This is a genomic window from Pseudomonas sp. NBRC 111119, from assembly GCF_001320125.1.
GTDB classification, from domain to species: Bacteria; Pseudomonadota; Gammaproteobacteria; order Pseudomonadales; family Pseudomonadaceae; genus Aquipseudomonas; species Aquipseudomonas parafulva.
Genome location: NZ_BCAV01000013.1, coordinates 1 through 52,995, shown reverse-complemented (window position 1 = coordinate 52,995; position 52,995 = coordinate 1). Strand labels below are relative to the sequence as shown.

Annotated in this window: 49 protein-coding genes and 5 tRNA genes; 18 read left to right on the top strand and 36 right to left on the bottom strand. The window is 62.6% G+C overall.

Features of this window, described 5'->3' with window-relative positions; all coding sequences use genetic code 11:
• Positions 1-172: 172 nt before the first annotated feature.
• The 3 genes from APH25_RS06035 to phnN all read right to left on the bottom strand — a co-directional run bounded on the left by APH25_RS06035 (position 173) and on the right by phnN (position 3,374).
• The gene (locus APH25_RS06035) at positions 173-2,389 is read right to left on the bottom strand and encodes a TonB-dependent siderophore receptor (protein WP_060481409.1); all 2,217 of its coding nucleotides are present in this window, start codon (positions 2,387-2,389) and stop codon (positions 173-175) included.
• A gap of 204 nt (positions 2,390-2,593) precedes the next feature.
• Positions 2,594-2,670, bottom strand: a tRNA-Arg gene (locus tag APH25_RS06030).
• 110 nt (positions 2,671-2,780) lie between these two features.
• The gene (gene phnN, locus APH25_RS06025) at positions 2,781-3,374 is read right to left on the bottom strand and encodes a phosphonate metabolism protein/1,5-bisphosphokinase (PRPP-forming) PhnN (protein ID WP_060481408.1); all 594 of its coding nucleotides are present in this window, start codon (positions 3,372-3,374) and stop codon (positions 2,781-2,783) included.
• Between the two features lie 115 nt (positions 3,375-3,489).
• Between phnN and APH25_RS25620 the strand changes: the two genes are divergently transcribed.
• Positions 3,490-3,732: a hypothetical protein gene (locus tag APH25_RS25620; protein WP_177331156.1), complete on the top strand. Its 243-nt coding sequence runs from the start codon at positions 3,490-3,492 to the stop codon at positions 3,730-3,732.
• Positions 3,720-4,046, top strand: coding sequence for an Arc family DNA-binding protein (locus APH25_RS06020; protein ID WP_003254499.1), 327 nt, complete (start codon positions 3,720-3,722; stop codon positions 4,044-4,046). The genes APH25_RS25620 and APH25_RS06020 overlap by 13 nt, the downstream gene beginning before the upstream one ends.
• A 63-nt stretch (positions 4,047-4,109) precedes the next feature.
• Here the strand turns inward: APH25_RS06020 and mgtE are convergent, their stop codons facing one another.
• From mgtE to alaS, 8 genes are all read right to left on the bottom strand, one after another.
• On the bottom strand, positions 4,110-5,552 hold the full coding sequence (gene mgtE, locus APH25_RS06015; protein ID WP_028635514.1) for a magnesium transporter: 1,443 nt from the start codon (positions 5,550-5,552) through the stop codon (positions 4,110-4,112).
• Positions 5,553-5,899: 347 nt separating this feature from the next.
• A tRNA-Arg gene (locus APH25_RS06010) sits at positions 5,900-5,976 on the bottom strand.
• A 70-nt stretch (positions 5,977-6,046) separates the two neighbouring features.
• Positions 6,047-6,123, bottom strand: a tRNA-Arg gene (locus APH25_RS06005).
• A gap of 73 nt (positions 6,124-6,196) precedes the next feature.
• Positions 6,197-6,273, bottom strand: a tRNA-Arg gene (locus APH25_RS06000).
• Positions 6,274-6,378: 105 nt separating this feature from the next.
• Positions 6,379-6,469, bottom strand: a tRNA-Ser gene (locus APH25_RS05995).
• 72 nt (positions 6,470-6,541) lie between these two features.
• Positions 6,542-6,730, bottom strand: coding sequence for a carbon storage regulator CsrA (gene csrA, locus APH25_RS05990; protein WP_023533771.1), 189 nt, complete (start codon positions 6,728-6,730; stop codon positions 6,542-6,544).
• Positions 6,731-6,897: 167 nt separating this feature from the next.
• Positions 6,898-8,133, bottom strand: a complete 1,236-nt coding sequence (locus APH25_RS05985; protein WP_028635513.1) for an aspartate kinase — start codon at positions 8,131-8,133, stop codon at positions 6,898-6,900.
• 85 nt (positions 8,134-8,218) lie between these two features.
• On the bottom strand, positions 8,219-10,843 hold the full coding sequence (gene alaS, locus APH25_RS05980; protein ID WP_060481407.1) for an alanine--tRNA ligase: 2,625 nt from the start codon (positions 10,841-10,843) through the stop codon (positions 8,219-8,221).
• A gap of 372 nt (positions 10,844-11,215) precedes the next feature.
• Between alaS and APH25_RS05975 the strand changes: the two genes are divergently transcribed.
• The gene (locus APH25_RS05975) at positions 11,216-12,052 is read left to right on the top strand and encodes a hypothetical protein (protein WP_060481406.1); all 837 of its coding nucleotides are present in this window, start codon (positions 11,216-11,218) and stop codon (positions 12,050-12,052) included.
• Positions 12,053-12,057: 5 nt separating this feature from the next.
• Here APH25_RS05975 and astE read toward each other — a convergent pair whose 3' ends face one another.
• The 13 genes from astE to acs all read right to left on the bottom strand — a co-directional run bounded on the left by astE (position 12,058) and on the right by acs (position 26,535).
• Positions 12,058-13,068 (bottom strand): succinylglutamate desuccinylase, encoded by a 1,011-nt coding sequence (gene astE, locus APH25_RS05970; protein WP_060481405.1) that lies wholly within the window; start codon positions 13,066-13,068, stop codon positions 12,058-12,060.
• 11 nt (positions 13,069-13,079) lie between these two features.
• On the bottom strand, positions 13,080-13,370 hold the full coding sequence (locus tag APH25_RS05965; protein ID WP_016488488.1) for a hypothetical protein: 291 nt from the start codon (positions 13,368-13,370) through the stop codon (positions 13,080-13,082).
• 14 nt (positions 13,371-13,384) lie between these two features.
• Positions 13,385-14,734, bottom strand: coding sequence for an N-succinylarginine dihydrolase (gene astB, locus APH25_RS05960; RefSeq protein WP_060481404.1), 1,350 nt, complete (start codon positions 14,732-14,734; stop codon positions 13,385-13,387).
• 20 nt (positions 14,735-14,754) lie between these two features.
• Positions 14,755-16,218, bottom strand: a complete 1,464-nt coding sequence (astD, locus tag APH25_RS05955; protein WP_060481403.1) for a succinylglutamate-semialdehyde dehydrogenase — start codon at positions 16,216-16,218, stop codon at positions 14,755-14,757.
• Positions 16,215-17,246, bottom strand: coding sequence for an arginine N-succinyltransferase (astA, locus tag APH25_RS05950; RefSeq protein WP_028635507.1), 1,032 nt, complete (start codon positions 17,244-17,246; stop codon positions 16,215-16,217). The genes astD and astA overlap by 4 nt, the downstream gene beginning before the upstream one ends.
• Positions 17,247-17,315: 69 nt before the next feature.
• Entirely contained in the window at positions 17,316-18,335 is a 1,020-nt protein-coding gene (gene aruF / locus APH25_RS05945) for an arginine/ornithine succinyltransferase subunit alpha (RefSeq protein ID WP_060481402.1), read from the bottom strand.
• Positions 18,336-18,470: 135 nt separating this feature from the next.
• Entirely contained in the window at positions 18,471-19,691 is a 1,221-nt protein-coding gene (locus APH25_RS05940) for an aspartate aminotransferase family protein (RefSeq protein WP_028635505.1), read from the bottom strand.
• A 251-nt stretch (positions 19,692-19,942) separates the two neighbouring features.
• Positions 19,943-20,923 (bottom strand): transcriptional regulator ArgR, encoded by a 981-nt coding sequence (gene argR, locus APH25_RS05935; protein ID WP_060481401.1) that lies wholly within the window; start codon positions 20,921-20,923, stop codon positions 19,943-19,945.
• A gap of 98 nt (positions 20,924-21,021) precedes the next feature.
• Positions 21,022-21,786 carry an ABC transporter ATP-binding protein gene (locus APH25_RS05930; RefSeq protein WP_028635503.1) on the bottom strand — a complete coding sequence of 255 codons (765 nt, stop codon included), beginning with the start codon at positions 21,784-21,786 and terminating at the stop codon, positions 21,022-21,024.
• A gap of 22 nt (positions 21,787-21,808) precedes the next feature.
• Complete coding sequence (locus APH25_RS05925) at positions 21,809-22,507, bottom strand: ABC transporter permease (RefSeq protein ID WP_060481400.1); 699 nt, start codon at positions 22,505-22,507, stop codon at positions 21,809-21,811.
• On the bottom strand, positions 22,504-23,193 hold the full coding sequence (locus APH25_RS05920) for an ABC transporter permease (RefSeq protein ID WP_028635501.1): 690 nt from the start codon (positions 23,191-23,193) through the stop codon (positions 22,504-22,506). Before APH25_RS05920 ends, APH25_RS05925 begins: the two co-directional genes overlap by 4 nt.
• A gap of 88 nt (positions 23,194-23,281) precedes the next feature.
• On the bottom strand, positions 23,282-24,067 hold the full coding sequence (locus APH25_RS05915; protein ID WP_060481399.1) for an ABC transporter substrate-binding protein: 786 nt from the start codon (positions 24,065-24,067) through the stop codon (positions 23,282-23,284).
• A gap of 506 nt (positions 24,068-24,573) precedes the next feature.
• A complete protein-coding gene (acs, locus tag APH25_RS05910) occupies positions 24,574-26,535 on the bottom strand; it encodes an acetate--CoA ligase (RefSeq protein ID WP_028635499.1) in 1,962 nt (653 codons plus the stop codon).
• A gap of 395 nt (positions 26,536-26,930) precedes the next feature.
• Between acs and APH25_RS05905 the strand changes: the two genes are divergently transcribed.
• Positions 26,931-27,185, top strand: coding sequence for a DUF2790 domain-containing protein (locus APH25_RS05905; protein WP_028635498.1), 255 nt, complete (start codon positions 26,931-26,933; stop codon positions 27,183-27,185).
• 86 nt (positions 27,186-27,271) lie between these two features.
• Here APH25_RS05905 and APH25_RS05900 read toward each other — a convergent pair whose 3' ends face one another.
• The gene (locus APH25_RS05900; RefSeq protein WP_060481398.1) at positions 27,272-28,840 is read right to left on the bottom strand and encodes a sigma-54-dependent transcriptional regulator; all 1,569 of its coding nucleotides are present in this window, start codon (positions 28,838-28,840) and stop codon (positions 27,272-27,274) included.
• Positions 28,841-29,093: 253 nt separating this feature from the next.
• Between APH25_RS05900 and phhA the strand changes: the two genes are divergently transcribed.
• The 3 genes from phhA (at position 29,094) to APH25_RS25850 (ending at position 30,566) form a co-directional block, all read left to right on the top strand.
• A complete protein-coding gene (gene phhA / locus APH25_RS05895) occupies positions 29,094-29,882 on the top strand; it encodes a phenylalanine 4-monooxygenase (RefSeq protein WP_060481397.1) in 789 nt (262 codons plus the stop codon).
• Between the two features lie 39 nt (positions 29,883-29,921).
• Entirely contained in the window at positions 29,922-30,278 is a 357-nt protein-coding gene (locus APH25_RS05890; RefSeq protein WP_028635495.1) for a 4a-hydroxytetrahydrobiopterin dehydratase, read from the top strand.
• Between the two features lie 159 nt (positions 30,279-30,437).
• Entirely contained in the window at positions 30,438-30,566 is a 129-nt protein-coding gene (locus tag APH25_RS25850; protein WP_256217485.1) for a hypothetical protein, read from the top strand.
• A gap of 82 nt (positions 30,567-30,648) precedes the next feature.
• Here the strand turns inward: APH25_RS25850 and APH25_RS05885 are convergent, their stop codons facing one another.
• Positions 30,649-33,669, bottom strand: coding sequence for an FAD-binding and (Fe-S)-binding domain-containing protein (locus tag APH25_RS05885; protein ID WP_060481396.1), 3,021 nt, complete (start codon positions 33,667-33,669; stop codon positions 30,649-30,651).
• A gap of 150 nt (positions 33,670-33,819) precedes the next feature.
• On the opposite strand from APH25_RS05885, the gene APH25_RS05880 reads away from it, so the two are divergent.
• The gene (locus APH25_RS05880; RefSeq protein ID WP_060481395.1) at positions 33,820-34,704 is read left to right on the top strand and encodes a LysR substrate-binding domain-containing protein; all 885 of its coding nucleotides are present in this window, start codon (positions 33,820-33,822) and stop codon (positions 34,702-34,704) included.
• Between the two features lie 75 nt (positions 34,705-34,779).
• Here the strand turns inward: APH25_RS05880 and APH25_RS05875 are convergent, their stop codons facing one another.
• Complete coding sequence (locus tag APH25_RS05875; RefSeq protein WP_161629601.1) at positions 34,780-36,198, bottom strand: amino acid permease; 1,419 nt, start codon at positions 36,196-36,198, stop codon at positions 34,780-34,782.
• Between the two features lie 68 nt (positions 36,199-36,266).
• Here APH25_RS05875 and APH25_RS25435 point away from each other — a divergent pair, with 68 nt between their 5' ends.
• On the top strand, positions 36,267-36,479 hold the full coding sequence (locus tag APH25_RS25435; protein WP_156333141.1) for a hypothetical protein: 213 nt from the start codon (positions 36,267-36,269) through the stop codon (positions 36,477-36,479).
• A 380-nt stretch (positions 36,480-36,859) separates the two neighbouring features.
• Here APH25_RS25435 and rluB read toward each other — a convergent pair whose 3' ends face one another.
• From rluB to APH25_RS05850, 5 genes are all read right to left on the bottom strand, one after another.
• Positions 36,860-37,912 carry a 23S rRNA pseudouridine(2605) synthase RluB gene (gene rluB, locus APH25_RS05870; protein WP_028635491.1) on the bottom strand — a complete coding sequence of 351 codons (1,053 nt, stop codon included), beginning with the start codon at positions 37,910-37,912 and terminating at the stop codon, positions 36,860-36,862.
• 149 nt (positions 37,913-38,061) lie between these two features.
• Positions 38,062-38,826, bottom strand: coding sequence for an SMC-Scp complex subunit ScpB (gene scpB / locus APH25_RS05865; RefSeq protein ID WP_060481394.1), 765 nt, complete (start codon positions 38,824-38,826; stop codon positions 38,062-38,064).
• Positions 38,813-39,538 (bottom strand): ScpA family protein, encoded by a 726-nt coding sequence (locus APH25_RS05860; RefSeq protein WP_177331157.1) that lies wholly within the window; start codon positions 39,536-39,538, stop codon positions 38,813-38,815. The genes scpB and APH25_RS05860 overlap by 14 nt, the downstream gene beginning before the upstream one ends.
• 125 nt (positions 39,539-39,663) lie before the next feature.
• Positions 39,664-40,293, bottom strand: a complete 630-nt coding sequence (locus APH25_RS05855) for an L-threonylcarbamoyladenylate synthase (protein ID WP_156333140.1) — start codon at positions 40,291-40,293, stop codon at positions 39,664-39,666.
• A 13-nt stretch (positions 40,294-40,306) separates the two neighbouring features.
• Positions 40,307-41,167 (bottom strand): PHP domain-containing protein, encoded by an 861-nt coding sequence (locus APH25_RS05850; protein ID WP_060481391.1) that lies wholly within the window; start codon positions 41,165-41,167, stop codon positions 40,307-40,309.
• 67 nt (positions 41,168-41,234) lie between these two features.
• Here APH25_RS05850 and APH25_RS05845 point away from each other — a divergent pair, with 67 nt between their 5' ends.
• The 5 genes from APH25_RS05845 (at position 41,235) to APH25_RS05825 (ending at position 44,923) form a co-directional block, all read left to right on the top strand.
• Complete coding sequence (locus tag APH25_RS05845) at positions 41,235-41,828, top strand: septation protein A (protein ID WP_060481390.1); 594 nt, start codon at positions 41,235-41,237, stop codon at positions 41,826-41,828.
• 1 nt (position 41,829) lies between these two features.
• Entirely contained in the window at positions 41,830-42,129 is a 300-nt protein-coding gene (locus APH25_RS05840; RefSeq protein ID WP_060481389.1) for a YciI family protein, read from the top strand.
• Positions 42,130-42,239: 110 nt separating this feature from the next.
• Complete coding sequence (locus APH25_RS05835; protein WP_060481388.1) at positions 42,240-42,917, top strand: response regulator transcription factor; 678 nt, start codon at positions 42,240-42,242, stop codon at positions 42,915-42,917.
• Between the two features lie 179 nt (positions 42,918-43,096).
• A complete protein-coding gene (locus tag APH25_RS05830) occupies positions 43,097-43,513 on the top strand; it encodes a Spy/CpxP family protein refolding chaperone (RefSeq protein WP_028635483.1) in 417 nt (138 codons plus the stop codon).
• A gap of 69 nt (positions 43,514-43,582) precedes the next feature.
• The gene (locus tag APH25_RS05825; RefSeq protein ID WP_060481410.1) at positions 43,583-44,923 is read left to right on the top strand and encodes a cell wall metabolism sensor histidine kinase WalK; all 1,341 of its coding nucleotides are present in this window, start codon (positions 43,583-43,585) and stop codon (positions 44,921-44,923) included.
• Positions 44,924-44,938: 15 nt separating this feature from the next.
• Here the strand turns inward: APH25_RS05825 and APH25_RS05820 are convergent, their stop codons facing one another.
• Positions 44,939-45,493, bottom strand: coding sequence for a nitroreductase family protein (locus APH25_RS05820; RefSeq protein WP_060481387.1), 555 nt, complete (start codon positions 45,491-45,493; stop codon positions 44,939-44,941).
• A gap of 151 nt (positions 45,494-45,644) precedes the next feature.
• On the opposite strand from APH25_RS05820, the gene APH25_RS05815 reads away from it, so the two are divergent.
• Positions 45,645-47,099, top strand: coding sequence for a TrkH family potassium uptake protein (locus tag APH25_RS05815; RefSeq protein WP_028635480.1), 1,455 nt, complete (start codon positions 45,645-45,647; stop codon positions 47,097-47,099).
• Here the strand turns inward: APH25_RS05815 and APH25_RS05810 are convergent.
• Positions 47,056-48,117, bottom strand: coding sequence for an AraC family transcriptional regulator (locus APH25_RS05810; protein ID WP_060481386.1), 1,062 nt, complete (start codon positions 48,115-48,117; stop codon positions 47,056-47,058). The two genes, APH25_RS05815 and APH25_RS05810, sit on opposite strands and share 44 nt — an antisense overlap.
• Before the next feature lie 152 nt (positions 48,118-48,269).
• Here APH25_RS05810 and APH25_RS05805 point away from each other — a divergent pair, with 152 nt between their 5' ends.
• The gene (locus tag APH25_RS05805; protein WP_028635478.1) at positions 48,270-48,581 is read left to right on the top strand and encodes a DUF962 domain-containing protein; all 312 of its coding nucleotides are present in this window, start codon (positions 48,270-48,272) and stop codon (positions 48,579-48,581) included.
• Between the two features lie 3 nt (positions 48,582-48,584).
• Here APH25_RS05805 and APH25_RS05800 read toward each other — a convergent pair whose 3' ends face one another.
• Positions 48,585-49,391 carry a UDP-2,3-diacylglucosamine diphosphatase gene (locus APH25_RS05800; protein WP_060481385.1) on the bottom strand — a complete coding sequence of 269 codons (807 nt, stop codon included), beginning with the start codon at positions 49,389-49,391 and terminating at the stop codon, positions 48,585-48,587.
• Positions 49,392-49,518: 127 nt separating this feature from the next.
• Here APH25_RS05800 and APH25_RS05795 point away from each other — a divergent pair, with 127 nt between their 5' ends.
• Positions 49,519-50,409: a DMT family transporter gene (locus tag APH25_RS05795; protein ID WP_060481384.1), complete on the top strand. Its 891-nt coding sequence runs from the start codon at positions 49,519-49,521 to the stop codon at positions 50,407-50,409.
• Here the strand turns inward: APH25_RS05795 and APH25_RS05790 are convergent, their stop codons facing one another.
• The gene (locus APH25_RS05790) at positions 50,410-50,691 is read right to left on the bottom strand and encodes a SelT/SelW/SelH family protein (RefSeq protein WP_028635475.1); all 282 of its coding nucleotides are present in this window, start codon (positions 50,689-50,691) and stop codon (positions 50,410-50,412) included. It lies immediately after the preceding gene.
• 67 nt (positions 50,692-50,758) lie between these two features.
• On the opposite strand from APH25_RS05790, the gene APH25_RS05785 reads away from it, so the two are divergent.
• Positions 50,759-52,945 (top strand): patatin-like phospholipase family protein, encoded by a 2,187-nt coding sequence (locus tag APH25_RS05785; protein WP_060481383.1) that lies wholly within the window; start codon positions 50,759-50,761, stop codon positions 52,943-52,945.
• Positions 52,946-52,995: the final 50 nt, after the last annotated feature.

Sequence of the window (52,995 nt, the reverse complement as noted above, 5' to 3'; positions counted from 1 at the left end):
TGATTGCGCCAACTTTGAGATCTTGTGGAAGACAGTTGCTCCCACAAGGTGAATTGCACCAGCATTCAGATTTTGTGGAAGACAGTTGATCCCGCAGTATGGACTGCCCCACAAAAGGTTTACGGGAGCGAGCAATACCTGCGATGGGCCGCCAGGCGGCCCCAGTAACCGCTTACAACCGCCAGTCCAGACTCACCATCATCGTCCGCGGCTCCCCCTGATAAACCCCGTTATAGAACCCCACGTTGTTGTAGTAATGCTCATCGAAGAGGTTCTTCACATTGAAAGAAGCCGCCAGGTGCTCATCGATCTGGTAGCGAGCCATCAACCCCACCACTGAAAAGGCCTTCTGCCCAATCTTGTCCCGGGTGGTAACAACCCTGCCCCCCTCACGACCGACCGGGCGGTTACCCATGCGGAAGTTATCGCTCTGCCAGTCCAGGCTCGCCCCCACCGTCAAGGCAGGCGTCACTTTATAAGTGCTGGAGAAGCGCACCAGGTTCAAAGGCTGCTCGGTATTCTTGCGCTTTTTCTCCGCCGTGGCGGCATGGGTATAGCTGTAGCCCAGGCTCATCTGCCAATCGGTCATCACCTTGCCTGCCACTTCGGCCTCGAACCCTTCCACAACGATGCCTTTACCGCCGCTTTTGTAGAAGATTTCGTCGCCATCAGGCGGCACGGAGTCATCTTGCTCGGCCACGTTGTCCTGCTTGCTGCGGAACACCGCCGTGCTCAGGTTAAGCCGCTCTTCGAACAGGCTTCCCTTCAGCCCGACCTCGTACACCTTGCCCACCACCGGTTCGATGTACTGCTTGTTGACGTCCCTTACCGTCTGCGGGTTGAAAATATCGGTGTAGCTTGCGTACAGGGTGAACTGTTCGGTCAGGTCGAAGAGCACACCGGCGTAGGGGGTCCATTGGTCGTTCTGCGTCTGCTTGCTGGTGGATTGCTCGCTGACATTCAGGGCGTCGTCGTAGGCCCAGTCCCGGCGCTGGGTTTCCCAACTGCCGTAGCGGCTACCCAATACGAAATGCAGGCGGTCTGTGGGGTTCAGCCGCGTGGCGATATAGCCAGCCTTCTGTCGGGTATAGGAACGCCCACCGTCCAGGCCGCTATCGATGTCCTGAAACTTGGGGATCGACCCCATGTACTTCCAGTCACGGATCCGGTCATAGCCCTCGGATACAGGCAGGTCGACAAAGTAAGGCTCGCTGTTGCGCCGCTTCGACTCGCCATAACCAATCATGAAATCATGGCTGCGACCGAACAGCTGGAAAGGGCCGGCGAGGTTGAAATCGACCGCGTCCATTTTCTCCTGCCCGCCGAAATGCGCGTACCAGGCGCGCATGCCGCTGCGGTCTGCCTCGGGGAAACCGTTGCCGCCGTAGTAAACCTTGCCGTCACTGTCGGTCTGCCGATGGGTGTAGGCCAGCTTCATGGACCAGTCGTTGGCCAGGCGTTGATCCAGGGTGGCGAACACCGTCTGGTCTTTCAACGGCCAGGATGACCATGGCGCGGTGAGGTTGGTCGACCTGGGAAGCTTGGCCTTGCTGCCATCGGCATTCCAGAACGGCACGGTGCCCCACGAGGAACCTTGCACATGCTTGTTCTGGTAGTCATAGCCCAGCGCCAGCACGGTGCTGTCGGTCAGGTCGGCCTCAAGCACGCCATAGGCAACCTCCCGCTGGGTGGCGTACTTGTCCATGAACGATTTGTTGTCGCGATAGGCCAACACCGTGCGCCCGCGCAAACGGCCGTCCCAGCCCAATGGGCCGCCGGCATCCAGGTAGCTGTAGTAGTTGTCATGGCTGCCGGCACTGACGCCACTGCTGACGGCCAACTGATGGGTCGGGCGCTTGCGCACCATGGCAATCGTGCCCGAGGGGTCCCCCGCGCCTGTGGTCAGGCCGGTGGCACCCCGCACCACCTCGATTCGGTCGTAGATGATGGTGTCCGAGTCGGACTTGAGCCCATAGAAGGTGTTGAGCATGCCATCGATCTGGAAATTGTTGATCGCGTAGCCACGCGAGTAATAGCTCGGGCGCTCCGAGTCGTTGCGCTGAACCGTCACACCCGTGACGTGGGCCAGCGCCTCCGAAAGCGTATTGAGCTGAAAGTCATCCAGCTGCTGGCGGGATATCACCGATACAGACTGTGGGGTTTCCTTGACCGAGAGGTTCAGGCGGGTCGCTGCACTCATGCTGCCAGTGGTGTAGGAACCACTGTTCTCGGTGGTACTGCCCAGGCTGGTGGCGACCACGTCAGTGGAGCCAAGCTCCATTACAGCACCTTTGGCCTTGCCCTCCTCCTCCGCCAGGGGCAAGGGGCTGAAAACGCAGGCGCAGAGGCCAAGGGTGAACGTCATGGCGGGGTTGGTAGACGGGGGCATTGCGAGCTGACTCCTTGTGCAGGTAAAAATCCTGTGCAGGAATCTACATGACAATCAACTACTAATGCTAATCAATCTCATTATTGATATGGCCTTTTGCGGGGATTGGCCTCGACAGGATCGAGAACGCGCCCGGAGAGCGAGTTTTGGGGGATGGGTAGGAGAAGTGCAGGAACGTGCGAGGCGTGCAGTGCACGTGAAAAATGGCGTCCCAGGCAGGAATTGAACCTGCAACCTTCCCCTTAGGAGGGGGATGCTCTATCCAATTGAGCTACTGAGACGCAGCGGCCGGCAGCAGGCGCTGCACAGCGGAACGGCGAGCATGTTAACCAGCATGCCCGGGTTTGTCATGTGCTGAGCAGGGTTTTTCGCGTAATCCTTTTCTGCCCCGTCATTCACCCGGCACAACCCCTTCCTGGTGAAGCAGTTCGAACAGGGCGCCGACGGCGGCCTGCAGGGTGGTCGAATTGTCCAGTATGCGCACGCTCGGGTCGTAAGTGGACTGCAGGCCGGCATTGCGAGCCAGGCGCTGCTCCACCTCTTCCAACGTTTCGCGACCGCGAGCCAACAAGCGCTGGCGCAGCACGTCAGGCCGCACATCCACCCGTATCGCAAGCAGGTCGGGGTAACGCTGACGCGCCTGTGGCAGGTAGGCCCGCGAGCCATTCACCAGCACGGAGATACCGTTTGCCAACCAGTCATCCACCTGGCGGGGTATGCCGTAGCCCAGCCCATTGGCTTGCCAGTGCATGGCAAACGCGCCCTCCTCGCGCAGCGTGGCGAACTGCGCAGGTGTTACACCGATGGCAGCCTCACCCTTCGACTCGGCAGAGCGGGTGATGATTCGGCGGGCAACCTGAACCCGCGCCGCCGCAAGACGGTCCCGGGCCGCGTCGATCAGGGAATCTTTCCCGGCACCTGAGGGTCCCATAAGTAGTATCAATTTGCCGGTGCATGGAGGGTTACCGCTTGCGTCATGGTGCATAGTCACTATGCTCTTGAGTAGGAAGCCGGCGCATTTGAGGGTTTTTCCAAGCTGTTTTGCTGGGTTTTGCTACGAATCAATGGCACAAGCCTGACGTTCGTGACCAGGCGTAAATGTGAAACTTTTCGAACCAGTGCTCATTTCTGATAATTGGTACTGGCAAAAAGCCTTTATTCGGCTCACTATTTGTCACAGAATTGACGCCAAGGAAACGGCGGTATTGAGGCAATATGTGCGTCCATTTTCACTGCCGGTTGAACATTTTGTCGTTGCTACGGTCTTATTTCCACCCCGCGCGGCCAATTTGAGAACCGCTTCCCCTGAACCAAAATCTGGTCAACTTATATGCGCCCAATGAAACAGGCTATCTATTCGAGCCGCACTGCTGACAAGTTCGTCGTCCGCCTGCCAGACGGGATGCGTGAGCGCATTGCCGAGGTAGCACGCAACCACCACCGCAGCATGAACTCGGAAATCATCGCACGCCTGGAGCAGAGCCTCATCCAGGAGGGTGCGCTCGGTGATGAGTTGAGCATGCGCCTGGACAGCCCCGAGCTGTCGTTGCACGAGCGCGAGCTGCTGCAACGCTTCCGCCAGCTGTCGCACCGCCAGCAGAATGCACTGGTGGCCCTCATCGCTCACGATGTGGAAATGGCCGCAGACGCCTCCTGAGTTTTTCAGGTCCATGAAAAAGCCAGCGAAAGCTGGCTTTTTTATGGGCGCGGTGTGTACTGCTTAAAGCAGGAACACCGTGGCAAGGCCCAGGAAGATGAAGAAACCGCCACTGTCGGTCACGGCGGTGATCATTACACTGGAGCCCATGGCAGGGTCCCGTCCCAGGCGGGTCAGGGTCATGGGGATTAGCACCCCCATCAATGCGGCCAACAGCAGGTTCAGCGTCATCGCGGCCGTCATCACCAGGCCCAGCGACCAGCTGCCGTACAGCCAGAACGCGACAGCGCCGATTACCCCGCCCCAGATCAAGCCATTGAGCAGCGACACCGCCAGCTCCTTGCGCATCAACCGGCTGGTATTGCCCGGCGACACCTGGTCCAGCGCCATGGCGCGGACAATCATGGTAATGGTCTGGTTGCCCGAGTTGCCGCCGATCCCTGCAACGATCGGCATCAGTGCAGCCAACGCCACCAACTTCTCGATGGAGCCTTCGAACAGGCCAATGACCCGCGAGGCGACAAAAGCGGTAATCAGGTTGATGGCCAGCCAGGCCCAGCGGTTGCGCAGCGAACGCCACACCGAAGCGAAGATGTCTTCTTCTTCGCGCAGGCCGGCCATGTTCAGCACTTCGCTTTCGCTCTCTTCGCGAATGAGGTCGACCATTTCGTCAATGGTCAAACGGCCGATCAGGCGCCCAGCCTTGTCCACCACCGGCGCCGATACCAGGTCGTAACGCTCGAACGCCTGAGCCGCATCGTAGGCGTCTTCCTCTGGGTGGAACGACACAGGGTCGGTAGCCATCACATCAGCCACCTTCTTGTCCGGGTCATTGACCAGCAGACGCTTGATGGGCAATACGCCCTTGAGGATGCCGTCGTTATCCACCACGAACAGTTTGTCGGTGTGGTTGGGCAGCTCCTTCAGGCGGCGCAGGTAACGCAGTACAACCTCGAGCGTGACGTCTTCGCGGATGGTGACCATCTCGAAGTCCATCAGTGCACCGACTTGCTCCTCGTCGTAGCTCAGCGCCGAGCGCACACGCTCACGTTGCTGGGCATCGAGGGTTTCCATCAGCTCATGAACGACGTCACGGGGCAATTCAGGGGCAAGGTCGGCCAGTTCGTCGGCGTCCATGTCCTTGGCCGCGGCGAGCAGCTCGTGGTCGTCCATGTCGGCGATCAGCGACTGGCGAACGGCGTCGGACACTTCCAGCAGAATGTCGCCATCGCGATCCGAGCGCACCAGCTGCCAGACCGTCAGGCGGTCTTCCAGGGGCAGGGCTTCGAGGATGTAGGCGATGTCGGCGGGGTGAAGGTCATCGAGTTTGCGTTGCAGCTCGACGAGGTTCTGGCGATGGACCAGGTTTTCAACCAGGTCGTTGTGCGCGCCTTCCTGACGGTGGGTGAGGTCTTCGACCAGGCGCTGACGCTGCAGCAGTTCGACAACCTGAGCCAGGCGGTCCTGCAGGCTGTCTTGAGTTTTCTTTACTTCTACTTCGGTCATAGGCGAACTCCACTCCCAGCAGCGGAGCACGCCGGGGGAATCAATCGATTGGATCTAGCGGTATGAAAACGGTTGGTAAGTGACTACTGGGTAAGTCCATGGTGGTTTTCCACAAGCCCCGGCGGGGCTGACGGGCGCAATCATACACGGGTCGCGGCGCTAGATCGCTTAAATTTTTGGGCAGAACAATCGTTTGCGCGATAGAGATGGGACAACACTCGAAGCCTTCCGTGCCACAGATAATCCTGAGCAGGAAAGCACAAGCATGTGACGGATGCAGGCGCGGGATTAACAATCGCGCACAAACAAAAAGCCCGCTCATGTGAGCGGGCTTTCTGTATTGGGTATGGCGGACTCAGCAGGATTCGAACCTGCGACCGCTCGGTTCGTAGCCGAGTACTCTATCCAGCTGAGCTATGAGTCCGTGGTGGTAGTTTTAGACCAGATTACCACTGGTTGTTGAAGCCGCTTTGCAAGCAGAGCCACTTCAAAAGTGGCGGACTCAGCAGGATTCGAACCTGCGACCGCTCGGTTCGTAGCCGAGTACTCTATCCAGCTGAGCTATGAGTCCGTCGTTGGTAGTTTTAGACCAGATTACCACTGGTTGATTTGAAGCAGCCTTGCAAACAAAGCTACTTCAAAAGTGGCGGACTCAGCAGGATTCGAACCTGCGACCGCTCGGTTCGTAGCCGAGTACTCTATCCAGCTGAGCTATGAGTCCGTGTCTTGCCGCGCATTATAGGTCACTAAAACATTTTTTGCAAGAACTTTTCGTTTAAAAACAACTACTTAGCGTCTTACTGTTTACAGCGCCCTAAGCGAATAATGGCGGTGAAGGGGGGATTCGAACCCCCGATACCCTTATGAGGTATACTCCCTTAGCAGGGGAGCGCCTTCGGCCACTCGGCCACCTCACCGCAACACGAGGCGAATATTAAACAGGCTCTTCCTCGTTTGCAACCCTTTTTTTGAAAAAAACTTCAAAAGAATTAAAGGCTTGGCTCTTCGTCCTTCTCGTTCTTGATCCGCAGGTAGATTTCTTCACGGTGCACGGCCACTTCTTTGGGGGCGCTCACACCGATGCGTACCTGGTTGCCTTTGACGCCGAGCACCGTCACGGTGATCTCGCCATCTCCAATGATCAGGCTCTCGGCGCACCGACGAGTCAGAATCAACATAGCTTTCTCCTTACGCAAAACATTCAGGGATTACAGTCTTGGGGTTCGGCGCCGCGCCGTGGACGACGGCACGGGCGCCGGTTGCCCATCGCGCCTGGCAGGACAGGGCCTGCGCAACGGGCAGAAACGCGAAGGGCGCGGCAAGCCGCGCCCTTCCAGGCAAGGCGTTACTCGCTCTGTCGGGCAGGCGCATCAAGCTCGAACGCGGTATGCAGTGCACGTACCGCCAGCTCCAGATACTTCTCTTCGATCACCACGGACACCTTGATCTCGGACGTGGAAATCATCTGGATGTTGATGCTTTCCTTGGCCAGGGCCTCGAACATGCGGCTTGCAACGCCGGCATGCGAACGCATGCCTACGCCGACGATGGACACCTTGGCGATCTTGGTATCGCCGATCACTTCCCGGGCACCCATCTCGCGAGCGGTGGCTTCCAGCACGCTCTGGGCCTTCTCGTACTCGTTGTGGTTTACGGTGAAGGTGAAGTCGGTGGTGTTATCGTGGGCAACGTTCTGCACGATCATGTCGACCTCGATGTTCGAGGCGCTGATCGGGCCGAGGATCTTGTAGGCCACGCCAGGGGTATCCGGCACGCCGCGGATGGTCAGCTTGGCTTCATCACGGTTGAAGGCGATACCGGAAATGATCGGCTGTTCCATGGATTCCTCTTCATCAATGGTAATGAGGGTACCCGGACCCTCCTTGAAGCTGTGCAGCACGCGCAGCGGAACGTTGTACTTGCCGGCGAACTCCACCGAACGGATCTGCAGCACCTTGGAACCGAGGCTGGCCATTTCCAGCATCTCTTCGAAGGTGATCTTCTCCAGGCGACGGGCCTGCGGCACCACCCGTGGGTCGGTGGTGTAGACGCCATCGACATCGGTGTAGATCTGGCACTCGTCAGCCTTCAATGCAGCCGCCAGGGCCACACCGGTGGTGTCGGAGCCGCCACGCCCCAGGGTGGTGATGCTGCCATGCTCATCCACACCCTGGAAGCCCGCTACCACGACCACGCGCCCGGCCTTGAGGTCGGCGCGAATCTTCTGGTCATCGATTTGCAGGATGCGCGCCTTGTTGTGTGCGCTGTCGGTGAGGATGCGCACCTGGTTGCCGGTATAGGACACCGCCGGCACACCGCGCTTGATCAGGGCCATGGCCAGCAGGGCAATGGTCACTTGCTCGCCGGTGGACACGATCACGTCCAGCTCACGCGGAACCGGTTGCTCGCTGATCTGCTTGGCCAGGTCGATCAGGCGATTGGTTTCACCGCTCATGGCCGACAGCACGATCACCAGGTCGTCGCCCGCTTCGCGGTGTTTCTTGACCTTATCGGCTACCTGTTCGATCCGCTCGATGGAACCGACAGAGGTGCCGCCAAATTTCTGTACGATCAACGCCATTTCAATGGTGCCTCAGCCCAAAGGGCCCCAAAAAACAATCCAACATGAAGGGCAAGCCGGCCCCCAGGCCGCCCTACCCGTCATCTCAAAGTCCCTGCTCTGCGAACGGCACGGCCAGCGCCAGGGCCTGGTCCAGGGCGGCGACGTCTACGCCACCGCCCTGTGCCATGTCCGGGCGCCCGCCGCCCTTGCCGCCCACTGCCGCAGCGGCTTGTTTCATCAGTTCGCCAGCCTTGAGTTGGCCGGAGAGGTCTTTGGTCACGCCGGCCACCAGCACGACCTTGCCCTCATGCTCGCTGCCCAACAGGATCACTGCATGGCCGAGCTTGTTCTTCAGCTGATCGACCAGGGCGAGCAGCGCTTTGCCATCCTGCCCATCCAGGCGGGCGGCTAGCACCTTGGCGCCCTTGACCTCCACGGCCGCATTGGAGAGATCATCCCCTGCGGCGCTGGCGGCCTTGGCCTGCAGCTGTTCCAGCTGCTTCTCCAGCTGGCGGTTGCGCTCGAGCACAGCCGACAGCTTGTCGATCAGGTTGTCGCGGTTACCTTTCACCAGTTGCGCGGCTTCCTTCACCTGCTCTTCGGCAGCGTTCAGGTAGGCCAGCGCAGCAGCGCCGGTGACAGCTTCGATACGGCGCACGCCGGAAGCCACGCCACCTTCGCTGATGATCTTGAACACGCTGATGTCGCCGGTGCGCTTGGCATGGATGCCGCCGCACAGCTCCACCGAGAAATCACCGCCCATGGTCAGCACGCGCACGGTATCACCGTACTTCTCGCCGAACAGCGCCATGGCACCCTTGGCCTTGGCGGTCTCGATGTCGGTCAGCTCGGTTTGCACCGGCGTGTTCCTGCGCACTTCGCGGTTGACGATGTCTTCCAGGGCCTTGATCTGCTCCGGCTTAACCGCCTCGAAGTGGCTGAAGTCGAAGCGCAGACGCTGGCTGTCGACCAGCGAGCCTTTCTGCTGCACGTGCTCGCCCAGCACCTGGCGCAGGGCTTCATGCAGCAGGTGGGTAGCGGAGTGGTTCAGCGAGGTGGCGTGTTGCACCTGCTCGTCAACCTTGGCCTGCACCGGCGAACCGATTACCAGCGCACCGTTGGCCACCACACCATGATGCAGGAACGCGCCGCCGGTCTTGGTGGTGTCGCGCACGTCGAAACGCGCAGCACCGGCCTGCAGGAAACCGGAGTCGCCTACCTGGCCGCCGGACTCGGCGTAGAACGGTGTGCGGTCAAGCACGACCACACCCTGCTCGCCCTCGCCCAGCTGGTCCACCGCCTGGCCGTCCTTGTACAGGGCGATGATCTTGCCCTCGCCTTCGGTAGCGTCGTAACCCAGGAACTCGGTGGCGCTGTCGACCTTGACCAGGCTGTTGTAGTCCATGCCGAAAGCGCTGGCGGAGCGCGCACGTTCACGCTGCGCGTCCATTTCACGTTCGAAGCCAGCCTCGTCGATGGTCAGCTCGCGTTCACGGGCAATGTCGGCGGTCAGGTCCATGGGGAAGCCGTAGGTGTCGTACAGCTTGAACACCACGTCGCCTGGTACAACGTCGCCCTGAAGCTGGGCCAGGTCCTGCTCGAGGATGCGCAGGCCCTGCTCGAGGGTTTTGGCAAACTGTTCTTCTTCGGCCTTGAGCACACGCTCGATGTGCGCCTGCTGGCTTTTCAGCTCAGGGAAGGCTTCACCCATTTCGGCCGCCAGTGCGCCGACGATCTGGTAGAAGAAGCTGCCCTTGGCACCCAGTTTGTTGCCGTGGCGGCACGCGCGGCGGATGATGCGGCGCAGCACGTAGCCACGGCCTTCGTTGGACGGCAGCACACCGTCGGCGATCAGGAAACCGCAGGAACGAATATGGTCGGCGACCACCTTCAGCGAGGCCTGGCCTTCATTGCTGCAACCGATGGCCTTGGCAGCCGCCGCCAGCAGGTTCTGGAACAGGTCGATCTCATAGTTCGAGTGCACATGCTGCAGCACGGCGCTGATGCGCTCCAGGCCCATGCCGGTGTCTACCGAAGGGGCCGGCAGCGGGTGCAGTACACCGTCCGCGGTGCGGTTGAACTGCATGAAGACGTTGTTCCAGATCTCGATGTAGCGGTCGCCGTCTTCCTCGGGCGAGCCGGGTGGGCCGCCCCAGATGTCGGCGCCATGGTCGTAGAAGATCTCGGTGCACGGGCCGCACGGGCCGGTGTCGCCCATGGTCCAGAAGTTGTCCGACGCGTAGGGTGCGCCCTTGTTGTCGCCGATGCGTACCATGCGCTCGGCAGGCACGCCGACTTCTTTGGTCCAGATGTCGTAGGCTTCGTCGTCGGTGGCGTAGACGGTGACCCACAGCTTGTCCTTGGGCAGGTTCAGCCACTTGTCCGAGGTCAGGAAGGTCCAGGCAAAGGTGATGGCGTCACGTTTGAAATAGTCGCCAAAGCTGAAGTTGCCCAGCATTTCGAAGAAGGTGTGGTGGCGCGCGGTGTAGCCGACGTTTTCCAGGTCGTTGTGCTTACCACCGGCGCGCACGCACTTCTGGCTGCTGACAGCACGGGTGTAGGCGCGCTTCTCCGCACCGAGGAAGCAGTCCTTGAACTGGTTCATGCCGGCATTGGTGAACAGCAGGGTGGGGTCGTTGTTCGGAATCAGCGAACTGGACGCGACTCGGGTATGTCCCTGCTCTTCGAAGAAGCGAAGGAAGGCTTCACGGATTTCTGCGCTTTTCATAGGTTCTTCCACGGAAACGGCGGCCCGTCTGGGCAAAGCGTCGACGAAACGACGGCAAAGGGCCGCATTATATCGGTCCTGTAGTCTCGATGCAGTGTGTTTATGCGATACAAACCGCGCTTTCGGCGGTTTTTCGGGGCATGCACGCGAAAACGACATGCGCCGATGCTAAAGCCTGCCTTTTGCTACTGGCAAGCCATTAGCGCTCATGCCCGGGCAAAATGGAACAGGCGGTGAGTTAAAAGGATTTCATCTACGCTCGCCCCTGCCCTGGCGCTAGCACAGGCCTTACCTGCACGGTGCTAGATGTGCAATGCACCGCGCTGCCGCGCGCTCCGTAGTCTGGCCTTTCATTCTCTGGAGGCCCCGAACATGACGACACCTGTAGCAACCACACACCTGCTGGATGCAAATGACAAAACCCGAATTGCGGCCCACGGCGAAATGGATGAAGCCATTGCCCACGACATCGTGAGCGAAGCCGGCCTGCACAGCACACGGATCTATTACGATTACGAGCTGTTCGACCTGCACAGCTCGCCACTGGCAACCCTCCAGCGCAGGCTGATCACCGCCTACGATGGCGATGAGCGCATCGGGGAGTGCGACGAGATCCTGGCGTGGTTGTCGAGCCCCGATGCAGAGCTGAGCCAGGACAAGGACATCACCCTGAAGGTGGCCGGCCAAACGTTCATCATCCAGCACGCCACTGCCGAGCAACGCCTGCACCTGCTGTTTCTGGGTAACGACGCGCCGGAAGGCATCGGCCAAGGTATCGCCCAGCCGCTGCGCGTGGACAACCATGCCGACCCGCACAACCGCTTCGATGTGACGGCGCTCGACAACCTGTACCTGTATGGCACCCCCCAGTTCCAGGCAAGGGTGTACGAGCAGTTGCTGCTGCTGCCAGGCTACCCGGCGCTCAAGCAGTTGCTGGATAGCGCACGCCAGCGCTACGAAACCGTGCCGGACATGGTGCTGATGCAATGCTACGCAGGCCCGGCCCAGTTCGGCCCAGGCTTCGACCTGGAGCGGGTGATCCCCAACGAGCACGCCCACCGGTTGTCAGGCGACTACACCGCGGTGCTCTATGACCCGTACGAAGCCAGCGGCCTGGACGGTTTGACCACACTGGCAAGGTTGCTGCAACAAGCCTACGACGCGCTAGCGCCAGACCTGCTGCTGCCCGCCCCGGCCAACGGCGGCTGAGTGGGTCAGGGCGAAAGGTCGTGCCCCTCTGTGGGCACGATCAGGATCCCGGCCCTGAGGCCGTTCTTCACCTTCGGGTTGGGGAAGATGATGCGCGCGCCCTCTTCTTCCACCACCCAGCGCATTTCTGCCAGGTCTTCGGCAAGCAGGTAGCCCTTGCTCAATTCGGAGAAGTTTTCGATGTCGGCGGGCAGGTGCAAGTGGAAACTGTCGCTGTGCTTGATGATTTCACGGGCCACACTGAACAGTTGCAGCCCATCGAGTGACTGCTCTGCCTGCGGCTCGGTCGCCTCCAGAATGCGTACCAGGCGCGCTGCCAGCTTGTCGAGGTTCACCTCGTCGTTCTGGCCAAACGGCCGCGCCTTGCCCAGTTCCAGCGTAAAGGCTTCGGCATCGAGTTGCTCATAGGTGAAGGCACTGAACGTGATGGACGGCTTGCGCTGCAGCAGCACCGCCTGCATGCCCGCCGCTGCCAGCCGTGCCAACTCACGGCGCGAATGCTGGCGGCCCTCCTTGAAGGGGTACAGGGCGAACTGCTCGACCTTCGAGCCACGAATGGCCGTGTGCAGGTCGTAATGCAGGCGGCTACGGCCAGGCTTGCTGAAGAACACCCGGGCAAACTGCTCCAGCTCTGCAGCCCGCAAGGCTTCCATGCCGCTGGTCTGCTCATGGCGGCCATTGAACAGGCGGTTGATGTCCTGCTCGATGTAGCGCTCGCCCTTGATGATGGCAGCAGGGTTGCCGAACAAAAACAGCACCCGCGCCCTGGGCACGATTTCGCCCTTGGCCATACCGTGCAGCAACTGCTCAAGCAGTTCGATAGGCGCCGTCTCGTTGCCATGAATGCCGGCAGACAGCAACACATCGAGGCCGCAGTCGTCGCCTTCGGCTGGGCGCACTTCCAGCGCGCCATGCCCCAACCAGCGCAAACGCACGCCCTTGGTGGTCACTTGGGTCTTCTCGGCCGGTTCATGGCCGGTAAGGGTCAGCTCAAGCAGTTTGCCAAGGGCGAGCATAGCGGGCTTCCTTAGTGGTGGTGGCCGCAGTCCGGGCCGTGCACGTGATCGTCGTCTTCACCCACCTCTGCCGGTTCCATTTCCAGCTGCAGGCTGACCAGGTTGGTGGCCATCGGGCGCAGCAGCAGGTTGGCGTATTCGGTGTCGTCTTCATCCACGTCCACCCCGATCAGCAACTGGCCACGGCCGTCCTGCTGAATCCACACTTCCTTGCCTTGCCAGACCACGGCAAAGCGGGTGCACGAGGTTTCCAGCTGGGTGCCGTCTTCATCTTCAAGGATCAGGCGCAGGGCATCGGTCATTGCAAAGTCTCTCTTCAAGGTTGGCGTTGGAACGGGTATACCGAGCCCAACTTGAGTATCTGGGTCAATTCGTCCAGTGCGGTTCGGCACTCCACCAGCAACTGCGGGTCGGCCAGGTCCGAATCGACCAGGCGATCGCGGTAGTGGCGGTCAACCCACTGCAGCAGCGTGTCGTACAGCGGGGCAGTCATGATAACGCCTTGGTTCACCGCCGCCAGTTCCGTTTCAGTCAGGGCTACACGCAGGCGCAGGCAAGCCGGCCCACCGCCGTTGCGCATGCTCTGCTTGAGGTCGAACACCTGCACCTCCTGCACGGGCGTACCCTGGGTGGTCAGTTGCTCCAGGTAAGCCCAGACCCGCTCGTTGTTGCGGCATTCTTCGGGTACCACCAGCAGCATCGAGCCGTCGGCGCGGCTGAGCAGTTGGCTGTTGAACAGGTAGGAGCGCACTGCGTCCTCCACCGTCACTGCCGCCCGTGGCACGCTGATGGCCTGCAACGTACCGCCCTTGCCGGCCAGTTTGCCGCGCAACTGGTCGAGCACTGCCTCGCTGTCCAGGAAGGCATCCTCGTGGTGGAACAGCACCTCACCGTTGCCTACCGCAATCACGTCGTTGTGGAACACACCCTGGTCGATCACCGCCGGATTCTGCTGAGCATAGACCACGCCGTCCTCGCGCAGCCCATGCAGGCGCGCCACGGCCTGGGACGCCTCGAGGGTCTGCCGGGCGGGGTATTTCTGCGGCGCCGGGTAGCGGCTGTCGAAGGCACTACGCCCGTAGACGAAAAACTCCACGCCAGGCTCGCCATAGGCGCGGCAGAACCGGGTGTGGTTGGCGGCGCCCTCATCGCCGAACTGAGCAACGGCCGGCAACGCGGGGTGGTGCGCGAAGTGAGCCGGGTGCTGGAACATGGCCGCCAGTACCCGGCTGGTGGTGGGGTGTTCGATACTGCGGTGGTACTTGCAGTTGAGGTTGGCGGCCGTGAAATGCACGCGCCCGTCGACGGTGTCCGCACTGGGGCTGACCGTGGCGGCGTTAGCCACCCACATACTGGAAGCCGAACAACTGGCCACCAGCAGCGGCATGGCCTCACGTGCAGCACGCTGGATGACGTCAGCGTCGCTGCCGGTAAAGCCCAGCTGGCGCAGCGCGGCAACATCTGGGCGCTCCTGAGGGGCCAGCACACCCTGCTTGAAACCCATGTCGGCCAGCGCTTTCATTTTCGCCAAGCCCTGGCGCGCCGCCTCGCGGGGGTTGGAACCCTGCTGGCTGTTGCTCTGGGAGGCCACGTTGCCGTAGGACAGCCCGCCATAGTTGTGGGTCGGCCCCACCAGGCCATCAAAATTTACTTCGTAGGATTTCATCGGCTAGGCTCCGACCGTTGTTATAGGGTGATACCCGGCGTCAGGGTCGCCGGTAATGCAAGGCTGTCGGCCTCCAGCGAAGCCACCGGGTACGCGCAATAGTCGGCCGCGTAGTAGGCGCTGGCGCGGTGGTTGCCACTGGCACCCACGCCGCCGAACGGCGCGCTGCTTGCTGCCCCGGTGAGTTGCTTGTTCCAGTTGACGATGCCGGCGCGGCTGCGCAGCCAGAAGTACTGGTAACGGGCGCGGGAATCCGAGAGCAGGCCTGCAGCCAGGCCGTACTGGGTGGCGTTGGCCTCGTCGATGGCAGCATCCAGGCCCGAGTACCGGATCACCTGCAGCAGCGGGCCGAAGAACTCCTCGTCCGGGCGTTCGGCAACGGCTGTGACATCGACAATGCCCGGTGTCAGCAAAGCCGCACCTGGCTGCGGCTGGGTCATGCCCAGCAGCTGTACCGCGCCTTTGGCGACCAGGTCGGCCTGGGCGCTGAGCAGTGCCTGGGCGGCCTGCAACGAGATGACCGAGCCCATGAACGGCGCAGGCTGCTGGTCGAAAGCCCCCACGGTCACGGTTTTGCACACCTCAACCAGGCGCGCCAGCAGCGCGTCACCCCATGCCCCCTGCGGCACCAGCAGGCGCCGCGCGCAGGTGCAGCGCTGGCCGGCGGAAATGAATGCCGACTGGATGATGGTGTACACCGCCGCCTGCACATCCTTGACCTCATCCACCACCAGCGGGTTGTTGCCGCCCATCTCCAGGGCCAGGATCTTGTCCGGGCGGCCGGCGAACTGCTGGTGCAGCAGGTTGCCGGTGCGGCTGGAGCCGGTGAAGAACAGCCCATCAATGCCCGTGTTGGCAGCCAGTGCCACACCGGTTTCGCGGGCACCCTGCACCAGGTTCAGCACGCCTGCGGGCAGGCCGGCGGCCACCCAGCAATTGACCGTCAGCTCCGCGACCTTGGGCGTCAGCTCGCTGGGCTTGAACACCACGCAGTTGCCGGCCAGCAGGGCTGGCACGATGTGGCCGTTGGGCAGGTGACCGGGGAAGTTGTAAGGCCCAAACACCGCGACCACCCCGTGGGGTTTGTGCCGCAGCACAGCGGTGGCGTCGGCCAGCGGCCCGCTTTTCTCACCGGTGCGCTCCCGGTAGCTCTGTACCGAAATGGCCACCTTGTTGATCATGCTGGTGACTTCGGTGGCCGATTCCCATAACGGTTTGCCGGTTTCTTCACCAATGCAGTAGGCCAGCGCATCGGCATGCAGCTTGAGCTGCGCAGCGAACTGTTCCAGCACGCTGATGCGCGCCTCCAGGCTAAGCTGAGCCCAAGCCGGAAAGGCCTGCCGGGCCGCTTGTACCGCAGCCTCCACCTGGCCCACATCGGCGCCCTGCCCTTGCCAGACCACAGCCTGGGTCACCGGGTTGAGCGATTGCAACGCTTCGCCGTGGCCGGCGTGCCAATGACCTGCAATGTAGTGCGTAGTCATCGCTGGCCCTCCCGGCCTGCCGAAAGCGGCACGGCGCGTACGTTGTCCCCGGCACCCATGCGCAGGCGCTTGGCGGTCAGCGGGTCGACCACCAGCGTACCCGCAGCCAGCCGCGCGGGTGCAGCCGTGATACGGCAGTCGTCACGCTTGCGGTTGTGAATGATGTAAGGGGTGGCGTCGTCGCCTGGGGTACCAATTGCCAGTACCAGGGTCTGGCTGTCGCGCACCGCACGGATCCTGTCGGTGTCGCACTCGATGGCCGGCCCGGCGTCGAAGATGTCTACGTAGCCCTGGTAGTTGAAGCCCTCCTGCTTGAGCATCGCCAAGGCCGGCTCGGTATCGGCGTGCACCCGGCCGATCACGCTGCGCGCCGCCTCGGACAGGAAGCAGGTATACAACGGGAACTTGGGCATCAGCTCAGCGATGAACGACTTGTTGCCCACGCCCGTCAGGTAGTCGGCCTGGCTGAATTCCATCTTGAAGAAGTGCCGGCCCAGGCACTCCCAGAACGGCGAGCGGCCCTGGGCGTCGGACATGCCGCGCATTTCGGCAATGATCTTCTTGCCGAACAGCTCGGGAAACTCGGCGATGAACAGCATGCGTGCCCGCGACAGCAGGCGGCCATTCAGGCCGCAGCGGTGGTCATGGCGCAGGAACAACGAGCACAGTTCGGAGTTGCCGGTCAGGTCGTTGGCCAGGAACAGCGTGGGGATCTCGCGGTAGATCTTTAGTTCCTGGGAGGCGCTCACCGTCAACCCGACCCGGTAGTTGTACCAGGGCTCGCGCAGGCCCACGGCGCCAGCGATGGCACTGATGCCCACCACCAGGCCCTCGTCGTTTTCCAGCACGAACAGGTAATCGGTATCGGCACGCTCGGCTTCGCCACGGAAGGTCTTTTCCGCCCAGCCCACGCGATGCCCAAGGCGCTCTTCGTTGGCCGGCAGGGTAGTCAGGCCGGTGGTGCCGGTGCTGCGCGCCAGCTCGATCAACGCAGGCAAGTCGCTGCTGCGTACAGGACGAACGATCATGCTATCTCCTTGTGCGTCGGCATTGGCCGGCGCGAAACACGTCTAAACCTGCAACGTCGCCCTCAGGCCTCAAGCGGCAACCAGGCGCACGCTGGCACCCTCGCCCACCCCTAATGCATCTGCCGCTTCCTGGCTCAGGCCCACTGGCTTGCCAGGCACCCAGTCCAAGTCCAGCAGCACGGCGCGGTAGTCCTGCAACTGGCCATTGCACACCAGGTAAGGGCGCCCGCCCTTGCCGGCAGCCTGCTCGACTTTCACCGGCACCACGCGGCTCTGGGCGATGGAACGGATGCCAGAAGTGCGCGCATGCAGGGTGGGGCCGCCATCGAAGATGTCGATGTAGTGCTCGGTTTCGAAGCCTTCGCGCATCAGGATGTCGAACGTGATCTGTGCCCTTGGGTGCACCTGGCCCATGGCCTCTTGCGCCTGGTCAGGCAACAGCGGCACGTAGATCGGGTAATGCGGCATCAGCTCGGCGAGGAACGTGCGGCTTTTCAGCCCGCACAGGCGCTCGGCATCGGCGTAGTTGAGGTCGAAGAAGTTACGCCCAATGGCATCCCAGAACGGCGACTCGCCCTGCTCGTCGCTGAAGCCGACTATTTCGGTGACCACCGAATCGGCGAAGCGCTCCGGGTGGGCTGCCATGAACAGCAGGCGACCCCGAGAGTTGAGTTCTGCCCAACCGCTGTTCACCAGTTCTGGCAGCACGTAGAAGCTGGTCAGCAGGCTGTTGCCCGTCAGGTCATGACACAGCGAAAGCACGTGGATCTTGTTGTGGATCTTCAACTCGCGCGAGGCGTGGACGAAGGTTTCATTGCGAAAACTGTAGAACGGCTCGGAATAGCCGGCCGACGCAACGATGGCCGAGCAACCGGCCAACTGGCCGGTCTGGCTGTCTTCGAGCACGAAGAAATAACTTTCCTCGCCGTTGAAGCTCACCTCGGCGGCAAAGGATGTTTCAGAGGCGGCGATCTTGTCGCCCAGGCGGGCAGTATCGTCCGGCAGAGACGTGACACCAATCGGGCTGTCTGCAGCCATGCGCTGCACTTCGTTCAGATCAGCCATTTGCGCAGGGCGCATCACCAGCATGGTGTCACTCCTTTGGAAGACGCGCCGTTCACGGCGGCACGTAAAAACGGCAGGCGCCTGGGCACCTGCACTGAAATCGGGTTTCACCGGCCTGCCTTGAGTGGGGCCAGGCCGGTGAAGGCACAGCAGGCCGGGTCAAGCCTGGGTCAGCGTAGCCACAGCACGTTCGAAGCGGTCCAGGCCGGCATCAATGTCGGCATCTTCCACCACCAGGCTGGGCGCGAAGCGCACCACGTCTGGGCCGGCCTGCAGCACCATCACGCCTTCTTTCTCGGCCGCATTGAGCACGTCCTTGGCCTTGCCCTGCCAGGCAGGGGTCAGCACGCAGCCCAGCAGCAGCCCCACGCCACGCACCTGGCTGAACAGGTTGTAGGTGCTGCCGATTGTTTCCAGGCGCGACTTGAAGCGTTCGTGCTTGGCCTTGATGCCCGCCAAGGTCTGCGGCGTATTGACCACATCCAGCACCGCACAGGCGACTGCGCAGCCCAGCGGGTTGCCGCCGTAGGTGGTGCCGTGGGTGCCGACGGCCAGGTGCTTGGCCAGTTCGGCGGTGGTGAGCATGGCGCCGATGGGGAAGCCGCCACCCAGGCTCTTGGCGCTGGTGAGAATATCCGGGGTGACGCCGTAATGCTGATAGGCATACAGCGAGCCGGTGCGGCCAACACCGGTCTGCACCTCATCGAAGATCAGCAAGGCATTGTGCTGGTCGCACAGCGCGCGGGCGCCTTCAAGGTAGGCCTTGTCTGCCGGGACCACACCGCTTTCGCCCTGGATCGGCTCGATCACCACCGCGCAGGTCTTGTCGGAAATCTGTGCCTTCAACGCTTCCAGGTCGTTGTAGGGCACATGGCTGATACCAGTGATCTTCGGGCCGAAACCGTCGGAATACTTGGGTTGCCCACCCACACTGACGGTAAACAGGGTACGGCCGTGGAAGCTATTGACCGTGGCGATGATCTCGTGTTTTTCCGGGCCAAAACGGTCATGGGCAACACGGCGGGCCAGTTTGAAGGCCGCTTCGTTGGACTCGGCGCCCGAGTTGCAGAAGAACGCACGGTCGGCGAAGGTGGCCTCCACCAGTTTGTGGGCCAGCCGCAGTGCGGGCTCGTTGGTGAAGACGTTGGAAACGTGCCAGAGGGTGTTGGCCTGCTCGGTCAGGGCCTTGACCAGCGCCGGGTGGCAATGCCCCAGGGCGTTGACCGCGATGCCGCCCGCGAAGTCGATCAGCTCGCGACCGGTCTGGTCCCAGACGCGGGAACCCTCGCCTCGCACAGGAATGAACGCCGCCGGGGAATAGTTGGGGACCATCACCTGATCGAAATCGGCACGTTGCACCGGGGCTTGCTCAACGGACATCTGAGTCTCCTGAAGAGGAACGCTGGCCTGGAAGTGGCGAGCGATGGGGGGATTGTAAGGATTGGACTGCGCCCGGCCTTGCGGCCAAGCGACAACTTGTTACAGCGCAACACCCGGTTTTAACCAGGCTTTCGGCAATGCGACAAACACTGTCGCAATCGCGCAGTGTACGGCAGAGCGAAGAGTGGGTGAACGGGTGTTCACATATAGAGGGCTGTGAGGTGCGCCCACGCGACCACGTTGCGACGCACTCAGCCCTTGTCGACCGCCGCCGAACTCAATTCGAACGGGCTGCTGCTGCGCCGCTGGTTGCGGTCTTCCCGCGGCGTGGCACCGAAGAAATTGCGGTAGGCACTGGAAAAATGCGGCCCCGAAGAGAACCCGCACGACAGGCCGATCTGGATGATCGACTTGCTGGTCTGCATCAGCATCTGCCGCGCCTTGTTCAGGCGCAGTTCCAGGTAGTACTGGCTCGGCACCCGGCTCAGGTACTGTTTGAAGATGCGCTCCAGTTGCCGGCGCGAAACGCACACGTGCTGGGCGATTTCGTCGGTGGTGAGGGGCTCTTCAATGTTGGCTTCCATCAGCAGCACCGCCTGGGTGAGCTTGGGATGGCTGGACCCCAGCCGGTTCTGCAACGGGATCCGCTGGCGCTCGCCCCCTTCACGGATGCGCTCGACCACCAGTTCCTCCGACACAGGCCCCGCCAGCTCTGCCCCGTGATCACGGGCCAGCACCGCCAGCAGCAGGTCGGTCACCGCCATGCCGCCGCAGGCCGTGAGGCGGTCGCGGTCCCAGTCGAACAGGTGACTGGTGGCAATTACCTTGGGGAAACGCTCGGCGAAATCATCCTGCCAACGCCAATGCACCGCCGCCCGGTAACCGTCCAGCAGGCCCAGCATGGCCAGCGGATACACCCCGGCAGACAACCCGCCCACCATGCACCCACTGCGGGACAGTTGCTTGAGGGCAGCGGACAGGGCGGCGCTTATACCGGCAGGCGGTTCGTCGGCCAGCACAAACAGCTTGTGGCAGCCTTCGAGGCGCCCGTTCCACGCCTCGCCAGGCAAGCGCCAGCTGCCGTCCTGGGCAGGCTCGGCCTGCAGAAAGAGCAGGTCGTAGATCACCTCAGGGTGCACCCGCTGCGCCACCTGCAAGGCTTCCTCTGCCAGCGCCAAGGTCAGGGGCCTGGTACTGGGCCAGATGAGAAAACCGATTCGCTGGGTGGTCATAGGGTGCGGTCCGAAACCTGGGGTCGTTCGATTCAATGCGCCGGGTCAGGCTGCGCGTGAAACGCAGCATGCCCTATTGTGGTGCAAAAAAGCAGCCTTTACTTGAGGCTGCCAGACAGGAACTGCTTCAGGCGCTCCGAGCGCGGGTTGGCCAGCACGTCACGCGGGCAGCCAGTCTCTTCCACCAGGCCCTTGTGCAGGAACACCAACTGGTTGGACACCTCGCGGGCAAAGCCCATCTCGTGGGTGACCACCACCATGGTGCGGCCTTCCTGGGCCAGCGCCTGCATCACCTTGAGCACATCGCCCACCAGCTCCGGGTCCAGGGCCGAGGTGGGCTCGTCGAACAGCATCACTTCCGGCTCCATGGCCAGGGCGCGGGCAATGGCCACGCGCTGCTGCTCACCGCCCGACATGTGCCCCGGGAAGGCGTCCTTGCGGTGGGCCACCCCCACCTTGGCCAGGTAGTGCTCTGCCTTTTCCAGGGCTTCCTTGCGGTTCATGCCCAGCACATGCACCGGGGCTTCGATGATGTTCTCCAGCGCGGTCATGTGCGACCACAGGTTGAAATGCTGGAACACCATGGCCAGGCGTGAACGCATGCGCTGCAACTGGCGGGGGTCGCCAGCCTTGAGCGCGCCGTCCTTGCCCGCCACCAGCTTCAGCTCTTCGTTGTTGAGCAGGATCTTGCCCGCGTGGGGCTGCTCCAGCAGGTTGATGCAGCGCAGGAACGTGGACTTGCCCGAACCGCTGGAGCCGATGATGCTGATGACGTCGCCAGCCTTGGCCGCCAGAGAAACGCCCTTGAGCACCTCATGGCTGCCGTAGCGCTTGTGCAGGTCTTGGACTTCGAGTTTGTACATGCTGTCGATTCTCACAAAGCGGTCAGTGCTTGCGCGGCGCCAGGTAGCCGAGCCAGCGGCGTTCGGCCATCTTGAACAGGCGCACCAGGATGAAGGTCAGGCACAGGTAGAACACGCCCGCCGTGATATAGGCCTCGAAGGGCAGGTAGTACTGAGCGTTGACCGTACGCGCAGCGCCGGTGATGTCGATCAGGGTAACGATCGACGCCAGGCTGGTGGTCTGCAGCATCATGATCACTTCGTTGCTGTACTGCGGCAGTGCACGGCGCAGGGCGGACGGCAACAGGATGCGGCGGTACATCTTCATGCGCGACATGCCCATGGCCTTGGCCGCTTCGATCTCGCCATGGGGCGTGGCCTTCAGGCTGCCAGCGATGATTTCGGCGGTGTAGGCACTGGTGTTGATGGCGAAGGCCAGGCACGCACAGAACGTGGCGCTGGACAGCAACGGCCAGAACACACTCTGGCGCACGGCTTCGAACTGGGCCAGGCCGTAGTAGATCAGAAACAGCTGCACCAGCATCGGTGTGCCACGGATCACGTAGGTATAGAGCCAGGCGGTGAGGTTCACCACCGGTTGCTTGGACACCCGCATCAACCCCAGCGGAATGGCCGCCAGCAAGCCGAAGAACAGGGAGATGGCCAGCAGCTTGAGCGTGGTCAGCAGGCCGTCGACGTACATCGGCAAAGCGTCCCAGACCACGTTGTAGTCGAAAATCATAGTTCAGCCACCTTCACGCCCACCGAGTAGCGGCGCTCCAGATACTTCAGCGCCAGCAGCGACACGCTGGTCAGCACCAGGTACAGCGCGGCCACCGCCAGGAAAAAGGTGAACGGCTCACGCGTGGCGTCGGCCGCCTGCTTGGCCTTGAACATCATGTCCTGCAGGCCCACCACCGAGATCAGTGCAGTGGCCTTGGTCAGTACCAGCCAGTTGTTGGTAAAGCCCGGGATCGCCAGCCGGATCATCTGCGGCACCTGGATACGGAAGAACACCTGACGGGCGCTCATGCCATAGGCAACGCCCGCCTCGGCCTGCCCTTTGGGAATACCCAGAAACGCACCACGGAAGGTTTCCGACAGATAGGCGCCAAAGATGAAGCCAAGGGTACCGATACCCGCCAGCAGCGGGTTCAGGTCGATGTAGTCATCGTAGCCAACCAGCGGCGCAACGCGGTTGATGATGTCTTGCCCGCCATAGAAGATCAGCAGGATCAGCACCAGGTCCGGGATGCCGCGCACCACCGTGGAATACAGGTCGCCCAGCCATGCCAGCCAGCGCACGGGCGACAAGCGCAGCGCCACGCCGATCAGGCCGAGCACGATGGCCAGGGCCATCGACGACAGTGCGAGCTGTAGCGTCAGCCACGCCCCGTCGAGGATGACTGCCCCGTAGCCTTTCAACATGTTGTGGTCCTCGACCTAGAGAATGAAAAATGGTGCAAACCTCAGAGCCTCTGCTGTTTGCACCATTGCACAGGGGTTGCCCGAAGCCTTAGTTGGTTTCCGGGCCGTAGATGTCGAAGTTGAAGTACTTCTTCTCGATCTCTTTGTACGTGCCGTTGGCACGGATGGCGGCGATGGCCGCGTTGATGCGGTCGAGGTTTTCCTTGTCCCCTTTGCGCACGGCGATGCCGACGCCGTCACCGAAGTACTTCACGTCGGTGAACGATGGGCCTACGAAGGCAAAGCCCTTGCCTGCATCGGTTTTCAGGAAGCCATCTTCCAACAGCGTGGCATCGGCCACGGTGCCGTCCAGGCGGCCTGCCGCCACATCCAGGTAGATTTCGTTCTGGGTGCCGTAAGGCACAACGGTAGCGCCTTTGGGTGCGAGCACTTCCTTGGCGAAGCGGTCGTGGATCGAGCCGCGCTGCACGCCGATCTTCTTGCCCTTGAGTTCATCCAGGCTGTCGCTGACGGTGGAGCCTTCCTTCATCACCAGGCGCGCGGGTGTGAGGTAGTAACGGTTGGTGAAGTCAACCGACTTCTTGCGGTCGTCGGTGATGGACATGGACGACAGGATGGCGTCGATCTTGCGCACCTTCAGGGCGGGGATCAGGCCGTCGAATTCCTGCTCGACCCACGTGCACTTGGCCTTCATTTCTTCACACAGCGCATTGCCGATGTCGTAGTCGAAACCGGCGATGCTGCCGTCGGGCTGCTTGAAGGCGAACGGAGGGTAAGCGGCTTCGATGCCGATTTTCAGCGGTTTTTCATCGGCCTGCGACACCAGGGAAAACACAGACAGCGCCAGGGCGCCAAGCAGTGCGAGCTTCTTCATCAGGTAACTCCATCGGTACGGGGCAATACAAGGCAGGTAACGGCTGCCCGATATGCGAATGGGTACAACGCGAGCCGCGCAGGGTTCGACCAAGGTCGCAGACCACGAGCGAGTGAGTGGCATTTTAACGACAGCCCGGTAGTCGATATTTCTTCAAAGCGACAACTACTTACAGAAGCGCTTGAAACCACTGCGGGCGATGTTGACAGCCTATGCAAAATATGCAAAAGCGCAAGAATATAGAACCTACGAGTCTAGCAATTCCTGGGCCTATTATTGGCAAAGCCTTGTAGTACGGCAAGTCCGGCGTTTCGCCAGCTGCCCTTACGCCTTGAAAATGCCCTGCAATGGGCACGGAGTGTTTCCTGGCGCCCCGGGGTGGTGCGCGGCGGTGACAGATCGGGTTACCGATGAATGTCGGGTAACAATAAAGCAAAAACCCCGCCGAATGTTCGGGCGGGGTTTGCAGGGGGCCACTAACAGCCGGCTTGCCGGCGATGGCCCGCTCAGGCAGTCGCCAGGTTCATCGCCTTGTGGGTGTCGATCAGGTGCTGCACCACCCCAGGGTCTGCCAGGGTCGAGATATCACCCAGTGCATCGTACTCCCCCGTGGCGATCTTGCGCAGGATGCGGCGCATGATCTTGCCTGACCGGGTTTTTGGCAGGCCCGGGGCCCACTGAATGACGTCTGGTGAAGCGATCGGGCCAATTTCCTTGCGCACCCAGTTCTTCAGCTCCAGGCGCAATTGCTCGGTAGGCTCAATGCCGGCATTGAGGGTGACGTAGACATAGATGCCCTGGCCCTTGATGTCGTGCGGCACACCCACCACGGCGGCTTCAGCCACTTTGGCATGGGCCACCATGGCGCTCTCGATCTCGGCGGTGCCCATGCGGTGCCCGGACACGTTGAGCACGTCATCCACACGGCCGGTGATCCAGAAGTAACCGTCCTCGTCGCGGCGCGCGCCGTCGCCGGTGAAGTACATGCCGCGGAAGGTCTTGAAGTAGGTATCGACGAAGCGGTCGTGGTCACCATACAGCGACCGCGACTGGCCCGGCCAGGAGTCGAGGATGACCAGGTTGCCCTCGGCGGCCCCTTCGATCAGGTTGCCCAGGTTATCCACCAAAGCCGGCACCACACCAAAGAACGGCCGGGTGGCCGAGCCTGGCTTGAGGGCCGTGGCACCTGGCAGCGGGCTGATCAGGATGCCCCCGGTTTCGGTCTGCCACCAGGTGTCGACGATCGGGCAGCGCTCCTTGCCCACGGTCTTGTAGTACCAGTTCCAGGCTTCGGGGTTGATCGGCTCACCCACCGAACCCAGCAGGCGCAGGCTCGAGCCGTCGGCGCCGTCTACCGCCGCCTGCCCCTCGGCCATCATCGCGCGGATGGCAGTGGGTGCGGTGTACAGGATGTTGACCTTGTGCTTGTCGACGATTTTCGACACGCGGGTGATGTCCGGGTAGTTCGGCACGCCTTCGAACAGCAGCGTGGTCGCCCCGTTGGCCAGCGGGCCGTAGACGATGTAGCTGTGGCCAGTCACCCAACCCACGTCGGCTGTGCACCAGTACACCTCGCCCGGGCGGTAGTCGAACACACGCTCATGGGTGAGCGCCGCGTACACCAGGTAACCCCCGGTGGTGTGCAGTACGCCCTTGGGTTTGCCGGTGGAGCCGGATGTGTAGAGGATGAACAGCGCTTCTTCGGCGCCCATCTCTTTCGGTGCGCAGTGGCTGGAGGCCACTTTCATCAGGTCTTCGTACCAGATGTCGCGATGCTGGTGCCAGGCGATGTCGCCACCGGTGCGCTTGCACACGATGATCTTCTGCACACTGCTGGTTTCCGGGTTGGTCAACGCCAGGTCGACGTTGCCCTTGAGCGGCGTACGGCGGCCACCGCGCACACCCTCGTCGGCAGTGATCACCACCTTGGACTTGCAATCGATGATGCGCCCGGCCAGGGCCTCGGGAGAGAAACCACCGAATACCACCGAGTGGATCGCGCCGATGCGGGCACAAGCCAACATGGCCACCACGGCCTCGGGGATCATCGGCATGTAGATGGTGACCACATCACCGCGGTGCACATCCTGCCCGCGCAGGGCGTTGGCGAACTTGCAAACCTGCTCGTGCAGCTCGCGGTAGGTGATGTTGCGGTGCTCGGAAGGGTCGTCGCCCTCCCAGATGATGGCCAGCTGGTCGCCGCGCTCTTCGAGGTGACGGTCGAGGCAGTTGGAGGAAACGTTCAGAGTGCCGTCGGCGAACCACTTGATGTCCACATGGTGGTCATCGAACGAGGTCTGCTTGACCTTGGTGAACGGCTTGATCCAGTCCAGACGCTGGGCCTGCTCACGCCAGAAGCCGTCCGGGTTGATCACCGATTGCTGGTACATGGCCTTGTAGGTGGCCTCGTCGGTCAGGGTGGTGGCCGCGATCTCGGGACGAACGGGATACAGTGGAGCCGCACTCATCTTATTTACCTCGGTGTAATAGTTGTTTTTGTATGGGACCGTTGTAACTGTACCAGAGCGATAAACGCCATTCGACGTTGGTAGTAATTTCCCCGGCAGGCCGCTGGAAACTGCGCAGGCAATGCTTTCACCGCCCGGCACTGCACACCCCGGGCGGACCGCAGGATTGTTACCAATTCTGCCAAAACACTTTATCAAAAGCGCCACTGTTTCAAGTTTAACCGTCGCCCTAGAATTCACCTCGCCAACAACGGCACATGGATTAACGACTGACACCCGCCCCCACACAGGCAACCGTTAATCTTCTTATTAAAGTAACTGATTGCAACAACTGCAGTCGCGGCGCCCAGTGTGCCGCGTGCGCCCCCTCACGGCCTTATATAGGTAAACGAAAAATGAAAGCGTTACTGGTATTGGTACTTGGCAGCTTGTGCGGTGCGGCAATGGCCGACGACGTCAAGGTTGCCGAGCAGATTCCGGTCGAACAGTACAGCTACTCGCAGCACTTGGACATCGCCCACGTCATTTCCCTGAGCGAAGTACCCAATGTCTGCGAAGTGGTGCCGGCGCGCATGACCTACGAAGACTCGCAGGGCCAGCGACACATCCTTGAATACCGCGTCATGGGCGGTGGTTGCTCGAATGGGTGATACCGTGTGAACGGGGCCCTGCGGGGCCCCTTCGCGGTAATACCTGCCACCCCAGGAAGTACAGGAAACTTCTCAACGCCTCGTAGTTAATAACGTGAGTCCAGCGACTTGCCGAGTTGATAATCCCGCAACTTGTTGGCAATCGTCGTGTGCGACACGCCTAGCCGTTTGCCCAATGCACGACTGCTCTTGAACTCCCCCATCAAACTTTCCAACACGGCCTTTTCAAAACGCCCCACAATCGCCGACAGATCACCCTCCAGCGAAAAATCCCCCAACGGTTGACGGACACCATAATCCGGCAGGCGTACATGCTCACTGTTCACCACGCCTCCTTCCGATAAAGAAACCGCCTGAAATACTACGTTTTCCAGTTGCCGAACATTACCCGGCCAGTTATAGGCAGCCAGTTTTTCCCGTGCAGCGGCGGCCAGCCGTGGCAGGGGGCAACCAATCTGCCGGCTGGCCTGGTCGAGAAAATGCTCCACCAGCCCGTCCAGCCCATCCATGCATTCACGCAAGGGCGGAATATGCAGGGACAGCACATTGAGGCGGTGGTACAGGTCCTGGCGGAATTCACCCCGCGCACAGAGTTCGGACAGGTCAACCTGGGTGGCGCAGATCACCCGAACATCCAAATAGACCTCTTCGTCGCTACCCACCCTTCGGAAGCAGCCGTCCTGCAAAAAGCGCAGCAGCTTCACCTGCAGCCGCGGGCTCATCTCCCCTACCCCATCGAGGAACAACGTACCGCCAGCGGTCAGTTCCAGCAGCCCCAGCTTGCCCTCCGCACGGGCGCCCTCGAATGCCCCGGGGCCATAACCGAACAGCTCGGTTTCAGCCATGGATTCCGGCAACCCGGCGCAGTTGAGGGCCATCAGCGGCGACTGGCCGCGGGGGCTGGCCAGGTGACAGGCGCGGGCCAGCAACTCTTTACCCGTACCCGTCTCGCCTTCGATCAGCAATGGCGCGTCCAACGGCGCCATGCGCCGCGCTTCACGGACCACGGCGGCCATCACCCGTGAACTCTGGAAGATGCTGTCGAAGCCGCGCAACTCCTGCTTGCGCACATTGTAGATGCGCTCGCCAATACGATCGGCGCGGTGCAGTGTCAGCACCGCACCCGCCAGGGCCTCGCTGTCATCGTGCTCGGATTGAAGCGGTGCGATATCCGCCAGGAACACCCCCCCTTTCACCTGGACCCGCAGCCCGTTGATACGCGACTTGTTGGCCCGCACCAGCTCCGGCAGGTCGAAATCCTCCACGTAACGCGCCAGCGGCATGCCCGGCACCTCGTCTACCCGCACCCCCAGCAACTGCGCCGCAGCCCGGTTGGCGGCGACGATGCTACCCGCCATGTCTACGGACAGTACCGGAAACTCCAACGCCCCGAGCAAGGCATTGAGCTCCATGTGCCGCCGCTCGCTGGGCATCAACCCCACTCGCTTGACCCCAAAAACGCCGGCAATGGCCTCGAACTTGGGCCGTAACGCCTGGAACTGCAGATTGATCAAGTTGGGGCAATGCAGGTAGATGGCGTTGCCGTGGTCACCTCCCACCTCGCCACGCAGCACGTTGATACCGTATTCCACCAACAGGTTGAGAATGTCCCGCAGGATGCCTATGCGGTTCTGACAATGCACTTTGATACGCATGCGCGCTCCAAGACCCGATGTTTATCATCCAGCCTGTAAAAATGTGTAAATTTAACTTTCCAAGATCAGGCTATTCACCGCCTGTATGCAGCGGATTTTCCAATGGCTAGCCCGATTTGTAAAATAATCGTTACGAATCGCACGCTCATTACCCCCATGCGGTGCTCATCACCCGGTGCAACCGCCGCCTGGAAGCGCTATTCCTGATGCATGTCCTGAACACAACAAGAACAGCGTTCACCAGGAGACACCCATGAAGCACACGCAGTACGTGGCAAGAGAGCCCGATGCGCAGGGGTTTATCGATTACCCGCAGCAAGATCATGCGGTGTGGAATACCCTGATCACCCGCCAACTGAAGGTCATCGAAGGCCGCGCCTGCCAGGAGTACCTGGACGGCATCGATCTGCTGGGCCTGCCCCATGACCGCATTCCACAATTGGGTGAAATCAACAAGGTGCTCGGTGCCACCACGGGCTGGCAGGTGGCCCGCGTACCTGCCCTGATTCCCTTCCAGACCTTCTTTGAACTGCTGGCCAGCAAGCATTTCCCGGTGGCCACGTTCATCCGCACCGCTGAAGAGCTGGATTACCTGCAAGAACCCGACATCTTCCACGAAATTTTCGGCCACTGCCCGTTGCTCACCAACCCCTGGTTCGCCGAGTTCACCCACACCTATGGCAAGCTGGGGTTGGCCGCGAGCAAGGAGCAGCGGGTGTTCCTGGCCAGGCTGTACTGGATGACCATCGAATTTGGCCTGATGGATACCCCGCAGGGCCGCAAGATCTACGGCGGCGGTATTCTCTCGTCACCCAAAGAAACCGTGTACAGCCTGTCGGGCGAACCGGAACACCAGGCCTTCGACCCGATCGAAGCCATGCGCACGCCCTACCGTATCGACATTCTGCAGCCGTTGTACTTCGTACTGCCGAACATGAAGCGGCTGTTTGACCTGGCCCACGAAGACATCATGGGCATGGTCCGGCAAGCTTCGCAGCTGGGCCTGCACGCCCCGAAGTTTCCGCCCAAGGCGGCTGCCTGAGCCGCCCTGCCGATAACAACTCGAACTGGAAAACACCCTATGAACGCCTTGAACCAAGCCCACTGCGAAGCCTGCCGGGCCGATGCGCCAAAGGTCACCGAGCAGGAACTGGCCGAACTGATCCGCGAAATCCCGGACTGGAACATCGAAGTCCGTGATGGCCATATGGAACTGGAACGCGTGTTCCTGTTCAAGAACTTCAAACATGCCCTGGCGTTCACCAACGCGGTCGGCGAAATCGCCGAGGCCGAAGGCCACCACCCCGGGCTGCTGACCGAGTGGGGCAAGGTGACAGTGACCTGGTGGAGCCATTCGATCAAAGGCCTGCACCGCAACGACTTCATCATGTGCGCCCGCACCGACAAGGTCGCCGAGGGCGCCGAAGGCCGCAAGTGATGGCGGCGGGCGGATCCGTCCGGTATCCGCCCGCTATAGCAACCGGCGAACGGGAAAAATCGAAACTGTCATCCAGACTTGTGTATCCTGCCTCAGCTTTGCGAAGCTTCCCACGCGCCTGGCGCAGCTTTTTCACTCACACTTGCGAGGAACGACGAGATGCATGAAATCCCGAACTTTCCCTTCCCAAGCCTGAACCCCGAAGAGCCCACCGTTACCGCCCACGCCGAGCCGGCAGCTGCACGCGAGCAGGAGGGTGACGATCAATCCAGCGCCGAACAGGACTAGAACGCGCGCGCCGACAGTGTGAAAACGGCTGACCTGCGGGCTACCCCCGTCATCACGTTTTCACACTCCCCACGCCTGGGGCTCAACCCCGGGCGTACTGCAATACCACTTCCAATGGGTGACGCATCTGCCGCTCGGTCATGCGCTTGACCTGGCTGCGGCACGAATAACCCGTTGCCAACGGCTCCCCTTCCTTGTCCAGCTTGGTTGCCCAGGACTGCTCGAAAATGGTTTTCGAGGTGTGCTGGTTGCGCGCCTCGTGGCCATACGTGCCCGACATGCCGCAACAGCCGGTAGCTTCGGTCACCAGTTTCAAACCCAGGCGCTGGAATACCTGCTCCCACTGCCGGGTACTGGCGGGCGCATTGGTTTTTTCGGTGCAGTGCGCCATCAGGCGGAAGGTGGCCGTGGCGCCAGTCGCCTGCTCTGGCAGGGCATTGAGCAGCCATTCCTGAGGTAGCAGCACCTGCGGGCAACCCTGCAGGCCAGGCACTTTCTGGTACTCCTGGCGGTACACCAAGGTCATGGCCGGGTCCAGGCCCACCAGCGGTACCCCGCAATCGGCCAGCGCTTGCAGTTGGGTAGCATTGCGGATGGCCGCCTTGGCGAATGCCCCCAGGAAGCCCTGCACATGCAAAGGCTTGCCATTGGCACTGTAGGGCGCCAGAAACACACGGTGGCCCAAACGGTGCGCCAGGTCGATGAAGGCCGACAGCAACGGTGTCTCGAAGTAGCGGGTGAACGCATCCTGTACCAGCACGATGCTGCGCTCGCGCTGGGCCGGGGTCAGCTCGCGCAGCGCCGGCACCGTAGCCACGCCCACGCGGCAGCGGGTCAGGGTGGCCTGGAAGTTGAAGCGGCTGATCAGCGGGCTGTCGACCATGCCTACCTTGTCGGCCAACAGGCGGCTGACCCACCTGGACCCCATCAGCGCGTTGTACAGCCCTGGCGCGTGTGCCAGGTAGGGGATGGTGAACTCCAGCGAGCCGATCAGGTAGTCACGCAGGGGCCGCTGATAGCGCCCGTGGTACAGCTCGAGGAAGCGCGAACGAAAGTCCGGCACGTTGACCTTGATCGGGCACTGCCCTGCGCAGGATTTGCACGCCAGGCAACCGGCCATGGCGTCGTACACTTCATGGGAAAAATCGCCCTCTCCCTGCTGGCGGGCGCGATTGTTGCGCAGGCGCGTCGGCAGGCCTTTGAGCCAGGCCACCTGGCTACGCGCGCTGGCCAGCACGTCGACACCGGCATCGCCCTGCAGACGTAGCCATTCGCGCATCAGCGAAGCGCGGCCTTTGGGCGAATGCCGGCGTTCACGGGTGGCCTTCCACGACGGGCACATGGCGTCGTTGGGGTCATAGTTGTAGCAGGCACCGTTGCCGTTGCAGTGCACCGCACTGCCGAAGCTCTGCCAGACCCGCTCATCGATGGTACGGTCAAGGTCACCGCGCAGGGTCACGCCATCGACCCGGGTCAACCCCTCGCTACTGCCGGCAGGGGTGCAGATTTTGCCCGGGTTGAGCTGGTTATGGGGGTCGAACGCCGCCTTCAGCCGCTGCAGCGACGGGTACAGTTCGCCAAAGTATTCAGGTACGTATTCCGAACGCAGGCCTTTGCCATGCTCACCCCACAGCAGGCCGCCATAGCGGCGGGTCAGCGCCGCGACGGCGTCGGAGATGGGCTTGACCAACGCGGCCTGAGCCGGGTCTTTCATGTCCAGCGCCGGGCGCACGTGCAGCACCCCGGCATCCACATGCCCGAACATGCCGTAGGCCAGGCCATAGCCATCGAGCAACGCGCGGAAGTCGGCGATGTAATCGGCCAGTTGCTCGGGTGGCACCGCAGTGTCTTCCACGAAGGGTTGCGGGCGCACTTCACCCTCCACATTGCCCAGCAAACCCACAGAACGCTTGCGCATGGTGTAGACCCGGGTCACCGCCTCGGCGCCTTCGGCCAGGGTGTGGCCCAGGCGCTCGACACCGGTGTCGTTGCGCAGGTGCTCGATGAACGCCTGCACCTTGTTGTTGACTTCGGCAGGGTCGTCGCCGCAGAACTCCACCAGGTTGATGCCCAGGGTCGGGCGCTCGGGGTCGGCCGGGAAGTACTCGGCAACGCTGTGCCAGACGATGTCCTTCATCGCCAGCATCAGCACCTTGGAATCGACTGTCTCGATCGACAGGGGCCGGTGGGCCATCAGCGCGTTGGCATCGCGCAGGGCATCCATGAAGCTGCCGTAACGCACGTTCACCAGCACCGCGTATTTGGGAATCGGCAGCACATTCAGCTTGGCCTCGACCACGTAGCCCAGCGAACCCTCGGCACCGCACAGCACGCTGTTGAGGTTGAAGCGGCCGTGCTCGTCGCGCAGGTGTGCCAGGTCGTAGCCGGTCAGGCAGCGGTTGAGCTTGGGGAAGGTGGCCTGGATACGTTCGGCCTGGGTGTCGTGAATGTCGCGGGCCATGCGATACACCTCGCCCACACGCCCCGGCGCCTCGCACGCCGCCTGCAACGCAGCGTCGTCGATCGGCTGGCTGTGCAGGTGCTCACCACCCAGCAGCACACTGTGCAGCGCCAGCACGTGATCGCGGGTTTTACCGTATGTGCAGCTGCCCTGGCCGCTGGCGTCGGTGTTGATCATGCCGCCGACGGTGGCGCGGTTTGAGGTGGACAGCTCCGGGGCAAAGAACAGCCCGTGGGGTTTCAGGGCCGCATTGAGCTGGTCCTTCACCGTACCGGCCTGCACCCGCACCCAGCGCTCCTGCACGTTGATCTCGAGGATGCGGTTCATGTGCCGGGACAGGTCGACCACGATACCGTCGGTCAACGACTGGCCATTGGTACCGGTACCGCCGCCACGCGGGGTCAGCTTCACCGCCTGAAAACGCGCCTCACCCATCAAGGTGGCCACACGTGCCACGTCATCGGCATCCAGCGGGAACACCGCCGCCTGGGGCAGGCGCTGGTAGATGGAGTTGTCGGTGGCCAGCACCGTGCGGGTGCCGTAGTCGGCGCTTATCTCGCCACGAAAGCCGCTGTCGCGCAGGGCCTGGAGGAATGCAGGGTAATCGGCGGTGGGGGCAACGGTTTGCAGCTGGGCGATCATCGATGGATGGCCTCGGAATAATGGCGGTTCGCGGGATCAGTGTCGTGCCGGCATGGGTCGATGCTGGCCTGATGACGTAGGGGGCCATGTTCCTGTAGTTTCGCCTAAGGGGCAAACGGATAATCCTGCCGCTATTAATGACTTTGATGAATGAATTACCGCCACCTGACCCCATCCATGTCGCTGCTGCTAGCCTTCGAGGCGGCAGCGCGGCACCAGAGCTACACCCGCGCCGCCGCAGAGCTTTCGCTGACGCAAAGTGCCGTAAGCCGCCAGGTGCAGGCCCTGGAGCAGCAACTTGGGCTGACCTTGTTCCGCCGCGAGGGGCGCCAAGTCCAGCTGACCGATGTGGGGCGCCTTTATCAGCGCGAACTCAGCGAGGCCTTGGGGCGCATCCGCAGCGCGACCCTGCAAGCGCTGGCCTACCAGTCCGGGGTCGGCACCCTGCGCCTGGCCACCCTGCCCACGTTCGGCTCCAAATGGCTGCTACCGCGCCTGCACGCGTTCTACCAGGCGCACCCTGGCATGCTGGTGCACATTCATTCACGCATCGAAGCCATCGACTTCGACACCAGCGAAATCGATGCGGCCATCGGTGTAGCCACCCATGACCTGCCAGGGCTGGTCTGCCACCGCCTGCATGCGGAGCAACTGGTGGTCATCTTGCCCCCGCAGGCGGCCACAGATCGCCAGGGCTGGCCGCCCGCGCGCATCAGCGAACAGGTGCTGTTGAACGTGGCCAACAACCCCCATGCCTGGGGCGAATGGTTTTCGCACCACGGCCTGCCGCACCGGGCCATGCGCCTGGGGCCAAGCTTCGAGTTGACGTCGCACCTGATCCAGGCGGTAAGGGCCGGCATCGGCATCGGCCTGGTGCCGCGCATTCTGGTGGAAGATGAACTGGCAAAAGGCGAGCTCTACAGCCCAGGCATGGCCTTCGCCAGCGAGCGCAGCTACTACCTGATCTACCCGCCCAGAAACGAAGGGCTGCCTTCGCTCAAAGCATTCAAAGGTTGGTTGCTGGCGCAGATCTGAACGGGCAGCAGCAACTAATAAAAATCCGAAGCCGTGTAGGGGCTTCGGGCTTTCGGCTACCCAGACCGCGGCGCTTTACTTCGCTACGCCGCCTGCCGCGTTCTGCGCACTGGCACTGCGACGTGACTTGACCACGTACGAAACGAACATCACCAGCAACCATACCGGAATCGCGTAGACCGAGTTCTGGATGCCCGGAATCTGCAGCATGATGCCCAGGATAAGCAGCACGAACGCCAGCACCAGGTAGTTGCCGTAGGGGTACCACAGCGCCTTGAACAGCGGCTGCTGGCCGCTACGGTTCAGGTGCTGGCGGAACTTGAGGTGCGAATAGCTGATCATCGCCCAGTTGATCACCAGCGTTGCGACCACCAGCGACATGAGCATTTCCAGCGCGTTGGCCGGCATCAGGTAATTGAGCAGCACGGCGATCAGCGTCACCGCTGCCGATACCAGAATCGACCGCACGGGCACCCCACGGCTGTCGACCTTGGCCAGCGCTGCAGGTGCATCGCCCTGCTCAGCCATGCCCAGCAGCATGCGGGCATTGCAGTAGGTGCCGCTGTTGTACACCGACAGCGCTGCCGTCAGCACCACGAAGTTCAGCAGGTTGGCGGCCACGTCGCTGCCCAGCAGTGAGAACACCTGCACGAATGGGCTGCTGCCGTAGCTACCACCAGAGGCATCGATGCTCGCCACCAGGGTGTCCCACGGGGTCAGCGACAGCAACACCACCAGCGCGCCCACATAGAAGATGAGGATACGGTAGATAACCTGGTTGATCGCCTTGGGGATGACCGTTTTCGGCTTATCTGCTTCGGCAGCGGTGAAGCCGAGCATTTCCAGGCCGCCGAACGAGAACATGATGAAAGCCAGGGCCATCACCAGGCCGCTCACGCCATTGGGGAAGAAGCCGCCATGGGACCAGAGGTTGGTCAGGCTCGCGTCCGGGCCGCCATTGCCGCTGGTGAGCAGGTAGGCGCCCAGCGCGATCATGCTGACGATGGCGACCACCTTGATGATGGCGAACCAGAATTCAGCCTCGCCAAACAGCTTCACGTTCATCAGGTTGATGGCGTTGATCAGTACGAAGAATGCAGCCGCCGTGACCCAGACCGGGATCTCCGGCCACCAGTAATGCACATACTTGCCCACCGCCGACAGTTCGGACATGCCTACCAAAATGTAGAGCACCCAGCAGTTCCAACCGGACAGAAAGCCCGCAAAGCCGCCCCAGTAGGTGTGGGCGAAGTGGCTGAACGAACCGGCCACGGGCTCTTCGACGATCATCTCGCCAAGCTGGCGCATGATCAGGAAGGCAATGAAACCGCAGATGGCATAGCCCAGAATCATCGACGGGCCTGCCGATTTCATCACCCCGGCCGAACCCAGGAACAGCCCCGTACCGATGGCGCCACCCAGCGCGATCAACTGGATGTGGCGATTTTTCAGGCCCCGCTTGAGCTCGCCTGAATGCATGTTGGGTTCAGTCATGAACGAAGTCACCTGCATTGTTTTTATCTGTGACGGAATCGGACCCACCGCGCTCGTGGCGCAGCGGAATGGGCAAGGTGATTACCTTGGGTTTCCTGAGCGAGGTGCCGCCGTGGGCGGATCAGCCTGGTGTGGTCAGGAGTGCGCGGTACGCAAGGGGGTCACAGGTAAAACGCGGCGCACTGTATAACCCTGCAAACGCGCAGGCGTCAACGCATCGCGTCTTTTCTTCGGCGAAAAGCGCAGCGTTCCTGTGGGATTTGCCGTTGAAGGCGAGCTGATCGGCGTACATGGCGCCTCCATTTGTTGTTTTAGCAGCCGGGCTCTGTGGCGGGCTTTTGCACATGGCAATGGGGGGTATGACACCGTGGGGCGGGGGTTTGGGCAAGAGGGGGGTGACGGGGTATGGGCGAGGTAGACCGCGTCGCGGCGGCAATATTTCTTTACGTAGGCACGAAAAGTCTGAAATGCGAGGATAAGCTGGGGGTGGGCGTATAGTTTTTTTTACAGACTGGTTTGGAAACTTGCCAGTCGCCTGAAAGGTTACTGCGGTTCGGGTGATGGGGATGAGGCTAGCGGGGATTTTGCCTGTGTGCGGTAGCGCTTGCGAGATCGGGCACCGCTTTGGCGGCGCTCGATCTCACAGGCCGAACGAGGCCGATCAGCCGCGTGGCTTGCCGCGGCCACGGCCGGCCGGCTTGTCGCCGTGCGGCTTGTCGGTACGCTTGCGCATTTCGCTAGGCCGCTCAGCCACGGCACTGCCGCGGTTGGGCTTGCGCGGGGTTTCTTCGCGGGCTGGGCGCTCGGGCGCACTGTCCTGTGCAGGGCGCAGGCTGCGCACGCGCTCGCCACGGCCCAGCGGGCGGGACGACTTGCGCTGCAGGCGCTCCATCTTGTCCTTGGCCTTGAGGTTCATGGTCGGCAGCGCTACTGGCTGCAAGCCCACTTCGGCGGCAAGGATGTCGATTTCGCCCTGGCTCATTTCACGCCAGCGGCCCATCGGCAGGTCCGAATTGAGGAACACCGGGCCAAAACGCACGCGCTTCAGGCGGCTGACCACCATGCCCTGGGACTCCCACAGGCGACGCACCTCACGGTTACGCCCTTCCATGACCACGCAGTGGTACCAGTGGTTGAAGCCTTCACCACCCGGCGCCTTCTGGATGTCGGTGAATTTCGCCGGGCCGTCTTCGAGCATCACACCCGCCTTCAGGCGTTCGATCATCTCGTCGTCCACCTCACCACGCACCCGCACCGCATATTCACGGTCCATCTCGTAAGAGGGGTGCATCAGGCGGTTGGCCAGCTCACCGTCGGTGGTGAACAGCAGCAGCCCGGTGGTGTTGATGTCGAGGCGGCCGATGTTGATCCAGCGGCCCTCTTTCGGGCGCGGCAGGCGATCGAATACTGTCGGGCGACCTTCTGGGTCGTCACGGGTACAGATTTCACCGTCGGGCTTGTTGTACATGATCACCCGGCGGGTCGCCTCGGCGGCTTCCTCGCGCTTGATCAGCTTGCCGTCAACGGCAATGGCATCGTGCAGGTCGACACGCTGGCCAAGGGTAGCGGCAACGCCGTTGACCTTGATGCGGCCCTGGCTGATCCAGGCCTCGACGTCACGGCGCGAGCCCACGCCAATGCGCGCCAGCACTTTCTGCAGCTTCTCGCCAGCGGGTGGGGTAATGTCGGTTTGTTGCAGGTCTTGCTCACTCATCTGGGCACCTCCCGGTGTAGGAATGAAAACAGGCATTTGGCAGCGAATGCGCCAAAAGGCCGCGCATCATACGCGGTTCAGCGTGGGAACGCACCGCAGCTTAGCGGGTTTTAACAGCTAGACGCGGCCTTTCTGCCCAGTGGAAGCGCTCAAGGCTCCAGCTTGCCCGGGCTCTCTGCGGCAGGCTCGGTTTCGCGAAGGTCGTCGAAATCGGTCTTGAGCCCCTGTTCCATGGCGTCGAGTTCCACCAGCAGGCTTCGGAAGCTGGTTTCGTCCTTCGGTGCAGCGGCGTCTTCATCTTCCTCAAGGCTGGCATCAGCCAACGCCTGCAAGTGGGCGGGCACCGGTGCGTCATCCGGGTCCAGCAGCGGCTCGGGCTCCATTTCCCGCAGGGCGGCAAGGGCGGGCAGGTCTTCAAGGCTTTTGAGGTTGAAGTGGTCGAGAAAGGCCTTGGTGGTGGCGAACATCGCGGGCCGGCCTGGTACCTCGCGGTAGCCCACCACGCGAATCCACTCACGCTCCATCAGGGTTTTGACGATATTGCTGTTCACCGCCACGCCCCGTACGTCTTCGATTTCACCGCGAGTGATGGGCTGGCGGTAGGCGATCAGGGCCAGGGTTTCGAGCAGCGCCCGCGAGTAGCGCTGGGGGCGCTCTTCCCACAGCCGGCCCACCCAGGGGGCATACGCCTCGCGAATCTGCAGGCGGTAACCGCTGGCTACCTCCTTGAGCTCGAAAGCGCGGCCCTGGCACGACTTGCCCAGCACCTCCAGTGCCTGGCGGAACACCCTCGGCTCGGGGCGCTCGGCCTCTTCGAACAGCTCGTAAAGGCGCTCCAGAGACTGGGGTTTGCCCGAGGCCAGCAGGAAGGCTTCAATCAGCGACGCCAAGTCGCGCGGTTCATTCAGGTTCATCGAGTTCTTCAACAGAGGCCGGGCGTAGCCGCACATGAATGGCGGCGAAGGCCTCATTTTGCACCAGTTCCACCAGCGTTTCCTTCACCAGTTCGAGAATGGCCATGAAGGTGACCACCACCCCCAGCTTGCCCTCTTCCGGCGTGAACAGCTCGACAAAGGGTACGAAGCCCCCGCCTTTCAGGCGCTCGAGCACCTGGCTCATGCGCTCGCGGGTCGACAGGGTTTCGCGGGTGATCTGATGGCTTTCGAACAGGTCATTGCGGCGCATCACCTCGGCCATGGAAAACAACAGTTCTTCCAGGCTGACTTCGGGCAGCAGCTTGCGCACCTTGGCCTGCGGCGCCTCCAGGCACGGCACCAGCACCTCGCGCCCCACCCTCGACAACCCGTCGATGCCCTCGGCGGCGGCCTTGAACCGCTCGTACTCCTGCAGCCGGCGGATCAGTTCGGCGCGCGGGTCGCCCTCCTCTTCATCCACGTCGACAGCGCGCGGCAGCAGCATGCGCGACTTGATCTCGGCAAGCATGGCCGCCATCACCAGGTACTCGGCAGCCAGCTCCAGGCGCACGCTTTTCATCAACTCGACGTACCCCATGTACTGTCGGGTAATTTCCGCCACCGGGATGTCGAGAATATCGATGTTCTGCTTGCGGATCAGGTACAGCAGCAGGTCCAGCGGGCCTTCGAAGGCTTCGAGGATGACTTCCAGGGCATCGGGCGGGATATACAGGTCCAGCGGCAGCTCGGTGACCGCCTCGCCATACACCAGCGCCAGTTGCAGCTGCCTGGGCACCTCGGCCTGGGGGGCCGGGGCCTCAGGCATTGATACCGGGTTCACGCGCTGACCAGGAACGGCGCCGGGTCGCCACAACCTTCGCGGATCAGCGCCGGCTCGTCGCCAGACAGGTCGATGATGGTGGAAGCCTTCAGGTCGCCATAGCCGCCGTCGATCACCAGGTCCACATGATGCTCCAGGCGTTCGCGGATTTCGTACGGGTCGGTCATCGGCTCTTCGTCGCCGGGCAGAATCAGGCTCACGCTCATCAGCGGCTCGCCCAGTTTTGCCAGCAGCGCCAGGGTGATGGCGTGGTCCGGCACGCGCAGGCCGATGGTGCGGCGCTTCTCGTGCAGTAACAGGCGCGGCACCTCGCGGGTACCGTTCAGAATGAAGGTGTAAGGGCCCGGCACATGGGCCTTGAGCAAGCGGAAGGTGCCGGTGTCGACCTTGGCGTACAGCCCCAGCTGCGACATGTCGCAACACATCAGGGTGAAGTTGTGGGTCTTGTCCAGCCCGCGCAGGCGCCGGACCCGCTCGATGGCGGCCTTGTCACCGATCTGGCAGCCCAGGGCGTAGGCCGAGTCGGTGGGGTACACCACCACCCCACCCTTGCGGATGATCTCCACCGCCTGACGGATCAGCCGATCCTGCGGGTTCTCCGGATGAATCTGGAAAAATTGGCTCACGTACTCGTCCTGTTCATGCCGACATTGGTTGTTCATGGCTGAAACGGCGCCACAGAGGTGGCAGGTCCTCGGGCAAAGGCCGGTAGGCACCGATCTCGCCCCAGGTGCCGGGGCCGTGGAAATCACTGCCAGCGCTTGCCAGCAGGCCGAATTCACGGGTAAGGATGGACAGGGTACCCACCTGCTCGGCGGGCATCATGCCGTTGACCACTTCAAGCGCCTGTCCACCTGCCTGAATATAGTCGGCTATCAGCCGTCTGCGCTTGCTGCGTGTCAGCGTGTAATGCATCGGGTGGGCCAGGCTTACCCAAGCATTGGACTGCCGCAGAGTGGCAACGGTTTCCTCCAGCGTGGGCCAGTGCTGCTTGACGTCGCCCAGCTTGCCGGCCCCCAGCCATTTGCGAAACGCCTCGCCGCGGTCCTTGACGTGCCCGGCCCGTACCAGGTATTCGGCAAAATGCGGGCGCGCCGGCGCATTGCCGCTGTCGCCCAGCTCATGCTGCACCTGGCGGGCGCCTTGCAACGTGCCGGGCATGCCCTTGGCGGCCAGACGCTTGTCGATCTCTTCGGCGCGTAGCCAGCGGCCGCGGTGCAGTGCCTCGATGGCGGCCAGCAACGGTGGGGCGTCCAGCGGGAAGTCATACCCCAGCACGTGGATGGTGGCGCCACCCCAGGTGCAGGACAACTCCACCCCGCTGACCCAGTGCATGCCGTGCGACTGGCAGGCCTGACGCGCTTCGGGCAGGCCTTCGAGGGTGTCATGGTCGGTGAGCGCCAGCGTTCGCACCCCATGCTCGAAGGCCCGGGCGACCAGGACCGAAGGCGACAGGGCGCCATCGGAGGCCGTGCTGTGACAGTGCAGATCAACATTCATGGAGTAGCGCTTTCGCTGGAATCGATGTTTGTTATTATGCCGTCACATCCCGGTTCTGGCTGCCATTGTGAAACAATTCATCGATTTCATCCCGCTGCTGCTGTTCTTCATCGTCTACAAGCTGGACCCGCGCCCTGTCGAACTGGGTGGGCACAGCTTCGAGTTTGGCGGCATCTACAGCGCCACGGCGATGCTCATCGTCAGTTCGCTGGTGGTCTACGGCGCCCTGTTCCTGCGCCAGCGCAGGCTGGAAAAGGGCCAGTGGCTGACGCTGGTCGCCTGCCTGGTGTTCGGCGGCCTTACCCTCACCTTCCACAGCGAAACCTTCCTCAAGTGGAAGGCACCCGTGGTGAACTGGCTGTTCGCCCTGGCCTTCGCGGGCAGCCACTTCATAGGTGACCGGGTGCTGATCAAGCGCATCATGGGCCATGCCCTGACCCTGCCAGATGCCATCTGGACGCGCCTGAACCTGGCCTGGATAGGCTTTTTCGTGCTCTGCGGTGCCGCCAACCTGTTCGTCGCCTTCACCTTCCAGGACTTCTGGGTGGACTTCAAGGTGTTCGGCAGCCTGGGCATGACCGTGCTCTTCCTGGTGGCACAGGGCGTGTACCTGTCCCGCCACCTGCACGATGACCCCTCTACCTCCAAACCCAAGGATTGACATGCTCTACGCCATCATCGCCAGCGACGTCGCCAACTCCCTGGAAAAACGCCTGGCTGCACGCCCTGCGCACATCGAGCGCCTGCAGCAGCTCAAGGCAGAAGGCCGTGTGGTGCTGGCCGGCCCTCACCCGGCCATCGACAGCAACGACCCGGGCGACGCCGGTTTCAGTGGCAGCCTGATCGTTGCCGAATTCGATTCGCTTGCCGCCGCCCAGGCCTGGGCTGATGCCGACCCCTACATCGCTGCGGGCGTGTACGAACAGGTCGTGGTCAAACCCTTCAAGCAAGTTATGCCTTGATCGCCCTGGCGGCGCCACGCCGGTCACAGTTGCACGCGGGCCTTAGGACTGCGGTATCTTTGCCACTGGCGGACCAACGAGTCGCCGTCAATGGTTGAATTGAGTGAGTCATGAGCGAGCTGTTACTGATTGATGATGACCAGGAGCTGTGCGACCTGCTCGCCAGCTGGCTGACCCAGGAAGGCTTCAGCGTGCGCGCCTGCCACGATGGCCAGGCCGCACGCCAGGCGCTGGCCGATCAGGCGCCGGCCGCCGTGGTGCTGGACGTGATGCTGCCCGATGGCAGCGGCCTGGAGCTGCTCAAGCAACTGCGCAGCGAACACGCCGAACTGCCGGTGCTGATGCTGTCTGCCCGGGGCGAGCCCCTGGACCGTATCCTGGGCCTGGAGCTGGGTGCTGACGATTACCTGGCCAAACCCTGTGACCCACGGGAACTCACCGCGCGCCTGCGCGCCGTGTTGCGCCGCAGCCACCCCACCGCCACCAGCAGCCAGGTGGAGCTGGGTGACCTGGTGTACAGCCCCGCCAGGGGCGTGGCCAGTATCGACGGTCGGGAAATGACCCTTACCCTGTCCGAAAGCCGGATTCTCGAGGCCCTGCTGCGCCAGCCGGGCGAGCCGCTGGACAAGCAGGAACTGGCGCAGATCGGCCTTGGCCGCAAGCTGACCCTGTACGACCGCAGCCTCGACATGCATGTGAGCAACCTGCGCAAGAAAATCGGCCCCCATGCCGACGGGCGCCCGCGTATCGTCGCCTTGCGCAGCCGCGGTTACTACTACGCCCAGTGAGCAATTACGCGCAGTGAGCAATGCACTGCAATAAACAACAAACAGTAGGCCGTGCGCAAACGGCTTGCAGCGCCCCCTGCCCCTTTACCTTTCCTTTACCCTGCACTGACGGCGCTTGACGGTCACCGCCCTAGACTGTGCTCATCCGGTCACTGCCGGCCTATGAAAGGAGAGACACCATGCGCAAGACCCTCACCGCCCTGCTGTTCGCCGCCGCCCTGCCAACCGTGGCCATGGCCATGCCTGATGGCGGCCCACGCCCGGACGGCCCGCACCACCGCGGCGGCCCGGCCTTCCATGAGCTGGACCTGACCCGCGACCAACGCGAACAGGTGGGCAAACTGATGGGCGAGCAAATGCAGCAGCGTCGCGACATCACCGAGCGTTACCTGGAGAAGCTGCCGGCTGCCGACCAGAAGGCCATGAAAGACGAACTGCAGGCCAGCCGCGACAAGACCGACAGCGCCGTACGCAACCTGCTCAAGCCTGACCAGCAGAAGAAGTTCGACGAACTGCAGAAAGAACGCGCAGCCAAACGCGCCGAATGGCAGGAATTCCAGACCTGGAAAGCTGAAAAAGCCAAGAAGGCCCAGTAAGCTTTCAACTCGACGCCCGCCCCGCATCAGGCCAGCCTGGTGCGCGGCGGGCTTTTACCGTTTGTGGAGGTGTTCGTGCGTTCATTGTTCTGGCGCATTCTGGCCAGTTTCTGGCTGGCCATCGCCCTTGTGGCAGGGTTGTCGATCCTGCTGGGGCACATGCTCAACCAGGACGCCTGGATACTCAGCCGTCACCCAGGGCTCAATACCCTGGCCAGCCAGTGGGCCAAGCACTACGAGCAAGAGGGTGTAGACCCGGCGCAGCGTTTTCTGGAGCGGCGCAAGGACCGCTACAAGATCGACGTGCAGGTGCTGGACGACAGCGGCGATGCCGTGGTCCCCGGCACCTTCCCGCGCCGGGCCGCCGCACTGGAGGCACGCCAGCACAATGATGAACGCCGCTTGCCGTGGCGTCGGCTGACCGAGGAATACACCAGCCCCAAGTCGGGCAACTCCTACCTGCTTATCTACCGCATTCCACACCCGGCCCTGGACGCCTGGCACCGCGAGAGCCTGCTGTGGCCACTGAGTGCGCTGGGGATCGCGCTGGTGGTGCTGACCCTGTTCAGCCTGCTGGTAACGCTGTCGATCACCCGCCCTCTAAGCCGGCTGCGCAGCGCGGTGCATGACCTGGGCCAGACCACCTACCAGCAGAACAGCCTGGCGCAACTGGCAGCCAGGCGCGACGAGTTCGGCGTACTGGCGCAGGATTTCAACAAGATGGGCGCGCGCCTGCAGAGCACGATCGGCAGCCAACGCCAGTTGCTGCGCGACGTGTCTCACGAGCTGCGTTCGCCACTGGCCCGGCTGCGCATTGCCCTGGCCCTGGCCGAACGGGCGGACCCCGAGCAGCGCGAGGCCCTATGGCCACGCCTGGCCCGCGAGTGTGACCGGCTGGAAGACCTGATCAGCGAGATTCTCACCCTGGCCCGGGTCGATGCCGACCAGGCCCATGCCGAACCGGTCGACCTCAATGCCCTGCTGGGTAGTGTGCGCAAGGACGCATTGCTAAGCGCCCCCGAACAGGACGTGCGCCTGGAAGCGCAGCCGGGCCTGACCCTGCAGGGCTGGCCCACGCTCATTGAGCGCGCCGTGGATAACCTGCTGCGCAACGCACTGCGCTTCAACCCGCCAGGCCAGCCCGTGGAGTTGCGCGCTGAACGCGAAGGCGATCAGGTGCGGGTGAGCGTGCGTGATCACGGCCCAGGCGCGGCGGCGGCGCACCTGACGCGGCTGGGTGAACCGTTCTTCCGCGCGCCTGGGCAGGAAGCCCCAGGCCACGGCCTTGGGTTGGCCATCGCCCGCAAGGCGGCCGAGCGCCATGGCGGCGGCCTGACGCTGGAAAACCACCCGCAAGGAGGCTTTGTGGCGACACTGGAGCTGCCAGTGGCCGAGGCCGCGGGCAGTTGAGGCAAGGGCCGCTGCCTAGCCCCAGGTACTGACGAAATCGGCGGTTTGCAGCACGGGCGCCGTACGCGGCTCGTTCAGCGGGGTACCCACGTACAGGAAGCCGATCAGCTCTTCATTGTCCGCAAGGCCAAGGCCGTGGTGCACATGCGCATCGAAAGCCAGGTCACCGGTGCGCCACACCGCACCGATACCTTGGGCGTGGGCGGCAATGAGGATACCGTGCGCCGCACAGCCGGCAGCCAGACGCTGTTCGGATTTCGGTACCTTGAAATGATCCTGCAGGCTTGCGACCACCACGATCAGCAGCGGCGCCCGCAGCGGCATCGCTCGCGCCTTGTCCAGCGCCGCCTCGGTCGCCTCGCCTTTGCCCTTCACGGCCTCGGCGAACAGCTCACCCAAACGCTCGCGCGCGGCACCCTCGATGGTGAGGAACCGCCAAGGCCGCAACTGGCCATGGTCCGGCGCACGCAAGGCGGCCTGGAACAGCGCTTCACGCTGGGCCTCATTGGGCGCCGGGTCGGTCAGGCGTGGCACGGAAACACGGTTGAGCAATGCGTCGAGAGCCTCCATCGGCTACCCTCCTGATAATTGAATGTGCGGTCATTCTCAGGCTGCAAGCCACAAGCTGCAAGCAGCAAGGCAGGCAGCTGCCGATTGGGCTTGAGCCTGCGCGCCTCGCAGGTAGAATGGCGCCCTTCCGTTCCGAGCCCGAGCACAGTACATGGCGTTGCCGACCCTGAGGATCATTGGTTTCATCATCGGCATCTTCCTGATCACGCTGGCGGTGGGCATGGCCGTCCCCATGGCGACACTGGTGATCTTCGAACGTACCAGTGACATGCCGTCGTTCCTGTGGTCGAGCCTGATCACCTTCTTGGCAGGCTTGGCGCTGGTCATCCCGGGGCGCCCCGAGCACGTGCACCTGCGCCCGCGTGACATGTACCTGCTGACGGTATGCAGTTGGCTGGTGGTCTGCGTGTTCGCCGCGTTGCCGTTTCTGCTTACCCAGCACATCAGCTACACCGACGCTTTCTTCGAAAGCATGTCCGGTATCACCGCCACCGGCGCCACCGTGCTCAGCGGGCTGGACACCATGTCGCCCGGCATCCTGATGTGGCGGTCGATGCTGCACTGGCTGGGGGGTATCGGCTTCATCGCCATGGCGGTAGCGATCCTGCCGCTGCTGCGTATCGGTGGCATGCGGCTGTTCCAGACCGAATCCTCCGACCGCTCGGAGAAGGTCATGCCACGCTCGCACATGGTGGCCAAGTCCATCGTGGCGGTATACGTGGGCTTCTCGATACTGGGCGCGCTGGCCTTTTGGTGGGCCGGCATGAGCCCGTTCGACGCCATCAACCATGCCATGTCGGCGATCTCCACCGGTGGCTTCTCCACCTCGGACCAATCCCTGGCCAAGTGGGACATCCCTGCCGTGCACTGGGTGGCCGTGGTGGTGATGATTCTTGGCAGCCTCCCGTTCACCCTGTATGTGGCCACCCTGCGCGGCAACCGCGGCGCGCTGATCCGCGACCAGCAGGTGCAGGGCCTGCTCGGCATGCTGGTGGCCACCTGGCTGGTGCTGGGCACCTGGTACTGGTACACCACCAACCTGCACTGGCTCGACGCCCTGCGGCACGTTGCGCTGAACGTCACGTCGGTGGTCACCACCACCGGCTTTGCCCTGGGCGACTACAGCCTGTGGGGCAACTTCTCGCTGATGCTGTTCTTCTACCTGGGCTTCGTCGGCGGCTGCTCCGGCTCAACCGCCGGGGGCATCAAGATTTTCCGCTTCCAGGTGGCCTACATTCTGCTGAAGGCCAACCTCAACCAGCTGATCCACCCGCGTGCGGTGATCAAGCAGAAGTACAACGGCCACCGCCTGGACGAAGAAATCGTGCGCTCCATTCTCACGTTCTCGTTTTTCTTCGCCATCACCATCTGCGTCATGGCGCTGCTGCTGTCGCTGCTGGGCGTGGACTGGATGACCGCGCTCACGGGCGCTGCCGGTACCGTTTCCGGGGTGGGGCCTGGGCTGGGAGAGGTGATCGGCCCATCGGGCAATTACGCCAAGCTGCCAGATGCCGCCAAGTGGATCCTGGCCAGCGGCATGCTGTTGGGGCGTCTGGAGATCATTACCGTGCTGGTGTTGTGCATGCCTGCATTCTGGCGTCACTGACCGCATCGGCCTGGGTACCCAGGCGGGCGCGGTATTCGGTGGGGGTGGTGTCGAACCAGCGGCGGAAGGCCCGGTAGAAATTGCTGGGGTCGGCGAAGCCCAGCAGGTAGGCGGTTTCCAGCAGGGTCATGCCAGGCTGGGCCAGGTACTGCTCGGCCAGTTCGCGCCGGGTGTCATCGAGCAACGACTGAAAACTGGTACCCTCTTCCTGCAAGCGCCGCTGCAGCGTGCGTTGCGACAGGTGCAGGGCCTGGGCCAGGGTTTCGCGCTTCGGTTCCCCTTGGGGCAGGATGCGGCAGAGCACCTGACGCACCCGATGCGTCACTCGGGTTTCAGAAAAGCGTGCCAGGTACTCGCCGGCAAAACGGTCATGCAGCACGGCCATGGCTTCGTTGGCGGTCGGCAGCGGTGCCTCCATGTCGGCGCGCTCGAACACCAGTGCATCGTGAGGCGCACCAAAAACCAGGGGCGAATGGAAGGCGACTTTGTACGGTTCCACGTTTTTCGGCTGGGGGCCTTGCACCAAAACCCGGCGCGGCTGCACCGGCCGGCCGCTCAGCCATTTGCACAGCGCCAGCGCACAGGCCAGGGACGCCTCGGCACTGTGCCGGGTCGGCGGCAGGTGATCGCCATGCACGGTCAGGATCAACGAATAGCCCTCGGCCCCAAGGATGAAACTCAGGTCGGAGCTTTCGGCGATGATGCGCTGGTAGCGCACCAGCCGCTCGAAACCTTCCGCCAGGGTACGGCTGGACATCAAGGCGTAGCCCACCACGTGGAACGAAGCGGGCCGTACCACGCGCGCCATGTTCAGGCCGATGGCCTCGTTGCCCGAGAGCTCGACGGCCAGTTGCCAAAGCCGGGTCATGGAATCTTGCGCAAAGCGTGCGTCAGGGTCGTCGAGGGCGGCAAAATCAAGCCCCAATTGCCGGAACATGGCCTGGCAGTCCAGCCCCTCCAGCTCGAGCGCCTTCACGATCCCTGATGCCCAGCTGGCTGACGTGGTTCTTTCGCTCATGGCATGCTTCTTATCCTGACCGCGCCTGCGGTGAACCCCAAGGATACTCAATTGGCGCCTATTGTCACTGGTCGGCCCCGCCAATGACTCTAGACTCGAATCAGGCTCCACGCCGTGCATCCCGTCCAGAAGTCCCACCCCGGAGCACTGACATGCACCCCACCGCGCCATTTCGCAGCTTTGCCGAGTTCTACCCATATTACCTTGGCGAGCACAGCAACCCCACGTGCCGCCGCCTGCACTTCGTTGGCACCAGCCTGGTAATCGCCCTGCTGGCCTACACCTTGGGCAGCGGCAAATGGCTTCTACTGCTGGCAGTGCCGGTGGTGGGCTATGGCTTCGCCTGGGTCGGGCATTTCTTCTTCGAAAAAAACCGGCCAGCCACCTTCACCTACCCGCTCTACAGCCTGATCGGTGATTTCGCCATGTTCAGGGATGTGCTGTTGGGCAAGGTTCGGCTGTAGCCCTCACACCTGAACAGGCGCCTTCTGCACCCCTGCGCCCACCTGAGCCTCGGCCAGCCGATACAGTTCGATCGTGCCATCCCAATGCTCGATCAGCGCGGTGCATGACTCGACCCAATCCCCACAGTTCAAGTACTCCACTCGCCCTACCTTGCGCATCTCGGCGTGATGGATGTGCCCGCACACTACCCCGTGAAAGCCACGGCGGGTGCATTCGTGGGCGATGGCTTGCTCAAAGTCGCTGATGAAGTTCACCGCGCCCTTGACCTTGTGCTTGAGGTAAGCCGACAGCGACCAGTAACCGTAACCGTACCGGGCACGCCAGTGGTTGAGCCATCGGTTGAGCACCAGGGTGAACTCGTAGGCGCGGTCGCCGAGAAACGCCAGCCAGCGATGGTAGCGGGTGATCACATCGAACTGGTCACCGTGCACCACCAGCAGGCGGCGGCCGTCAGCGGTCAGGTGCTCGGCCTCGTCCACCAACTGGATGTTTCCCAGTACCAGCTTTGAATAACGGCGCAGAAACTCGTCATGGTTGCCGGTAACGTAGATAACTTCCGTACCCCGCTTGCTCATGGTGAGCAGGCGGCGGATGACGTTGGTGTGGGCCTGCGGCCAGTAGATGCCGCCACGCAGCTTCCAGCCGTCGATGATGTCACCCACCAGGTAGATACGGTCGGCCTGATAAGCCTTCAAAAACCGTGACAAGTGCTCGGCCTGGCAGTCACGGGTGCCCAGGTGCACGTCGGAGATCCACAGGGTACGCACCCGCTGCTTGCGCGAGGGGCAGGACAGTTCGGCATGGGTCATGGGCAGGCTCCGGCGCTGTTTGCTGGAGACTGGCAGGCGGGTATGACAGTGCCATGGCAAAACGGTGACCGATGATGGCAGGGGCCGGATCATGCACAATGCCCTGCCTGCCTGAGGAAACTGCTCGATGAACCACCGCACTGCCCTGGGCGCCTTGCACATAGGCGCGTTGTTTTTCGGCCTGACCGGCGTGCTCGGCAAGCTGGCCGCCAGCGCCAGCCCGTCGGTCATCGTGTTTGGCCGGGCGGGCTTTGCAGTACTGGCCCTGGCGGCCTTTGCCAGCCTTGCCGGCCCCGGCTGGCGCCGGCCCTGCGCCCGGGACAGCCTTCAATTGCTGCTCGGCGGCCTGCTGCTGGCCGGGCACTGGGTGAGTTTTTTCATCGCTGTGAGGGTGGGCGGCGTGGCCATCGCCACGCTGGGCTTCGCCAGTTTCCCGGCCTTTACCGTAGTGCTCGAAGGGTTGCTGTTCCGCGAGCGCATCCGGGCTAAAGAAGCGGTACTGGTACTGCTGGTGAGCGTTGGGCTGGTGTTGGTAACACCTTCCTTCGACCTTGCCAGCGAAGCCACTGGGGGCCTGCTCTGGGCGCTGCTTTCGGGACTGCTGTTTTCACTGCTGTCGCTCACCAACCGGGCACGCTCAGGTGGCCTGCCAGCGGTGCAGGCCGCGCTGTGGCAGAACCTGGTGGTCGGGCTGTGCCTGTTGCCCTTCGCCACCCCTGACCTGGCCGAGGTCACGGCCATGGACTGGGTGTGGCTGGGCCTGCTCGGGGTTTTCTGCACGGGGGTGGCCCACAGCCTGTTCGTCGCCAGCCTTGGCGTGGTCAAGGCGCGTACAGCGGCGTTGGTGTTCTGCATGGAGCCCATTTACGGCATTGCCCTGGCCTGGCTGATCTTCGCCGAAACCCCGAGCCCGCGCATGCTGCTGGGGGGCGTGCTGATCCTGTGCTCCATTGTGCTGGCCAGCCGCCAGGGCGCGGCGCAACCAACCAAGCAACGGCCGGAGGCGCGGCACGGGTAATCAGCGGTCGTTGTGCCCCAGGTCGCGCTGAGGGTCGATCTGATCGCGCACGCGCTGCTTCAATACCTTGGCCTCGGGGAAGCCGCCATCGGCCTTGCGCTCCCAGATCTGCACACCGTTGCAGGTGATGCGAAACACCCCACCCGTACCAGGCTGCAGTGCCACCTGCCCCAGGTCGTCGGCAAATGTGCTGAGCAGCTCCTGGGCCAGCCAGCCGGCGCGCAGCAACCACTGGCACTGGGTGCAATACGTGATGACAATTTCCGGTTTGCTTTCGGCCATGGTGGCGGGTCTCCAGGTGGGTGGCCGCTTATACTAGCGGGCTTTCGCCTCCGGTTTGAGACCTACGATGCGCCGTTCGCTGTTCTGCCTGCTGCTTACCTTCGCCTGTTTCACGGCAATGGCCGCCGAGCCTGCCCGGCCTAAAGTCGGCCTGGTGTTGTCTGGCGGTGCGGCCCGTGGCCTGGCCCACATCGGCGTATTGAGGGCGCTGGAGGAACAGGGCGTGCATATCGATGCGATTGCCGGCACCAGCATGGGTGCGGTGGTGGGCGGCCTGTATGCGTCGGGTTACAGCGTTCAGGAGCTGGAACACCTGGCCACCACCCTCGACTGGCAGCAGGCGCTCTCTGACGCGCCCCCTCGCGAAGACGTGCCGTTTCGCCGCAAGCAGGACGACCGCGACTTTCTGGTGCGGCAAAAGCTGAGCTTTCGCGACGATGGCAGCCTGGGCCTGCCGCTGGGGGTGATCCAGGGGCAGAACCTGGCATTGCTGCTGGAGAGCAAGCTGGCCCACACCGCCGACACGCGGGACTTCGACAAGCTGCCGATCCCGTTCCGCGCCGTGGCCACCGACATCGCCAGTGGCGAAAAAGTGGTGTTCAGCCAAGGTCACCTGCCCCAGGTGATCCGTGCCAGCATGTCCATCCCGGCAGTATTCGCCCCCGTAGAACTGGATGGCCGCCTGCTGGTGGACGGCGGCATGGTGGACAACATTCCGCTGGATGTGGCCCGGGACATGGGGGTAGACGTGGCCATCGTGGTCGATATCGGCACCCCGCTGCGTGACCGCAAGCAATTGTTGACGGTGGTCGACGTGCTCACCCAGTCGATCACCCTCATGACCCGGCGCAACTCCGAGGCGCAGCTGGCCAACCTGCGCCGTGACGACATCCTCGTGCAACCGCCACTGGCTGCCTATGGCGTGGCCGATTTCAGCCGCGCCAGGGACATGATCGATGCCGGCTACCGCGCCGCCAGCCTGCTGGCTCCGCGCCTGGCTGCGCTGGCCCGCCCCGAAGGTGACGGCGAGCTGGCGGTGGCTCGCTCGCCCCACCAGCGCACCCCTGTGATTACCGCCATCAAGATTGAAAACGACTCGAAGGTGAGCGATCAGGTCATCCGTTCGTACATCCGCCAACCGATCGGTGCCCCGCTGGAGCTGAGCCACCTGGAAACCGACATGGGCACCTTGTACGGCCTGGATTACTTCGACCGGGTGCAATACCGGGTGGTGCACAAGGGTGATGACAATACCCTGGTGATCAACGCGCGCGGGCGCCGCGGCGGCACCGACTACCTGCGCCTGGGCCTCAACCTGTCGGACGACCTGCGTGGGGAAAGCGCCTTCAACCTGGGCGCCAGCTACCGGGTGAACGGCATCAACAGCCTGGGGGCCGAGTGGCTGACCCGTGGCCAGATCGGTGATGAGCAAGCGCTGTACAGCGAGTTCTATCAACCCCTGGACGCCGGTTCGCGCTACTTCGTGGCGCCGTACCTGGACATGGGCTCCAGCAACATCGTGGCTTCATTGCAAAACGACCCCATTGCCGAGTACCGCCTGGAGCGGTATGGATTTGGCATCAACGTAGGCCGACAGATCGGCAACAACGGCGAAGTGCGCCTGGGTGCGGGCAAAGCCTGGGGCCAGGCCGAAGTGCGTATTGGCGACCAGGACCTGCCCAAGGTCAGTTTCAATGAAGGGTTCTATGAGCTGAAGTACTCGTTCGACACGCTGGACAACGTCTACTTTCCACACCATGGCGAAGACATCAGCCTGAGCTTGCGCAAGTTCGACACGTCACTGGACTCCGACGTCAACTATCGTCAATGGTTGTTCAACCTGGACAAGGCCATCAGCAGCGGGCCGAATACCTTCGTGCTGGGCGGGCGCTATGGACGCACGCTGGATGCCACCGATGTGGTTACCTCCAGTTTCGTGATGGGCGGTGCGCGGGAGTTGTCTGGTTTCCGACAGGGCTCGGTGACCGGGCAGAACGTGAGCCTGATGCGCATGGTGTATTACCGCCGCCTGACCTCGCAGGCGTATGTGCCGCTGGACTTCCCGCTGTACATCGGCGGCTCGCTGGAGCGCGGCCGGGCCTGGAACAACGACAATGAGTTCGACAGTGGCTACATCAACGCCGCTAGCCTCTTCCTGGGCCTGGAAACACCACTCGGGCCGCTTACCTTCACCTACGGCGCCAACAGTGCCCACGAGCAGGCGGTGTACCTGAACCTGGGCCAGACGTTCTAGGCTCGCAAGGACGCTATGCCCCTGTGAGAGCGGGTTAACCGCGAAGCAGG

Excerpts from the sequence above, each read along its gene's own strand:
- APH25_RS05905 (WP_028635498.1), top strand. The coding sequence starts at position 26,931 with ATGAAAGCGTTACTGGTATTGGTACTTGGCAGCTTGTGCGGTGCGGCA.
- argR (WP_060481401.1), bottom strand. The coding sequence starts at position 20,923 with ATGACCACCCAGCGAATCGGTTTTCTCATCTGGCCCAGTACCAGGCCC.
- astE (WP_060481405.1), bottom strand. The coding sequence starts at position 13,068 with ATGCTCGCCCTTGGCAAACTGCTTGAGCTGACCCTTACCGGCCATGAA.
- APH25_RS05885 (WP_060481396.1), bottom strand. The coding sequence starts at position 33,669 with ATGATCGCCCAGCTGCAAACCGTTGCCCCCACCGCCGATTACCCTGCA.
- APH25_RS05890 (WP_028635495.1), top strand. The coding sequence starts at position 29,922 with ATGAACGCCTTGAACCAAGCCCACTGCGAAGCCTGCCGGGCCGATGCG.
- mgtE (WP_028635514.1), bottom strand. The coding sequence starts at position 5,552 with ATGACCGAAGTAGAAGTAAAGAAAACTCAAGACAGCCTGCAGGACCGC.
- APH25_RS05940 (WP_028635505.1), bottom strand. The coding sequence starts at position 19,691 with ATGTCCGTTGAGCAAGCCCCGGTGCAACGTGCCGATTTCGATCAGGTG.
- APH25_RS05810 (WP_060481386.1), bottom strand. The coding sequence starts at position 48,117 with ATGAGCGAAAGAACCACGTCAGCCAGCTGGGCATCAGGGATCGTGAAG.
- APH25_RS05985 (WP_028635513.1), bottom strand. The coding sequence starts at position 8,133 with ATGGCGTTGATCGTACAGAAATTTGGCGGCACCTCTGTCGGTTCCATC.
- APH25_RS05785 (WP_060481383.1), top strand. The coding sequence starts at position 50,759 with ATGCGCCGTTCGCTGTTCTGCCTGCTGCTTACCTTCGCCTGTTTCACG.
- APH25_RS06020 (WP_003254499.1), top strand. The coding sequence starts at position 3,720 with ATGCGCCCAATGAAACAGGCTATCTATTCGAGCCGCACTGCTGACAAG.
- APH25_RS25850 (WP_256217485.1), top strand. The coding sequence starts at position 30,438 with ATGCATGAAATCCCGAACTTTCCCTTCCCAAGCCTGAACCCCGAAGAG.
- APH25_RS05850 (WP_060481391.1), bottom strand. The coding sequence starts at position 41,167 with ATGAATGTTGATCTGCACTGTCACAGCACGGCCTCCGATGGCGCCCTG.
- APH25_RS05830 (WP_028635483.1), top strand. The coding sequence starts at position 43,097 with ATGCGCAAGACCCTCACCGCCCTGCTGTTCGCCGCCGCCCTGCCAACC.
- APH25_RS05795 (WP_060481384.1), top strand. The coding sequence starts at position 49,519 with ATGAACCACCGCACTGCCCTGGGCGCCTTGCACATAGGCGCGTTGTTT.
- astA (WP_028635507.1), bottom strand. The coding sequence starts at position 17,246 with ATGATCGTTCGTCCTGTACGCAGCAGCGACTTGCCTGCGTTGATCGAG.
- APH25_RS05790 (WP_028635475.1), bottom strand. The coding sequence starts at position 50,691 with ATGGCCGAAAGCAAACCGGAAATTGTCATCACGTATTGCACCCAGTGC.
- APH25_RS05915 (WP_060481399.1), bottom strand. The coding sequence starts at position 24,067 with ATGAAGAAGCTCGCACTGCTTGGCGCCCTGGCGCTGTCTGTGTTTTCC.
- APH25_RS05925 (WP_060481400.1), bottom strand. The coding sequence starts at position 22,507 with ATGATTTTCGACTACAACGTGGTCTGGGACGCTTTGCCGATGTACGTC.
- APH25_RS05965 (WP_016488488.1), bottom strand. The coding sequence starts at position 13,370 with ATGACCGATGCCCTGCGCCTGATCCTTGAAGATGAAGACGGCACCCAG.
- aruF (WP_060481402.1), bottom strand. The coding sequence starts at position 18,335 with ATGCTGGTGATGCGCCCTGCGCAAATGGCTGATCTGAACGAAGTGCAG.
- APH25_RS05975 (WP_060481406.1), top strand. The coding sequence starts at position 11,216 with ATGACGACACCTGTAGCAACCACACACCTGCTGGATGCAAATGACAAA.
- astD (WP_060481403.1), bottom strand. The coding sequence starts at position 16,218 with ATGACTACGCACTACATTGCAGGTCATTGGCACGCCGGCCACGGCGAA.
- APH25_RS05820 (WP_060481387.1), bottom strand. The coding sequence starts at position 45,493 with ATGGAGGCTCTCGACGCATTGCTCAACCGTGTTTCCGTGCCACGCCTG.
- APH25_RS05805 (WP_028635478.1), top strand. The coding sequence starts at position 48,270 with ATGCACCCCACCGCGCCATTTCGCAGCTTTGCCGAGTTCTACCCATAT.
- APH25_RS05800 (WP_060481385.1), bottom strand. The coding sequence starts at position 49,391 with ATGACCCATGCCGAACTGTCCTGCCCCTCGCGCAAGCAGCGGGTGCGT.
- acs (WP_028635499.1), bottom strand. The coding sequence starts at position 26,535 with ATGAGTGCGGCTCCACTGTATCCCGTTCGTCCCGAGATCGCGGCCACC.
- APH25_RS05880 (WP_060481395.1), top strand. The coding sequence starts at position 33,820 with ATGAATTACCGCCACCTGACCCCATCCATGTCGCTGCTGCTAGCCTTC.
- rluB (WP_028635491.1), bottom strand. The coding sequence starts at position 37,912 with ATGAGTGAGCAAGACCTGCAACAAACCGACATTACCCCACCCGCTGGC.
- APH25_RS05815 (WP_028635480.1), top strand. The coding sequence starts at position 45,645 with ATGGCGTTGCCGACCCTGAGGATCATTGGTTTCATCATCGGCATCTTC.
- APH25_RS05930 (WP_028635503.1), bottom strand. The coding sequence starts at position 21,786 with ATGTACAAACTCGAAGTCCAAGACCTGCACAAGCGCTACGGCAGCCAT.
- csrA (WP_023533771.1), bottom strand. The coding sequence starts at position 6,730 with ATGTTGATTCTGACTCGTCGGTGCGCCGAGAGCCTGATCATTGGAGAT.
- scpB (WP_060481394.1), bottom strand. The coding sequence starts at position 38,826 with ATGAACCTGAATGAACCGCGCGACTTGGCGTCGCTGATTGAAGCCTTC.
- APH25_RS05875 (WP_161629601.1), bottom strand. The coding sequence starts at position 36,198 with ATGACTGAACCCAACATGCATTCAGGCGAGCTCAAGCGGGGCCTGAAA.
- APH25_RS05835 (WP_060481388.1), top strand. The coding sequence starts at position 42,240 with ATGAGCGAGCTGTTACTGATTGATGATGACCAGGAGCTGTGCGACCTG.
- alaS (WP_060481407.1), bottom strand. The coding sequence starts at position 10,843 with ATGAAAAGCGCAGAAATCCGTGAAGCCTTCCTTCGCTTCTTCGAAGAG.
- APH25_RS25435 (WP_156333141.1), top strand. The coding sequence starts at position 36,267 with ATGGGCAAGGTGATTACCTTGGGTTTCCTGAGCGAGGTGCCGCCGTGG.
- APH25_RS05920 (WP_028635501.1), bottom strand. The coding sequence starts at position 23,193 with ATGTTGAAAGGCTACGGGGCAGTCATCCTCGACGGGGCGTGGCTGACG.
- phhA (WP_060481397.1), top strand. The coding sequence starts at position 29,094 with ATGAAGCACACGCAGTACGTGGCAAGAGAGCCCGATGCGCAGGGGTTT.
- APH25_RS06035 (WP_060481409.1), bottom strand. The coding sequence starts at position 2,389 with ATGCCCCCGTCTACCAACCCCGCCATGACGTTCACCCTTGGCCTCTGC.
- APH25_RS05840 (WP_060481389.1), top strand. The coding sequence starts at position 41,830 with ATGCTCTACGCCATCATCGCCAGCGACGTCGCCAACTCCCTGGAAAAA.
- phnN (WP_060481408.1), bottom strand. The coding sequence starts at position 3,374 with ATGCACCATGACGCAAGCGGTAACCCTCCATGCACCGGCAAATTGATA.
- astB (WP_060481404.1), bottom strand. The coding sequence starts at position 14,734 with ATGAAATCCTACGAAGTAAATTTTGATGGCCTGGTGGGGCCGACCCAC.
- APH25_RS05900 (WP_060481398.1), bottom strand. The coding sequence starts at position 28,840 with ATGCGTATCAAAGTGCATTGTCAGAACCGCATAGGCATCCTGCGGGAC.